Origin of the sequence: Bradyrhizobium diazoefficiens (assembly GCF_016612535.1) — a bacterium.
Lineage (GTDB): Bacteria > Pseudomonadota > Alphaproteobacteria > Rhizobiales > Xanthobacteraceae > Bradyrhizobium > Bradyrhizobium diazoefficiens_C.
This window is the reverse complement of the sequence record NZ_JAENXS010000002.1, coordinates 2,373,983-2,429,868: the sequence shown is the minus strand read 5'-3', so window position 1 is coordinate 2,429,868 and position 55,886 is coordinate 2,373,983. Positions and strand designations below refer to the sequence as shown.

General features: G+C 61.0%; 58 protein-coding genes and 1 tRNA gene (2 of these 59 running past the window's edge). 23 read left to right on the top strand and 36 right to left on the bottom strand.

Translation table 11 applies throughout. The features are described 5' to 3' along the window. The 6 genes from JJE66_RS28260 to JJE66_RS28235 form a co-directional block, all read right to left on the bottom strand. A protein-coding gene (locus JJE66_RS28260; RefSeq protein WP_200517725.1) for a DUF2339 domain-containing protein crosses the window boundary here: on the bottom strand, positions 1–2,202 show its 5' portion. Its footprint begins 486 nt before the window's first position; 2,202 of the gene's 2,688 nt are visible here — the first part of the coding sequence; it begins with the start codon at positions 2,200–2,202; the stop codon falls past the left edge of the window. Between the two features lie 49 nt (positions 2,203–2,251). Further along, the gene (locus JJE66_RS28255) at positions 2,252–3,211 is read right to left on the bottom strand and encodes an NrtR DNA-binding winged helix domain-containing protein (protein ID WP_200517724.1); all 960 of its coding nucleotides are present in this window, start codon (positions 3,209–3,211) and stop codon (positions 2,252–2,254) included. A 19-nt stretch (positions 3,212–3,230) separates the two neighbouring features. After that, positions 3,231–3,737 (bottom strand): tyrosine phosphatase family protein, encoded by a 507-nt coding sequence (locus tag JJE66_RS28250; protein ID WP_200517723.1) that lies wholly within the window; start codon positions 3,735–3,737, stop codon positions 3,231–3,233. 112 nt (positions 3,738–3,849) lie between these two features. Further along, positions 3,850–4,464: a YfbR-like 5'-deoxynucleotidase gene (locus tag JJE66_RS28245; protein ID WP_200517722.1), complete on the bottom strand. Its 615-nt coding sequence runs from the start codon at positions 4,462–4,464 to the stop codon at positions 3,850–3,852. Next, positions 4,461–5,087 (bottom strand): DNA-3-methyladenine glycosylase I, encoded by a 627-nt coding sequence (locus JJE66_RS28240; protein ID WP_200517721.1) that lies wholly within the window; start codon positions 5,085–5,087, stop codon positions 4,461–4,463. Before JJE66_RS28240 ends, JJE66_RS28245 begins: the two co-directional genes overlap by 4 nt. Next, a complete protein-coding gene (locus JJE66_RS28235) occupies positions 5,084–5,965 on the bottom strand; it encodes a folate-binding protein YgfZ (RefSeq protein WP_200517720.1) in 882 nt (293 codons plus the stop codon). The genes JJE66_RS28240 and JJE66_RS28235 overlap by 4 nt, the downstream gene beginning before the upstream one ends. A 101-nt stretch (positions 5,966–6,066) precedes the next feature. Here JJE66_RS28235 and JJE66_RS28230 point away from each other — a divergent pair, with 101 nt between their 5' ends. Beyond that, positions 6,067–7,401: a dihydroorotase gene (locus JJE66_RS28230; RefSeq protein WP_200517719.1), complete on the top strand. Its 1,335-nt coding sequence runs from the start codon at positions 6,067–6,069 to the stop codon at positions 7,399–7,401. 202 nt (positions 7,402–7,603) lie between these two features. After that, a complete protein-coding gene (locus tag JJE66_RS28225) occupies positions 7,604–8,467 on the top strand; it encodes a sulfurtransferase (RefSeq protein ID WP_200517718.1) in 864 nt (287 codons plus the stop codon). Between the two features lie 20 nt (positions 8,468–8,487). On the opposite strand, the gene JJE66_RS28220 is transcribed toward JJE66_RS28225, so the two are convergent. From JJE66_RS28220 to JJE66_RS28205, 4 genes are all read right to left on the bottom strand, one after another. After that, a complete protein-coding gene (locus tag JJE66_RS28220) occupies positions 8,488–8,754 on the bottom strand; it encodes a hypothetical protein (protein ID WP_200517717.1) in 267 nt (88 codons plus the stop codon). 141 nt (positions 8,755–8,895) lie between these two features. Continuing rightward, on the bottom strand, positions 8,896–9,273 hold the full coding sequence (locus tag JJE66_RS28215; RefSeq protein WP_200517716.1) for a TIGR02301 family protein: 378 nt from the start codon (positions 9,271–9,273) through the stop codon (positions 8,896–8,898). 46 nt (positions 9,274–9,319) lie between these two features. Next, positions 9,320–9,754, bottom strand: coding sequence for an NUDIX hydrolase (locus tag JJE66_RS28210; RefSeq protein ID WP_200517715.1), 435 nt, complete (start codon positions 9,752–9,754; stop codon positions 9,320–9,322). A 17-nt stretch (positions 9,755–9,771) separates the two neighbouring features. Further along, positions 9,772–10,272: a hypothetical protein gene (locus tag JJE66_RS28205; protein WP_200517714.1), complete on the bottom strand. Its 501-nt coding sequence runs from the start codon at positions 10,270–10,272 to the stop codon at positions 9,772–9,774. Between the two features lie 63 nt (positions 10,273–10,335). Here JJE66_RS28205 and JJE66_RS28200 point away from each other — a divergent pair, with 63 nt between their 5' ends. Continuing rightward, complete coding sequence (locus JJE66_RS28200; RefSeq protein WP_200517713.1) at positions 10,336–11,100, top strand: SOS response-associated peptidase; 765 nt, start codon at positions 10,336–10,338, stop codon at positions 11,098–11,100. Positions 11,101–11,109: 9 nt separating this feature from the next. Here the strand turns inward: JJE66_RS28200 and JJE66_RS28195 are convergent, their stop codons facing one another. From JJE66_RS28195 to JJE66_RS28170, 6 genes are all read right to left on the bottom strand, one after another. Beyond that, entirely contained in the window at positions 11,110–12,303 is a 1,194-nt protein-coding gene (locus tag JJE66_RS28195; protein ID WP_200517712.1) for a CaiB/BaiF CoA-transferase family protein, read from the bottom strand. A gap of 37 nt (positions 12,304–12,340) precedes the next feature. Beyond that, entirely contained in the window at positions 12,341–13,270 is a 930-nt protein-coding gene (locus JJE66_RS28190; protein ID WP_200517711.1) for a glycine reductase, read from the bottom strand. Positions 13,271–13,544: 274 nt separating this feature from the next. Further along, the gene (locus JJE66_RS28185; protein WP_200517710.1) at positions 13,545–14,126 is read right to left on the bottom strand and encodes a GDP-mannose pyrophosphatase; all 582 of its coding nucleotides are present in this window, start codon (positions 14,124–14,126) and stop codon (positions 13,545–13,547) included. 9 nt (positions 14,127–14,135) lie between these two features. Continuing rightward, a complete protein-coding gene (locus JJE66_RS28180; RefSeq protein WP_200517709.1) occupies positions 14,136–14,579 on the bottom strand; it encodes a GNAT family acetyltransferase in 444 nt (147 codons plus the stop codon). A gap of 2 nt (positions 14,580–14,581) precedes the next feature. Further along, positions 14,582–16,009, bottom strand: coding sequence for an FAD-binding oxidoreductase (locus tag JJE66_RS28175; protein ID WP_200517708.1), 1,428 nt, complete (start codon positions 16,007–16,009; stop codon positions 14,582–14,584). Between the two features lie 18 nt (positions 16,010–16,027). Continuing rightward, the gene (locus tag JJE66_RS28170) at positions 16,028–17,017 is read right to left on the bottom strand and encodes an L-threonylcarbamoyladenylate synthase (RefSeq protein WP_200517707.1); all 990 of its coding nucleotides are present in this window, start codon (positions 17,015–17,017) and stop codon (positions 16,028–16,030) included. A gap of 68 nt (positions 17,018–17,085) precedes the next feature. On the opposite strand from JJE66_RS28170, the gene JJE66_RS28165 reads away from it, so the two are divergent. After that, positions 17,086–17,162, top strand: a tRNA-Pro gene (locus JJE66_RS28165). A gap of 73 nt (positions 17,163–17,235) precedes the next feature. Continuing rightward, the gene (locus JJE66_RS28160) at positions 17,236–17,463 is read left to right on the top strand and encodes a hypothetical protein (protein WP_200517706.1); all 228 of its coding nucleotides are present in this window, start codon (positions 17,236–17,238) and stop codon (positions 17,461–17,463) included. Between the two features lie 8 nt (positions 17,464–17,471). Here JJE66_RS28160 and JJE66_RS28155 read toward each other — a convergent pair whose 3' ends face one another. Beyond that, positions 17,472–18,728 carry a hypothetical protein gene (locus JJE66_RS28155; protein ID WP_200517705.1) on the bottom strand — a complete coding sequence of 419 codons (1,257 nt, stop codon included), beginning with the start codon at positions 18,726–18,728 and terminating at the stop codon, positions 17,472–17,474. A 657-nt stretch (positions 18,729–19,385) separates the two neighbouring features. Between JJE66_RS28155 and JJE66_RS28150 the strand changes: the two genes are divergently transcribed. Then, on the top strand, positions 19,386–19,670 hold the full coding sequence (locus JJE66_RS28150; RefSeq protein ID WP_200517704.1) for a hypothetical protein: 285 nt from the start codon (positions 19,386–19,388) through the stop codon (positions 19,668–19,670). 68 nt (positions 19,671–19,738) lie between these two features. Here the strand turns inward: JJE66_RS28150 and JJE66_RS38520 are convergent, their stop codons facing one another. Beyond that, positions 19,739–19,873 carry a hypothetical protein gene (locus JJE66_RS38520; RefSeq protein WP_283818522.1) on the bottom strand — a complete coding sequence of 45 codons (135 nt, stop codon included), beginning with the start codon at positions 19,871–19,873 and terminating at the stop codon, positions 19,739–19,741. Positions 19,874–20,030: 157 nt separating this feature from the next. Between JJE66_RS38520 and JJE66_RS28145 the strand changes: the two genes are divergently transcribed. Further along, positions 20,031–20,546: a hypothetical protein gene (locus JJE66_RS28145; protein WP_200517703.1), complete on the top strand. Its 516-nt coding sequence runs from the start codon at positions 20,031–20,033 to the stop codon at positions 20,544–20,546. Here the strand turns inward: JJE66_RS28145 and JJE66_RS28140 are convergent. Then, positions 20,543–20,905 (bottom strand): DUF2442 domain-containing protein, encoded by a 363-nt coding sequence (locus JJE66_RS28140; protein ID WP_200517702.1) that lies wholly within the window; start codon positions 20,903–20,905, stop codon positions 20,543–20,545. The genes JJE66_RS28145 and JJE66_RS28140 overlap by 4 nt on opposite strands. 794 nt (positions 20,906–21,699) lie before the next feature. Here JJE66_RS28140 and JJE66_RS28135 point away from each other — a divergent pair. The 4 genes from JJE66_RS28135 (at position 21,700) to JJE66_RS28120 (ending at position 27,187) form a co-directional block, all read left to right on the top strand. Then, entirely contained in the window at positions 21,700–22,824 is a 1,125-nt protein-coding gene (locus JJE66_RS28135; RefSeq protein WP_200517701.1) for a Fic family protein, read from the top strand. Positions 22,825–23,375: 551 nt separating this feature from the next. After that, the gene (locus tag JJE66_RS28130) at positions 23,376–24,023 is read left to right on the top strand and encodes a type IV toxin-antitoxin system AbiEi family antitoxin domain-containing protein (RefSeq protein ID WP_200517700.1); all 648 of its coding nucleotides are present in this window, start codon (positions 23,376–23,378) and stop codon (positions 24,021–24,023) included. Further along, entirely contained in the window at positions 24,016–24,888 is an 873-nt protein-coding gene (locus tag JJE66_RS28125; protein ID WP_200517699.1) for a nucleotidyl transferase AbiEii/AbiGii toxin family protein, read from the top strand. Before JJE66_RS28130 ends, JJE66_RS28125 begins: the two co-directional genes overlap by 8 nt. 16 nt (positions 24,889–24,904) lie before the next feature. Further along, positions 24,905–27,187: a hypothetical protein gene (locus JJE66_RS28120; RefSeq protein ID WP_200517698.1), complete on the top strand. Its 2,283-nt coding sequence runs from the start codon at positions 24,905–24,907 to the stop codon at positions 27,185–27,187. A 37-nt stretch (positions 27,188–27,224) separates the two neighbouring features. Here the strand turns inward: JJE66_RS28120 and JJE66_RS28115 are convergent, their stop codons facing one another. From JJE66_RS28115 to JJE66_RS28105, 3 genes are all read right to left on the bottom strand, one after another. Next, entirely contained in the window at positions 27,225–27,749 is a 525-nt protein-coding gene (locus tag JJE66_RS28115; RefSeq protein WP_200517697.1) for a hypothetical protein, read from the bottom strand. Positions 27,750–27,810: 61 nt separating this feature from the next. Beyond that, positions 27,811–29,667: a TOPRIM nucleotidyl transferase/hydrolase domain-containing protein gene (locus JJE66_RS28110; RefSeq protein ID WP_200517696.1), complete on the bottom strand. Its 1,857-nt coding sequence runs from the start codon at positions 29,665–29,667 to the stop codon at positions 27,811–27,813. Between the two features lie 91 nt (positions 29,668–29,758). Beyond that, positions 29,759–30,019, bottom strand: coding sequence for a DNA-binding protein (locus JJE66_RS28105; protein ID WP_200517695.1), 261 nt, complete (start codon positions 30,017–30,019; stop codon positions 29,759–29,761). Between the two features lie 457 nt (positions 30,020–30,476). Between JJE66_RS28105 and JJE66_RS28100 the strand changes: the two genes are divergently transcribed. After that, positions 30,477–30,953, top strand: a complete 477-nt coding sequence (locus tag JJE66_RS28100) for a hypothetical protein (protein ID WP_200517694.1) — start codon at positions 30,477–30,479, stop codon at positions 30,951–30,953. A gap of 73 nt (positions 30,954–31,026) precedes the next feature. Here JJE66_RS28100 and JJE66_RS28095 read toward each other — a convergent pair whose 3' ends face one another. Beyond that, positions 31,027–31,410 (bottom strand): hypothetical protein, encoded by a 384-nt coding sequence (locus JJE66_RS28095; protein WP_200517693.1) that lies wholly within the window; start codon positions 31,408–31,410, stop codon positions 31,027–31,029. Positions 31,411–31,498: 88 nt separating this feature from the next. Between JJE66_RS28095 and JJE66_RS28090 the strand changes: the two genes are divergently transcribed. Together JJE66_RS28090 and JJE66_RS28085 are read left to right on the top strand one after the other, a co-directional pair. Beyond that, on the top strand, positions 31,499–32,680 hold the full coding sequence (locus tag JJE66_RS28090; protein WP_200517692.1) for a PD-(D/E)XK nuclease family protein: 1,182 nt from the start codon (positions 31,499–31,501) through the stop codon (positions 32,678–32,680). 51 nt (positions 32,681–32,731) lie between these two features. Then, the gene (locus JJE66_RS28085) at positions 32,732–33,208 is read left to right on the top strand and encodes a hypothetical protein (protein ID WP_200517691.1); all 477 of its coding nucleotides are present in this window, start codon (positions 32,732–32,734) and stop codon (positions 33,206–33,208) included. A gap of 155 nt (positions 33,209–33,363) precedes the next feature. Here JJE66_RS28085 and JJE66_RS28080 read toward each other — a convergent pair whose 3' ends face one another. The 7 genes from JJE66_RS28080 to JJE66_RS28050 form a co-directional block, all read right to left on the bottom strand. Further along, positions 33,364–34,569 carry a phospholipase D family protein gene (locus JJE66_RS28080; RefSeq protein WP_200517690.1) on the bottom strand — a complete coding sequence of 402 codons (1,206 nt, stop codon included), beginning with the start codon at positions 34,567–34,569 and terminating at the stop codon, positions 33,364–33,366. A 150-nt stretch (positions 34,570–34,719) separates the two neighbouring features. After that, entirely contained in the window at positions 34,720–35,847 is a 1,128-nt protein-coding gene (locus JJE66_RS28075; protein WP_311979962.1) for a metallophosphoesterase, read from the bottom strand. 129 nt (positions 35,848–35,976) lie between these two features. Next, positions 35,977–37,032, bottom strand: coding sequence for an ABC transporter substrate-binding protein (locus JJE66_RS28070; protein ID WP_200517688.1), 1,056 nt, complete (start codon positions 37,030–37,032; stop codon positions 35,977–35,979). After that, positions 36,945–37,712 carry an ABC transporter permease gene (locus JJE66_RS28065; protein WP_200517687.1) on the bottom strand — a complete coding sequence of 256 codons (768 nt, stop codon included), beginning with the start codon at positions 37,710–37,712 and terminating at the stop codon, positions 36,945–36,947. The genes JJE66_RS28070 and JJE66_RS28065 overlap by 88 nt, the downstream gene beginning before the upstream one ends. A gap of 9 nt (positions 37,713–37,721) precedes the next feature. Further along, positions 37,722–38,468, bottom strand: a complete 747-nt coding sequence (locus tag JJE66_RS28060; RefSeq protein WP_246756563.1) for an ABC transporter ATP-binding protein — start codon at positions 38,466–38,468, stop codon at positions 37,722–37,724. Between the two features lie 210 nt (positions 38,469–38,678). Beyond that, entirely contained in the window at positions 38,679–39,425 is a 747-nt protein-coding gene (locus JJE66_RS28055; protein WP_200517685.1) for a Crp/Fnr family transcriptional regulator, read from the bottom strand. A 307-nt stretch (positions 39,426–39,732) separates the two neighbouring features. Continuing rightward, positions 39,733–39,972 (bottom strand): hypothetical protein, encoded by a 240-nt coding sequence (locus tag JJE66_RS28050; protein ID WP_200517684.1) that lies wholly within the window; start codon positions 39,970–39,972, stop codon positions 39,733–39,735. Between the two features lie 331 nt (positions 39,973–40,303). Between JJE66_RS28050 and JJE66_RS28045 the strand changes: the two genes are divergently transcribed. Further along, positions 40,304–41,215 carry an ArdC family protein gene (locus JJE66_RS28045; RefSeq protein WP_200517683.1) on the top strand — a complete coding sequence of 304 codons (912 nt, stop codon included), beginning with the start codon at positions 40,304–40,306 and terminating at the stop codon, positions 41,213–41,215. Between the two features lie 173 nt (positions 41,216–41,388). Here JJE66_RS28045 and JJE66_RS28040 read toward each other — a convergent pair whose 3' ends face one another. After that, the gene (locus JJE66_RS28040; protein ID WP_200517682.1) at positions 41,389–41,571 is read right to left on the bottom strand and encodes a hypothetical protein; all 183 of its coding nucleotides are present in this window, start codon (positions 41,569–41,571) and stop codon (positions 41,389–41,391) included. Positions 41,572–41,643: 72 nt separating this feature from the next. Beyond that, a complete protein-coding gene (locus JJE66_RS28035; RefSeq protein ID WP_200517681.1) occupies positions 41,644–43,161 on the bottom strand; it encodes a DUF2235 domain-containing protein in 1,518 nt (505 codons plus the stop codon). A 68-nt stretch (positions 43,162–43,229) separates the two neighbouring features. Between JJE66_RS28035 and JJE66_RS28030 the strand changes: the two genes are divergently transcribed. The 8 genes from JJE66_RS28030 (at position 43,230) to JJE66_RS27995 (ending at position 50,507) form a co-directional block, all read left to right on the top strand. After that, the gene (locus tag JJE66_RS28030; protein WP_200517680.1) at positions 43,230–43,634 is read left to right on the top strand and encodes a hypothetical protein; all 405 of its coding nucleotides are present in this window, start codon (positions 43,230–43,232) and stop codon (positions 43,632–43,634) included. A 96-nt stretch (positions 43,635–43,730) separates the two neighbouring features. After that, positions 43,731–45,293 (top strand): recombinase family protein, encoded by a 1,563-nt coding sequence (locus JJE66_RS28025; protein ID WP_200517679.1) that lies wholly within the window; start codon positions 43,731–43,733, stop codon positions 45,291–45,293. Next, the gene (locus JJE66_RS28020; RefSeq protein ID WP_200517678.1) at positions 45,290–46,147 is read left to right on the top strand and encodes a ParB/RepB/Spo0J family partition protein; all 858 of its coding nucleotides are present in this window, start codon (positions 45,290–45,292) and stop codon (positions 46,145–46,147) included. The genes JJE66_RS28025 and JJE66_RS28020 overlap by 4 nt, the downstream gene beginning before the upstream one ends. Then, positions 46,144–47,079 carry a plasmid partitioning protein RepB C-terminal domain-containing protein gene (locus JJE66_RS28015; protein ID WP_200517677.1) on the top strand — a complete coding sequence of 312 codons (936 nt, stop codon included), beginning with the start codon at positions 46,144–46,146 and terminating at the stop codon, positions 47,077–47,079. Before JJE66_RS28020 ends, JJE66_RS28015 begins: the two co-directional genes overlap by 4 nt. Positions 47,080–47,379: 300 nt before the next feature. Further along, positions 47,380–48,453, top strand: coding sequence for an MBL fold metallo-hydrolase (locus JJE66_RS28010; RefSeq protein ID WP_200517676.1), 1,074 nt, complete (start codon positions 47,380–47,382; stop codon positions 48,451–48,453). Between the two features lie 4 nt (positions 48,454–48,457). Beyond that, positions 48,458–49,225 (top strand): hypothetical protein, encoded by a 768-nt coding sequence (locus JJE66_RS28005; RefSeq protein ID WP_200517675.1) that lies wholly within the window; start codon positions 48,458–48,460, stop codon positions 49,223–49,225. Positions 49,226–49,259: 34 nt separating this feature from the next. Then, the gene (locus JJE66_RS28000) at positions 49,260–50,171 is read left to right on the top strand and encodes a ComEC/Rec2 family competence protein (protein ID WP_200517674.1); all 912 of its coding nucleotides are present in this window, start codon (positions 49,260–49,262) and stop codon (positions 50,169–50,171) included. Positions 50,172–50,303: 132 nt separating this feature from the next. Next, positions 50,304–50,507 (top strand): DUF2188 domain-containing protein, encoded by a 204-nt coding sequence (locus tag JJE66_RS27995; protein WP_200517673.1) that lies wholly within the window; start codon positions 50,304–50,306, stop codon positions 50,505–50,507. 357 nt (positions 50,508–50,864) lie between these two features. On the opposite strand, the gene JJE66_RS27990 is transcribed toward JJE66_RS27995, so the two are convergent. The 4 genes from JJE66_RS27990 to JJE66_RS27975 all read right to left on the bottom strand — a co-directional run. Then, entirely contained in the window at positions 50,865–52,370 is a 1,506-nt protein-coding gene (locus JJE66_RS27990; protein ID WP_200517672.1) for a hypothetical protein, read from the bottom strand. 462 nt (positions 52,371–52,832) lie between these two features. Further along, on the bottom strand, positions 52,833–54,548 hold the full coding sequence (locus JJE66_RS27985) for a vanadium-dependent haloperoxidase (RefSeq protein ID WP_200517671.1): 1,716 nt from the start codon (positions 54,546–54,548) through the stop codon (positions 52,833–52,835). 416 nt (positions 54,549–54,964) lie between these two features. Further along, complete coding sequence (locus JJE66_RS27980; protein WP_200517670.1) at positions 54,965–55,663, bottom strand: hypothetical protein; 699 nt, start codon at positions 55,661–55,663, stop codon at positions 54,965–54,967. Then, positions 55,660–55,886 carry the 3' end of a S8 family serine peptidase gene (locus tag JJE66_RS27975; RefSeq protein ID WP_200517669.1) on the bottom strand. 1,201 nt of this gene lie beyond the right edge of the window, so 227 of the gene's 1,428 nt are visible here — the last part of the coding sequence; its start codon lies beyond the right edge, outside the window; the stop codon is at positions 55,660–55,662. The genes JJE66_RS27980 and JJE66_RS27975 overlap by 4 nt, the downstream gene beginning before the upstream one ends.

Below are 55,886 nucleotides of genomic sequence, written 5' to 3'. Positions count from 1 at the left end.
GCCGCCGACGTCGATGCGCCACAGCAGCGGGTTCTCCAGGAACAGCAGGCCGAACAGGCTGATGAAGCCGGCGATCGCCGTGAGCACGGCCGCGCCGACATTGTGCACGATGCTGCGGCTGCGCAGCCGCAGCCGCTCCAGCCCGATCGCCATGGCCAGCGCCACGCAGACCTGCAAGCCGGCTTCGAGCAGTGACGGCGCCGCGATCATGTCGCCGCCGGTTGCGAGATGGCGGACCTCCATGAAGGCGAGCAGCGCAGTGAACAGGATCGCGGCCGCCTCCACCATGCGCAGCGGCGCGTCGTCACTCCTGCGGCGCAGGAACATGCTCGCCGCCCAGAACGAGGCCGAGGGCAGGCCATAGCCCCATAGCAGCCAATTGAAGATCGGCGTGGCGCCGACGGCATCGCCAACGATGCGCGGATCATAGCCGATGCGCGCGGTGACGAGGCCTGCGAAGATGGCGGCAAGCCAGCGCAGGAACGGGATCGGCCGCTGCATCGCGATCCAGGCGGTGCCGAGCGACATCAGCGCCAGCGCGATCGTGAGCCAGCCCTTCTCCAGTGCAAAGGTCAGCGCCAGCGCCAGCGCACTGAGCGTGCCGGTCGCAAACAGCGCCGTCGAGATTGCAAGGCCCGGCCGGGTTTCGCGGCGGGTCAGCGTTTCCGTCGCGGCACCAAAGGCTGCGGCGAGCAACACTGCGAGGATCGCAAACGGGATCGAGCGGTCGAGATGGGCGATGCGGGCGTAGAGCGCGACCACAATCGCGATCGGCGTGGCGACGCCCGCCGCCGACCACACGACGGGAATGATCGCCGAGTTCGAGCGGCCCTGCGCGAAAAAGCCGGCGATGCCGAAGCCGACGGCGAAGAGCGCCGCCATCACCAAATGCAGCGTCACCGCGCTGTCGGTTGCGGTCGGCCCAATGCCGGGCATGGGGCCGCCTGGCAGCACCAGCATGTCCGGATTGGCGCGCACCGCCCATTCGGCGAACACGATGAACACGGTCGCGGCGGCAGCACCCAACGCGCCGGCCGCGGCCTCCGCGCGCCAGGCGATGAACAGGGTCGCACCGACGAGGAGCGTGAACGCGATCAGCGCGAGATCGGCATGCGCGCTCGACAGCACGATCAGCATCGCGCCGAACAGATAGGCACCAAGCGCGCTCGATGAGACCGGCTCGATCTGCCCGTCTTCGATGGTCGGCCCGAACATGAAGCCGCAGACCACCAGCAGTGTGGCGAGCACGAAGCCGGCGATCGCGTGGAAGGCGTGCGGCGCGACCTGGAATTCGCCGGTATCGAGGCCTGGGAAGATCCAGAGCACCGCGAAGACGATTGTCGTTACCGCGAGCCAGCGCCACAGCCGGATGCGGGCGAGGCCGAAGCTCGCAGCGGTGACGATGGCGAGATAGATGTAGAGGGCCCAATAGTCCGGCTTGTCGCTGGAGACGAGCACCGGCGTCGCGAAGGCGCCGACCACGCCGAGGCCGGCGAGCGCGGGCCCGTGCAACAGCGCCGCCGCGAGCGTGCCGAGCGCGACGAGGCCGAGCAGCACGAAGGCGGTGGCGGGCACCAGGAAGCCATAGAGTGCGTAGGCGGCATACACGGTTGCGAATGCCACGGCCGTGCCGGCCGCGGTGAGGATCGCGGGGATGTTGGCGATCGGCAACGCCTGGATCGTGGAGATGCTCTCCTTGCGCCGCGTCCATTCGCCGGCACCGAGGAGCGCCAGCGCGAACACGCCGCCGAGAAACACGCGCACGCCCGGGCCGACAAGGCCGGCCTCGATCGAATAGCGCACCATGAAGAAGCCGCCGAGCGCGAGCGCGAGCCCGCCGATCCACACGACCCAGCGCGTCCCGAGGCGCTCCTCGAAGCCAGGCTCTCTCGCGGGCAGGGGAGGCGGGCTGCTTGGTTCGAGCGGAGGCGGTGCCATGTGATCGGCGACGGGTGCCGGCGTCGGCTCGGACTCGGGTGCAAGCGGCGGTGGTTCCGGCGCGGTCGTCGCCGGCGAGGGCGCCTGTTCCTGCACTTGGTCCTGCACCGGCGGCGGCTGGACCTGCCGCTGTGCGTACAACATCCCTTCGAGCGTGTTCAGCCGCCGACGCAACTCGGCTGCCTGGCTGGAAGCCTTGATTGCGATCAGGAAGGCGACGATCGCAATGATCATCGCAAGGTCGTCGAACGGGGCGTCGAACATGGGGCCTCCAGGCAATCGGCGGGCAGGGGCCGATCACGCAACATTTAGTCTAGCGCCGCGAGCGCACGCGCAAGCCGGGCGCCGGCCGCTCCTGGAGCACGTCGCGGCGGAAACGGTAGAGCGCTGCCGGCCTCCCGCCCGTCTGTGTCGACATCACGCCCGTCGGTTCGACCAGGGCTTCGGTTTCGACTAGGCGGCGGAAATTCTGCTTGTGCAGGTGCCGGCCGGAGATCGCCTCGACCGTATACTGCAACTCAGTGAGTGTGAACTCGGCGGGCAAAAGTTCAAACACCACAGGGCGATACTTCAGTTTTGCGCGCAGCCGCGCGATCGCGGTGGCGAGGATCCTGCGGTGGTCGAACCGCATGGAGGTGCCGAGCGCGGGCAGGGCCTTGCGCGCCAATGCCGCGGGACGGCCGTCGCGCCGCGCCTCCTCGATGAGACCGGCCTCGTAGAGGAGCTCGTAGCGGTCGAGCACGCGCTCCTCGTCCCATGCGGCGCCCTCGAGGCCGAAATAGAACCGCACGCGATCCCTGCGCGGCAGCGCGCGCGTGGTCTCCGGCGTCTCCTCCTCGGCCCACTTGTTGAGCTCCGGGATGATGTCACGGGCGATGATCGCCGGCGGCGCCTCGCGCCAGTCTTCCCAGGGGAAGAAGCGATACCAGGGTTCGAAGCTCGCCGCATTTGCGGCTCCCTCGGCGGTGCGCGTCAGCGCGAGATAGCCGATCGACACCATATGAGCGCCGGTGTCGCCGGTCTCGGCGTGACGGCCGCGATCGCCGAAGGTGTAGAGCTGCTCGACATAGCCGAGCCGCAAGCCCGCCTGTTCCTCGACCCAGGCGCGCAGGCCGATCTCGAAGGTGCGATGGCTCGGCGCATCGAACGGACCGAACGGCAGGCCGGCGAGCCCGTCGCTGCCGCGCGCGATCAGCACCAGCGGCTCGTGATCCTCGATCGCGACGATCGCGGCAGTCAGGCCGATCTCGATCGGCGTCAGCTTTTCGCTCATGCGGTGACGATCGCAGCTGTCATTCGAGCTCGATCACGAAGGGGCGCCCCTCGGCCGTCATCTCGCCAGGGCCCATCTCGTCGAGCCCGCGCAGCATGCGGCCGTTGCGCCCCAGCGCGCGGTCGGCAAGATCGACGATGCGCCGGTTCGGCGAGGCGATCGGAGAGGCCGCGCGGATCTTCTTCGCGATCTCGATCTCGTCGCGATCCGGATTGAGCGCGCACACCGTGGCAAAGGCGCTCGCTGTGGAGCGGCTGATGCCGGCATAGCAATGCACCACCAGCGGCGCGCCGCGGTCCCAGCCGCGCACGAAATTCAGCACCTGATCGATATGCACCTCGGAGGGGGCGACAAAGCCGTCCATCTCCTCGGTGATGTCGTCCATCGAGACCTTGAGATGATTGGCAGGGAGCACCGACACCGGCCGCACCACCTGCTCGACATTGGCCATTACGGTCAGCACGTGGCTGGCCCCGGTGCGGCGGACGGTTTCGGGAAGTGCGGCGAGTGAACAGACGTGGATCATGGCGAACCTTTTTGGCGATTATAGCGGCCGCAGTACGGTGGGCAAAGGCGCATCGCGCCGTGCCGACCATCATGCTTCGCCTTGCCCACCCCTGGGCTGAGACGTGATGGTGCTACGCAAAGACGGCGCCAAACCGCTCTAGAAACTGCTTCTCGGCCCGCGCCGCGGTCCAGGGCGTCAGATAGTCGCGCCGGACGCTGTCGGAGAGGCCGGGATCCCGGCCGAACAGGCGCTTGGCCTCGCTCTCGCTGAAGCCGGCGAGCTCGGTTGCCTCCAGATACGCCGCGCCGCGATCGGCGGTCTTGATCGCTTGCGTGATTTCCTCGGGCAGCACCGGCGGCAGGCCAAAGCGGATGTGGATGGCGCCGAGCAGGCGCTTCTCCACCGCCTTGTAATGGCCGTCGAGCACGGCCTTGAACGGCGAGATCATGTCGCCGATCACATATTCAGGCGCATCGTGCAGCAGCGCGGCGAGTCGCATGCGCCGATCGGCTTTTGGCCATTCGTGCCGCAGCACGGTCTCGACCAGCAGTGTATGCTGCGCGACCGAGAAGATGTGCGCGCCAATGGTCTGGCCGTTCCAGCGCGCGACACGCGCGAGCCCATGCGCGATGTCGGCGATCTCGACGTCGAGCGGGGAGGGATCGAGCAGATCGAGCCGCCGGCCCGACAGCATGCGCTGCCAGGCGCGGGACTCCGCTGCGCGTGCGGTCTTCTTCGCCGTCATTTGGCCTTGAGGCGCGGCTTGCGCTGCGTCTGGCCGCAGCTTGCGTGACAATGGCAGTCGACGAGATGGTCGTTGACCATGCCGGTCGCTTCCATGAAAGCGTAGACGATGGTCGGGCCGACGAACTTGAAGCCGCGCGAGGACAGCTCCTTGGAGATTTGCGCCGACAAAGGCGTCGAAGCCGGCACGCTCGCCGTGGTCTTGAAATCGTTGACCTTGGGCCGCCCGTCCATGAAGTCCCACAGCAGTTTCGAGAAGCCCGGGCCTTTCTCCATGATCTCGAGATAGGATTTTGCGCTGAGGATCGTGCCGTCGATCTTAGCGCGGTTGCGCACGATGCCGACGTCGTTCATCAGCGCGTGCACCTTCTTGTCGGTGTAACGCGCGATCTTCTCCGGCTGGAAATCGTCGAAGGCTTTGCGGAAATTGTCGCGCTTGCGCAAGATCGTGATCCAGGACAGGCCGGCCTGAAAACCGTCGAGGATCAGCTTTTCATAGAGCGCGCGGTCGTCATACTCAGGCACGCCCCATTCGGTGTCGTGATAGGCGACGTAGAGCGGATCCTCGCCGGGCCATGGGCAGCGGGTCTTTCCGTCGGGATGCAGGCGGGGAGCACGGCTCATGCGATGGGCTGCTTGGTGGGAATGCGGAGGACGTCAGGTTCTGCCAGCTTCAACGTGAGGCCGCCCGCGGTGAGCGGCTGGCCGGCATCGAGCGCGTCCGCAACCCGGTCGATACGCACCAGCGCGATGCCCTTTCCTTGCGCCGACGAGCCCATCGTGCCGACCGGCTTGTCGCCGGCCATGACACTGACGCCGGCCTCTGGCGAGGAGTCCTCAAGCAGCACCTTCACGCTGCGGGTGCGTGCGGTACCGCGATGCTGCATGCGCGAGACGACCTCCTGTCCGACATAGCAGCCTTTGTCGAAATCGACGCCGGCCAGACGGTCCATGTTGGTCTCGTGCGGGAACGCGTCGCTGTACATGAAATCGAGCCCGCCGCGCGGCACGCCGAGCGCGATGCGGTGCGCTTCATAGTCGGCGGCATCGACCAGCTCGGCGCCAATCAGGGCGGACAGCTTCTGCTTGAGATTGTCGGGGATCAGGATGCGAGTGCCGAGGTGCTCATTGCGCGGATCGGCAAAGGCAAGATCCGGCTGCGCCGCCAGCTGGCCGTCCCAGGCCGCCAGCACGCCGAGATTGTCGGAGAGGTTGTCCACCGTCACCTTGGCGCGCAGCTTGTAGAATTTCAGCTTGGTAGCGAGGCCCTCGGCCAGCGCCCTCGGGCAGTCGATCAGGAACCCGCCGCCGTGGCCGGCGGGCGCTTCCGTGATCAGGAAATCGACGACGATCTTGCCCTGCGGCGTCAGCAGCGCGCCGAATCGCCCCAGGCCCGGCTTGAGCTTGTCGAGATCAGTCGTGACGAGGCCGTTGAGGAAGTTGCGCGCATCCTCGCCCGCGACCTTGACCACGCCCCGGTCGGGAAGAAACGCTGATTTCATGTGAAAATCTCTTGCGACATGTTGCTCCGGAACGTAAGCCCGCAAGTCATAAACGACAAGACCTCGAGCCCTGCGCTTGGGGATGACAGAGGCCTCCAGCCATGACCCAGCGTTTCGACGTGATCCTCAAGGGCGGCACCGTCGTCAATCAGGACGGCGAGGGTGTTCGCGATATCGGCATCACAAACGGTCGCATCGCTGAGCTCGGCCCGCTGACGCAGGCCTCTGCCACAGAGGTGATCGACTGCAAGGGCCTGCACATCCTGCCCGGCGTGATGGACACGCAGGTGCATTTCCGCGAGCCCGGGCTTGAGCAGAAGGAAGACCTGGAAACGGGATCACGCAGCGCCGTGATGGGCGGCGTCACCGCCGTGTTCGAGATGCCCAACACGTCGCCGCTCACGGTGACGGAGGCCACTTTCACCGACAAAGTGAAACGTGCCCATCACCGCATGCATTGCGATTTCGCCTTCTTCGTCGGCGGCACCCGCGAGAACGTGCAGGATCTGCCCGTGCTCGAGCGTGCGCCCGGCTGCGCCGGCGTCAAAGTGTTCATCGGCTCCTCGACCGGCGCGCTCTTGGTGGAGGACGACGAGAGCCTGCGCCGCATCTTCCAGGTGATCCGCCGCCGGGCCGCGTTCCACGCCGAAGACGAGTACCGCCTCAACGACCGCAAGTCGCTGCGCATCGAAGGCGACCCGCGCTCGCATCCGGTTTGGCGCGACGAGACCGCGGCGCTGATGGCGACGCAGCGCCTGGTCAAGCTCGCGCATGAGACGGGCAAGCGCATCCACGTGCTGCACATCTCGACCAAGGAAGAGATCGAGTTCCTGCGCGACCACAAGGACGTCGCCTCCTGCGAGGCGACGCCGCATCATCTCACGCTGGCGGCACCGGAATGCTACGAGCGGCTCGGCACGCTGGCGCAGATGAATCCACCGGTGCGCGGCGCCGATCACCGCGCCGGTATCTGGCGTGGCATCGAGCAGGGCATCATCGACGTGCTCGGCTCCGACCACGCACCGCATACGCTGGAAGAAAAGCAGAAGACCTATCCCTCCTCGCCCTCCGGGATGACCGGCGTGCAGACGCTGGTGCCGCTGATGCTCGATCACGTCAACGCGGGCCGGCTCTCGCTCGCCCGCTTCGTCGATCTCACCAGCGCCGGCCCGGCACGCCTCTACAACATGACCTGCAAGGGCCGGATCGCAGCCGGCTACGACGCCGACTTCACGGTGGTCGATTTGAAGCGCAGCGAAATCATCACCAACAAATGGGTGGCGTCCAAGGCCGGCTGGACGCCTTACGACGGCGTGCGTGTGACCGGTTGGCCCGTCGGCACTTTCATCCGCGGCCGCCGCGTGATGTGGCAGGGCGAACTCGTAACGCCGGCGCAGGGCGAGCCGGTGCGATTTCTGGAGACGCTGAAGCAGTAGGCGTGGAAAGGGCACAACGGTGCCACACCTGCGGTGTCGTCCCGGCGAAGGCCGGGATCCATAACCACAGGAAGAAGTTTGGCGAAGTCCAGCGGTTGCAAGTCCTTCGCTTGGTACGAATGCTTTCGTACACCGATAGATCACGCGGTATGGGTCCCGGCCTTCGCCGGGACGACATTGGGGAATCATGGGAGAGCATTCGATGACCCAATCCCTCATCACCACCGATCAACTCGCAGCCATCCTCGGCGACCCCAATCTCCGCCTCTACGACTGCACGACCACCAACGAGCCGGTGCCACCCGGCAGCGATGTGCCGTATCGCGCGGTGCCCGGTGACAAGTCCTTCGCGGCCGGCCACATCCCGGGCGCCGATTTCCTCGACCTGCAGGGCGAGTTCTCCGACACATCCGCGCAGCAATTCTTCATGATGCCTGATGTGGCCAAGCTGGAGGCCGCCTTCGGCCGCCACGGTCTCGATGCCACCAAAACCGTCGTGCTCTACAGCATCGGCACGATGATGTGGTCGACGCGGTTCTGGTGGATGCTGCGCTCGCTCGGCGTCGACGCGCAGGTGCTCGACGGCGGCTTCGACAAATGGAAGAACGAGGGCCGAGCGGTCGAGACCGGTGCACCGATGGGCTATCCGGCCACGACCTTCAAGGCCGCACCGCGCGCGGGCCTGTTCGTCGACAAGACCACTGTCATGGCGCGGATCGGCGATCCCTCGACCGTGATCGTCAATGCGCTCGGGCCGCAATTTCATCACGGCCTCGAGCCGAGCCGCTATGGGCGACCGGGCCGGGTGCCCGGCAGCGTCAACGTATCGGCTGCGACGCTCACCAATGCCGACAAGACGCTGACGACGCTCGCGGACGCCGAAGCGAAGTTCACCGCGGCAGGCGTCACGCGCGACAAGAACGTGATCCTGTATTGTGGCGGCGGCATCTCGGCCACCATCGACCTGCTCATACTGACGCAGCTCGGCTACGACAAGCTCGCGCTGTACGATGCCTCGATGGGCGAATGGGCGAGGGACCCCGGGCTACCGATCGAGACGGATTGAGGCACGCCAATCCGGCGCGCTTACTGCCTGGAGAGGTCGACCGAGAATTCGCCGTTGCGGATGCGGGCGGGAAAGCCCTCGACGAATTTCGCCACCGCGTCCTCGCCATAGGTGCCAACGAGTTCCGCAAGCGCCGCAAACAGGCTCGCCTGCGCCAGGCAGTCGCCGTCGACGCCATCATGGCGCGCTTCGGCCCAGGCCTCGTTCAGATAGCTCAGTGCGGCCTGTTTCTGCTCGTGATCGGGCAGCGGCGCGCGTGCGGGGGCGTAGGACACTGGATGGCTCATGAAACTCGATCAGGGCTGGGGCGCGATCCACGGCGATGCGCTGCACGAAGAGGTGTAGCACGCGCATTAACGACCGCTAGGCCACATCTTTAAGAACGGTTAACGGCTGTGAACAAAGACGATGACGTTGTCCCCGAGAGCTCAGTTCGCGTAGCGCGCGGTGAGATCGCGCGAGATCTTCGAGCCTTCCTCGATGTAACGGCGGATTGCGACTGTGGCCGCCGGCGTGCAGCTCCGGTAAGTCTGTTGAAAGCCGTTATAGCCGCGGTTGAAGCCGGCGATCATGCGGGTGCGGCGCTCGCCGGCGGGGGTTTCGGCGTCGATCAGCGCCTGCATCTCGCTGCGCCATTTGTTGCCCTCGTTGGCGCCGCAGATGCCGCGCAGATAATGCAGCCCGCCGAGGATCTCGGCCAGCCGCTGCAAATCGGCGTCGAACGGCGCCGCCACGTCCTGGGCCCGGGCGGGCGCGGAAGCGCAGGCGAGAATCAGGGCAAAAATGGCCAGAAATCGCGTCGACATCGGCGGGGTGTATGCCCCCTCGGGGCTGATGACGCAAGGCGGGCGGTCAGGGGGCGATCAGCCGGTGGGCGGACTGGATGATCTCCTCCAACCCGCCGGTCAGCTTGAGGTCGCCGGGGCTGCCGAGCGCGTCCGGAGCGATCCAGCGGTAATCGTCGAGTTCGTCATTCAGCGTGGGTTCCTTGGCCACCCAGCGGGCGGCAAAGGACATGATCAGATAATGGCCGGCACCAGGGGTGGCCGGCAGCACCTCGCGCCAGCCGGCAAAGCTGACGATCTCGATGGCGAGCCCGGTTTCCTCGTCGACCTCGCGGATCAGCGCCTGGTGCAGCGATTCGCCGAATTCGACCCGGCCACCAGGCAGTGAATAGAAGCCCTTGGCGGGTGAGCGGGCGCGGCGGGTCAAAAGCACCTTGCCGTCGCGAAAAATCGCGGCACTGACCGCGATCTGAGGATGGGTGGGCTGGACGACCGTGGCCATATCTCTAGCTACCGGGCTCAGTTCGCCATGATGGTGTCGACGTCGGCTTCCGCGCCGCCATTGATGATGCCGCCGCAGGCGGCGATCAGCGGCTTGACCCACGAGGTGGCCTGCTCGGCGAGGCGGACGCGGGTCGTGTCCTTCTCGACGTCGCGCATGGCCGAGCCGACCGCTGTTAGAATCGAGGTCATGGTGTCGGTGAGGTGGTCGAACTGGGCGCGCACGTTTGGCTCGGCCTTCTCATAGGCCTCGATTGCCAGATCCCGTGCCTTGAAATTCGAGGCGGTGAAATGTTCGGCATAGGACAGCGGCGACCAGGTCAAAAAGTCTTCCGCGCATTCCGGCATGTCCGGAACCATTTCCAGCAGCATCACGGCTTCATTGAAATGGTTGAGATAGTCGGTGGCAAGCCCGGTTCGCGGGTTGATATTGGCCACGCGCAGCCGTTCGGCCCAGGCTTGCGCCTCGGAGGCCGTCTGTTCATGCGTCCGCGCGGATTGCGAGGCCATTGAGCTCATCCGCCGCAGTGTTAACGTTCGGGGTTAAAAGGACCTGAACGGACCCTATATAGTCGCGCTAGGATGTGTGGACGCTTCGTCATAACTTCGGCCCCCGCGGCTTTGCGGCAACTGTTCGGCTACGTCGAGCAGCCGAATTTCCCGTCCCGGTACAATGTCGCGCCGACGCAACCGATTCCGGTCGTCTTGGTCGAGAATGGGGCCCGCCATTTCCGCCTGATGCGCTGGGGCTTGCTGCCGAGCTGGGTCAGGGATCCCAAGGGCTTTACGTTGCTGATCAACGCCCGCTCCGAGACCGCACTGGAGAAGCCTGCGTTCAAAAAGGCGATTCGCCGGCGGCGCGGGCTGATCCCGGCCGACGGCTATTACGAATGGAGGGTGGTCGATGGCCGCAAGCAGCCGTTCTTCATCCGTTACGCCGACGGAGCGCCGCTCGGCTTTGCTGCTTTGTTCGAGACCTGGATCGGGCCGAACGGCGAGGAGCTCGATACGGCCGCAATCGTCACGGCGGCGGCGGGCGAGGATTTGGCCGCGCTGCATGACCGCGTGCCGGTCACCATCAGCCCACGCGATTTCGAGCGCTGGCTCGATTGCAGCAGTGACGAGATCGATTCGATCCTGCCGCTGATGACCGCCCCGCGCATCGGCGAATTCGCTTGGCACCCGGTCTCCGCCCGCGTCAACCGCGTCGCCAATGACGACGAGCAGCTGCTCTTGCCGATCAGTGCGGAGGAGATGGAGGCGGAAGCGGAGGCCATGAAGCCGAAGAAACTGGTGCGGAAGACAGCGACTGGCTCGGCGGATGACGGGCAGGGGTCGTTGTTTTAGAAGGCCCCTTCAAACAATCTCCCGTGCCCGCAACGCCGCGATCTCCGCCGCATCGAACCCGAGCTCGCCGAGCACCGCGTCCGTATCCGCGCCCAGCTCCGGCGCCATCCGGTCGAGCTTGCCGCCGCCATGGGCGAGCTTGAAGCCGCTGCCGGCGAAGCGCAGCCGGCCGTATTGCGTGTCGAGCTCCTGGATCGCGCCGCGCGCCTTGATCTGCGGATGATCGATGACCTCCTCGACCTTCCAGATGCTGGCGCAGGGCGCGCCGGCATCCTCCAAAATCGTCTCCCATTCCCGCGCCGGCTTTGCCGCGAGTGCCTCTTCGATGATGGCGCGTAGCGCTGGCTCGTTCTCGTTGCGGGAAAACCAGTCGGCGAAACGCGGATCGGACAGCGTATCCTCGCGGCCGAGCGCAGACATCAGCGCGCGGTACTGCTTCTCGTTGTTGACGGCGAGCAGGATGTGCCCGTCACCGCATTTGAATAAATTCGCCGTGGTCCGGCGGCTCACCGCCTGGTTGCCGGAGAGCTGCTGGCGATGGCCGGCGACCGACCAGTCCGCGATCTGCCCCGACAGAAACGCCATCGTCGCCTCCAGCATGGAGACGTCGATGAGCTGCCCCTTGCCGGTGCGGTCGCGCTGGTAGAGCGCGCTCGACACCCCGAACGCGGCCGTGGCGCCCGAGAGCACGTCGCACACTGCAAAGCCCGCGCGCGTCGGGCCCGTCTCGGGATGGCCGGTGATGGCCATGATGCCCGACAGCGCCTGCATCTTGCCGTCATAGCCGGGCCGCAAACGATCCGGGCCGGTCTGGCCGAAGCCGGACACCGCGCAATAGATCAGCTTTGGATTGATCGCCGACAGCGCCTCATAGCCGATGCCGAGCTTGTCCATCACGCCCGGACGAAAATTCTCCATGACGACGTCGACTGTCGCGGCGAGCTTCTTCACGATCGCGATCGCATCCGGCTTTTGCAGATCGAGCGTCAGGCTGCGCTTGTTGCCGTTGATGGCCTGGAACGCCGGCGCCAGCCCGCGCTCGGCCCATTCGCGTGACAGCGGCGTGCGGCGCATGTCCTCGCCCTCGCGCCGCTCGACCTTGATGACATCGGCGCCCAGCAGCGCGAGCTGGTAGCTCGCATAGGGGCCGGCCAGCACTTGCGTGAAGTCCAGAATCTTCACGCCCTCGAACGGTCGCGTCACGTCGCTCTCCCTTTTTGATCATCGTTATTGGAGAATTTCAGGCGGCGCGATTGCCGCGCGCGAGCTCCTTCTGCTTGTCGAACTCGGCACGGCGGCGCGCCAGCTCTTCCGGCGAAAGCTGCGCAACGTTGTTGTAGTCGAGCTTCCAGGAGGCATCCTCGCTCCAGCGCAGCGGCGACTGCATTGTGGTCTGCGGGCCGCTCGCGGTCTCCAGCAGCTTGAGCGCGAGCTCGAACGTCTGCGCCTGCGAGGCGACGTCATGCGGCTTGCCGGCGGAATTGCCGAGCGGGAAATCGCTGAACAAGAAGCGCGGCACGGCGGCGTGCTCGATGATGTCCTTGGCGCAGCCCATCACCACGGCCGGAATGCCGTTAGCCTCCAGGTGCCGGGCGACCAGCGCCGTGGTCTGGTGGCAAACCGGACAGTTCGGCACCAGCACCGCGACGTCCACCTTGTCAGCCAGACAGCGCGCCAGAATCTCCGGTGCGTCGGTGTCCAGCGTGACGCGATGGCTGCGGTTGGTCGGCGCGCCGAAGAACCGCGGCGCGACCTCGCCGATCCGGCCCGAAGCGGCGGCCGTCAGGAGCTGCGGCAGCGGAAACCAGGTGCCGTTGTCGGTGGCCGTGGTGTGCTTGCGGTCGTAGCCGATATGCGAGATGCGCAGATCGTGTGGCTTCGACGTGTCGCCGTCATAGACCTGGTAGAATTTGGCACTGCCATTATACGCCGCACCCGGACCCTGGTCGCCCTTGGTCGGATCGTAAGGCGCAGCCGTCGTGATGATCGTCACCCGCGATTGCGCCAGCGGCTTCTTCAGCGGCTGGAACGGCGCCGCGGTGTGATGCGCCCAGCGATACGGCGTGGTGTATCCGATCGCGGTGTAATAGTCCCGCGTGCGCTGCATATAGGGGATGGGGGCATCGTAGTCGGGCGCAAAGCCGAATTCGTCGTCGCGCGGAGCGGACATGGGCGCGTCTCCTTGGTTCTTGTTGGCGACAGACTAGAGATAGTCGGGGGGCAGCTCAACAGCGGGCAGGGTGATGCAGGTCAGAATTGCGTTGCGCAATGGCTCGCCGCGAAGCAGGTGCGCTCCCTCGCCCCGCTGGCGGGGGAGAGGGTTGGAGGGGGAGTCTCGGCAAGCGTGGTGACAGTGAGACTCGTCGAAAGTCCCCCTCGCCCGGAATTCAAGCTGCGCTTGAATTCCGACCTCTCCCCGCAAGAGGGGAGAGGTGAAGGAGCGCCTATCTGAAAATATGCAGCGCCGCGTATTGCAGCAGCATGATCGCCTTGGCGTCGATGATGCGGCCGTCGGCGATCATCGCCAAGGCCTCGTCGATGCCGAGCTCCAGCACCTCGATGTCCTCGCCTTCATGTTCGAGGCCGCCGCCGGCGCTGACGCGCATCTCTGGCTCATACTCGGCGACGAAGAAATGCAGTTTTTCGGTGATGGCGCCGGGGCTCATGAACGCCTCGAACACCTTGTGGACGTGGTGCAGGCGATAACCGGTTTCCTCCTCGGCCTCGGCGCGGATGCGCAGCTCGGGCTCGGCGTTATCCAGCACGCCGGCGGCCGCCTCGATCAGGAGATCGTCGTAGCCGCGGATGAACGCCGGCAGGCGGAACTGCCGCACCAGGATTACGGTGCGCCGCGCTCGATTGTAGGGCAGCACGGCGGCGGCATTGTCGCGCTCATAGGTCTCCCGATGCTGCGTCTGCCATTCGCCGCTGGCGCGCCGGTACTCGAACGTCGTGCTCTTCAGTGGCGTCCAGCCATCCGAGAGCACGCGGACGTCCTTGATGCGGACGCGGTCGGAAATGGTCATGGCTTGATCTCAGTTGCTTGCAGTGGTCTCGCGGCCGTCGAGCCATTTCTGGAACATCACCGAGGTGGATTCCTCGAAGCCCAGCGATTGATAGAACGCATTAGCCTGCGCGTTCCCGCGACGGACCAGCAGCTGAAGTTTTGCGATGCCGGCCTGGCGCAGCCAGTTTTCCGCGGCGGCCATGATCGCTCGGCCATGGCCGCGCTTGCGGCCATCAGGATCCACGGCAACGTAATAGACCCAGCCGCGATGGCCGTCATGGCCGACCATGACCGTCGCCACGATCGCACCATTGTCGCGGCCGATCAGCAGGGTGGAATTGTCGCGCCGCCGCGCCAGCGCGATGTCGGCATGCGGATCGTTCCAGGGGCGCGTCAGGCCGCAGCGCTGCCACAGCGCGACGACGTTCTCGACGTCGGAATCGTTGATCGCGTTGATCGTAAGCGCGGACATGCTCACAGCACCTTCCCCGGATTCATGATGCCATGCGGATCGAGCATCGCCTTGATCGCGTGCATCAGCTCGATCGCGGTCTTGTCCTTCACTTGCGGAAGCTCGTCGCGCTTGAGCACGCCGATGCCGTGCTCGGCCGAGATCGAACCGCCCATGCGCAGCACGATTGCGAACACCACCGCGTTCATCTCGTGCCAGCGCGCCAGATAATCCGCGGTGCTGGCGCCGATCGGCTGGCTGACGTTGTAGTGCAGATTGCCGTCGCCGAGATGGCCGAACGGCACCGGCCGTGCGCCGGGGATCAGCTTCACCACGGCTTCATTGGCCTCCGCGATGAAGGCGGGCACGGCGGCTACGGGAACGGAAATGTCGTGCTTGATCGAGCCGCCCTCGGGCTTCTGCGCCGACGACATCTCCTCGCGCAGCTTCCAGAAGCCGTTGCGCTGGGTGAGGTTGGCCGCGATCACGGCATCGTCGACGATCTCTTCCTCCATGGCGCGGGCGAGGATCGTCTCCAGCGGCGTGCGGGCGTCGTCGCTCGCGGAGGACAATTCCATCAGCACGTACCAGGGATGTTTTTCGGCAAGCGGATCGCGCACGTCGATGCCGTGGCGGACCGAGAAATCCACCGCCATTTCCGAGAGCAGCTCGAAGCTCGTCAGCGCGTTCGCAGCTTCGCTCTGCGCAATGGTCAGAAGCTTCAGCGCGGCCTCAGGCGACTTCAGCCCGACATAGGCGGTCTCGATCGCCCGCGGTTTCGGAAACAGTTTGAGCGTCGCCGCCGTGATGATGCCGAGCGTGCCTTCCGCACCGATGAAGAGGTTGTGCAGATTGTAGCCGGTGTTGTCCTTTTTCAGCTTCGACAGCACATTGAGCACGCGCCCGTCGGCGAGCACCACTTCCAGCCCCAGCGCCATCTCGCGCGCGACGCCATAGGCGAGCGCGGCGGTGCCGCCGGCATTGGTCGACAGATTGCCGCCGATGGTGCAGCTTCCTTCCGCGCCCAGCGACAGCGGAAACAGCCGGTCCACATCAGCCGCCTTCTGTTGCGCGATCTGAAGAATCACGCCAGCCTCGCAGGTCATGGTGTTCGACGCGGTGTCGACCTCGCGGATCTTGTCGAGCCGGCGCAACGACACCACCACCTCGCCGTTGTGCGGCGTCTGGCCGCCGACGAGCCCGGTGTTGCCGCCCTGCGGCACCAGCGCGATGTTGTGCGCGGAGGCGAGCTTGCAGATTTCAGAGACCTCGGTCGTCGAGCCCGGACGCAGCACTAAGGCCGAGCGGCCGTGGAACAGATTGCGCTCCTCGGTGACATAGGCCTCGATGTCCGTCGCGTTGGTGATCGCGTGCTTCTCGCCGACGATCTTGCGGAATTGGTCGATCAGCTCGGGCGCAAGCGGAGGAGTGGCAGATTTATTGATGTTCATTGTCTCGTCTCTTCGCTCCTATCTCGCCACTGCCGCGCGCCGCAGCCGGTCGTTGATGGCTTCGCCAAGTCCTTCTTCGGGAATCGTCATCACCGCGATCGCCCGCGGGCCCTTCGCATCAAGAGCGCGAAGATAGCCGAACAGGTTGGCGGCGGCCTCATCGAGATCAGCCGCGGGCGACAAATTCATGACAGAAGACGCAGCGTCAAGGCCGGGCAGGTGCGCGGGCCCGAACGCCAGCAGCGCTTCGTCCGGCGCAACATCCTGCGCATTGAGCCGCACGGTCGCGCGCGGCGCGTAATGCGAGGCCAGCATGCCCGGCGCCAGCGGCTGGCTGTCGTCGCTCCCGGCCTCCGCCGGCGGCCGCGCCAGCGCCACGCCCAGCACGGCCTCGATCCGTTCGCGCGACAGTCCGCCCGGTCGCAGCAGCATCGGCGTCTCAAAGCAGCCGACGATGGTCGATTCGACGCCGACCTCGACCGGCCCGCCGTCGACGATCAGGTCGATCCGCCCGCCAAGATCGCTCTCGACATGGGCCGCCAGCGTGGGCGAGACATGGCCGGAGATGTTGGCGGACGGCGCCACCACGGCCCCGCCAAAGGCGCGGAGGATCGCTTCCGCCACGGGATGGGCGGGAATACGGATCGCGACGGTGTCGAGGCCCGCGGTGGCGAGATCGGCCACCGGGCAATCGTCGGTCTTCGGAACCACCAGCGTCAGCGGCCCCGGCCAGAACGCCTCCGCAAGCTTTTTGGCCCGCGCGTCGAACCGCCCGATCCGCTGCGCAGCGGCGAGGTCGGCGACATGGGCGATCAGCGGATTGAACGCCGGCCGCCCCTTGGCGGCGTAGAGGTGGGCGATGGCGCCGGCGTTTCCGGCATCCGCCCCGAGCCCGTACACCGTCTCGGTCGGGAACGCGACCAGTCCACCGGCGGCCAATATCCGGGCGGCGGCTTCCGCGCCGGCCTCGCCGGCCGGTAAAATCAGCGTTTCAAGACTCGTTTTCACAGGGACAAAATTCCTCGGCTCGGCCGCTTGCGGTGCGTCACACCCGACGCTATAAGCCGGCCTCTTGTCGGAGTGTGGCTCAGCCCGGTAGAGCACTGCGTTCGGGACGCAGGGGTCGCAGGTTCGAATCCTGCCACTCCGACCATTATTTCAAGTACTTATAGTTTCGCTGTTTTTTGTGCGCAATGAAATGCGCAATGATTTGAGGCACATCAGCCATGCCCGTCGATCTTGAGGCGTACGCCAAGGACGTCGAAGAGCAGGTAAGGCAGATCCGCGACGATCTTGAACCGCTCGAAGCGGGAAAAATGACGATCGGGGAGCGCGAGGGAAACGGCCCCTGGCGCGATGTCACCCAGGACATGATCAAGCACCACAAGTCCTCCCTCCGGACCTACGAGCTGATTTTGGCCGACCTCAAGGCGCGAAAAGCTCGCGGCGAATAGGGCCCAACTCAGCGCCTTCCCCCAAACGCTTCCGCCGCCTCTTCCTGGAAGTCCGGGTGGTGATGGCCATAATTGGCCTCCAATTGCTCAACCGTCATTCCGAGCCAGCCGGCGGCTTCCCACATGTCCACGCCTGCCTGCATCAGCCAAGTCGCTGCGGTATGGCGTAGCGAATGCCGGACCACGTCATCGCCTAGCCCCGCATCCTCCAGAATGCCTTCCCAAGCTGACCTTATCTTCCCGGCAAGTGGCTGGCCGTCGTTCATGCGGTTCACGACGAACCTGATTTGCTCACCTTCCCCCATGACCCCAGCGGCGCGGAGTTCTGCCGACCGAGCATGGTCAATCCTGCGCCAACGAACCAAGTGGGGGCGCAGACGGCTGGCGATCTTTGCCGGCGGCCGCCGCTTCTTGGTTGACCGCTCCAGCGCCCCTTTGCCCTGGTAGACCATCGCCTCCAGGTTCATCCAAGGATGGGTTGTTGTTGGCAGCCACTGGGTACGCCGGATCGTCTCTTCGCGACGAGCGCTATAGATGCCAACTAGGCAGAAGCGCGCCGCAGGATAGCGACGACGAATGAGCCACCGTTCCCTGCGCACGAGCGCGCCGTCTTCCCTGCGCTTCCACGTCGACTGCTCCGTGTCCCACACGTAGCCGATTGCTGCACCAAGCAGGCGCGCGGCCTCATTGCGCGTCAGCCAGCGGTGTCGCCCCTCTGCCTTGCGAGGAAGAGTGATTTTCGGAACGACGCTGAGCGTGTGCTCGGCGTGGTAGGCGTTCACCGCAGCTCGCAAATCTTCAAGCCGGCGTCGCGCGGTTTGATCAGAGACAGTCCCGTTGCGCGGCTTGATGCCGGCTTTCCTATTATTGTCGTTCGCGGTGCCGGTAGACCAGTCGACAAAGTCACGGCAGAGCTGGGCTTTGAGCTCGCTGACGGTTTTGTCGCCAAAGAAATTGTTGAGATCGAGCAGGCGAATGAGCAGTAGGTCGTGCTGCGCCCATGCGCGTTCGTCGCTCTTAGTCTTGGGCCGCTTTGAAATCTCATAGGCTGTGAGAACGTCGGCTATTGCGAGGACGCTAGGGTCGGTTGCTCCGATCGTGCTGGTATGCCGCTCGCCGATGTAAGCTTCGAGCGCCTTCGCAGCTCCGTCAATCTCGTCGCGGCTGCGGCCTGTGCGGATTTGCCGGCCACGATCGAGGATGATCCAGGTTTCATCGTCCTCTCTAAACCAGAGTCGTGGCGGCTTGGCTTTGCGGCCCGGCATGACGGCTTCACTAATTTGCGGATTGCGCGAGGTGTCGTCAAATCTTTGCCTGCCACTTTGGCGATTTCAAGAGTCCCTGCGGTCGCCGCCCTGCGCAACGAGGATAATGTCAACGGACCGTGCGGAAAAAATACTGCAGCGGCCTCGACAAGGGTCATCACTTCGTCCTCTCCCCATTGGGTCGGATCGGGCCGTGCTTTTGCGCGGGCGAGCTTGTCGGTCTTACGTTTCGGCATGTCTTGAACGCCGTACTCATGAGGCCTTTGGCTCGGCCGCTAGGTCCAAGGCTATGCGAAATCTGCTCCTCGGGAAGGATTGCCTCTAAGCTGGTGCGGCAATCGGCGGTTCCGGAGTACGAATCGGACTGTTTCCGGACTCTTAATCCGCGGGTCGCAGGTTCGAGCCCTGGTGCGCCCACCAAACAAATCAAGACCTTAGCGAGAGAAACCGTTTGAGAGAGCCGAACTAAAACGGTTTTTCAAACGGTGTTTTTGGCGGCCAGCCGGCGAGTCCACTCTCGGCATTGTGATCTACTCTGTCCGTCTCGACGGAGCTCAACGCGACTCGAAGGCCGTCCGGCAGAACCGCTTCCTTGAAGTTGTATGCGGATGCTTGAAGTTGATGTGAACTCTTATGTTGTCAGGCCGATAAGCTCACGTGCGCCTCGCACCGCTGTACGATATCGCCAGCATTCTTCCCTACGACCACGTTGACCGGCGGAAGGTCAAGCTCGCCATGAAGGTCGGGGGCGAATACAAGCTCGACCAGATTGGTGCGCGTCACTGGCAGAAGTTTGCCCGCGTAACGCGCGTCGACGCGGACGAGCTTGTTGCAAGCCTGGTTTCCATGGCCGAACAGATCCCCGACCTCGTGACCGACACCCGCGCGCGCAAAAAGAGGGATTGGAGGCCGCCGTCATCGGCCAGTTGGCAACGGCTTTGAGCAAACGAGTCAAGGACTGCGCACGCCTTCTGAAGGGGGGCCTAGTGTTGGACTGTCTGCGAGGCAGATCAGCGCGGGAATGGCAGCAGCAGCATGATGATGATCGCCATAGGCATCGCGATGATCGCCACCGCATAGCCGGCGCCGTAAGACCAAACTGCGATGATCGCCGCGCCGCTGATAAGCTGACCGCTTGGACGCACCACCGTCTGCAGACCAGTCGCGATTGCAGAGGCACCGCAAATATAATGACGGTCGCGATCTATCTGCCATTTTTTATGGCACCGAGCGCAAGCTCCAAATAGTGCGAGATTTTTTCCGCCATGCTATGATGCAAGCGTCCGTTCATGGGCTGAGCAAATGAATACGGCAAGTGCTGTACCGGACTGGCTGCAATACGCGCAGGCGCTTGCACAGACGTTCGTTGTGCCACTGGTCGGATCAGCGATCACAGCGATCGGCGCTTGGATCGCTATGCAACAAATGCGCATTGCGCGTAAGAAGCTAGACCACGACCGCTATGAAAAACGGCTAAAGATTTTCGAAGCCGCACACGCGCTTCTTGCGGAAGCGGTCGTCAAGGACACGGTTTCAGATCCGGTGCTCAAGCGCTTCTTTGTCGATGTGAATGATGCGCCATTTCATTTCGGCGATGACATCGTCAAATACCTAGAGGAGCTGGGCACAGTTGCAAGCTCCGTCAAGGTCGGACAGGAGGCCCTGGCAGAGCTGACAGATGCCAAGCTTCGAGAGGAGCTAAAGGCCGATGTCAGCAAGAACTTGCTTTGGGTTCAGCAGGAACTGCAAGCCGGTAATCTCGTTCGCCGGTTCAGGCCGTATCTCGCGCTCGATCCGAAAAACGCCAATAAGCGCTAGCCACCGACATTTGGGGCGATCATCACGGACTTTGGCGCAAAGGGCGATTTGCTCGGCAGATGGTGCTTCAGCCCTAGCGGAACGGTCTGGGGATTCGCGGTGTACCACAAGAGCAAGGAGTCGAAATCTATCCCCTTGGGCCAAGTGAGCGCGCGGCCGTCGTGGGTCAGTTCCACATGATTGAAGAACTTCGGATCAGAAAACGACTTGAAGATTCCCTCTCCCACCATATGGCTGAAGTCGGCACGTGATTTAGCGCCATTCCGCCAAGTCAAAATCACGCTGCACGTCTTGAAATCAGGCGAAGCCTTATCAATGAGCGGCTCCGTCTCTCTGTCGTTCATGGGTAGTTCAGACATCTCTATGGAATCCTTCCGACAGGTAGACCGTTTTTCGCCTTACTCCACTCTCTCGATAAAGCCGCTGTGCGACTGCTCGCCCACTGAAGTACCGTTTGCAATTGTTGAGCCGACAAGGTGCAGTAGCTCACATTCAATGAGGGTATATCGATCACAGCTTGGCCGTGGCTCGTAACGGCAAAAAACTGCTGGGTGAGATACCCATACTTGATCTCGATCGATATCCCCGCAACAGTCGCCACCACTGCCATGTTGATGAGTTTCTCGGAGGCACCACGCCTAAAATCGGATTCAACGAACTGACTGGGACTCAATTTGGACAGCTTAGGAGCAGGAGTGGAACCCGTCAAATGGGGGGCGTCAGACCGGGCGCGCGACTTTGAGTTGTGCGGGGTAGCGGCTTTTCCGAATAGTTTCTGACGGTTAGACATTCTCGTCAGCCTTCAAAGGCCGCGCCAGTCGCCGTGCTCGTTCTGCAACACCGCCTGGAATTCGTGCCGGGTTAGCCCGGCCGGCGCACGCCAATCTCTTAAGTCCCCGAACCATAGCACCGTTCCGAAATCACCTGGAAACACAAATTCGGATGAGCGCCGACGGCGGCGCCGCGCCACTTGTTCTCTAGCTACACCTCAAGAGTTTCATTGGCGTTTCGCAATGGTTGGCATCTGGTTAATGGCAAGCAGGTGAGAGGCCAAGCTGCGGAGAATACGGGTCTTATTCACCGCATTTGGTGCGGCAAATGTCCTGGACTCTGCGGTGAATAAGGCGTATATTCTCCGCAGGAGGTGCGGAGAATGCAAACTTACGTCCATGAACTTGAAGGGTGGCCTGATTTCACGTGGGACAAGGGCAAACTTCTTCAGAAACTAGCCACTGTCCGTAACCGGCAAGGACGGCTTTCAGGACGTATGGAGGAACTCGGATTCAAGCTGAAGACCGAGGCCACGCTTGAAGCTCTTACTGAAGAAGTGACGAAGTCGAGCGAGATTGAAGGCGAGATCCTCAACCGTGATCAGGTACGCTCCTCAATCGCCCGCAGGCTAGGTGTTGATATTGGTGCTCTGACGCCTTCCGAACGCAATGTCGAGGGCGTGGTTGAGATGATGCTCGATGCCACCGGCAAGTACAGCACGCCCCTCACTTCCGAACGTCTCTTCGGCTGGCATGCCGCTCTCTTTCCGACCGGACGCAGCGGTATGAACAAAATCAACGTGGGCGCCTGGCGAACGGATCAAACCGGACCGATGCAGGTGATCTCAGGCGCGATCGGCCATGAACACGTGCATTACGAAGCACCCAAATCTGCCCTGCTCGCCGAGGAAATGAAAACCTTCATCGACTGGTTTAATGTGCAGCAAGACATCGACCCTGTGATGAAGGCGGCCATTGCTCACCTCTGGTTTGTCACCATCCATCCGTTCGACGATGGCAACGGACGTATCGCGCGCGCGATTGCCGATATGACACTGGCGCGTTCGGAGAATAGTTCGCAGCGCTTCTACAGCATGTCAGCGCAAATCCGTCAGGAGCGCAAAGCTTACTACGATATTCTCGAAGCGACCCAGAAGGGCGAGCTCGATATCACGGCATGGCTTGAATGGTTTTTGGATTGCCTCGACCGCGCCTTCGATACTGCCGACACCATCCTGGCCTCAGTTCTCAGGAAGGCACGCTTCTGGAAAGCCCAGGCTGGCCAGACCTTCAACGACCGTCAGCGCGCGATGATCGATCGTTTGTTCGACGGGTTTGAGGGGAAGCTTACAACCTCGAAATGGGCGACGCTGACGAAAAGCTCTCAGGACACCGCATTGCGCGACGTCGATGATCTAGTGGCTAGGGGCGTGTTGAAAAAAGATGCCGCAGGGGGCCGGAGCACTAGTTATGCGCTGATCGATGCGGACGGCGCCACCGACAAGTAATTTCGTGCTGGCTCAATATATATCGCACGCACCTTGAACTTCATATCAAGCCGTTTCTCGGCATCCGCAAGCTGTCTCAGCTAGCCTGCGACGCTTACAGAAACATTGCACTCCGAGGCGCAGCTCAATATTGGGGAATAACAGGTCGTAATTCTTGAGCCGTCCTTTATCCTTTTCAGCTTGCACCCATTCGTACGAACGGGAGAGGCAGTAGTCGGTCACGCCGATGGCGTGTAAAGTGGGACTTACCGCCTCAAGTGTATCGAGATAGGTCGACCAACTCGTTTTCCCGTACCGGTCGGCGAGAACCGTACCCGGCGCATGAATATGTGGCTCCCAACGGCGCCATTCCGATCCGCGATTCAAAGCATTTCCCCCTAATCTGGGTAAATCTCAGCCGAAGTTGTAGTTTGGCAAGGGTGAGAAAGGTTAGTCGATGGCTTAGCGCTTCGATTTAAAAATTAATTGTTTCCAATAACTTATGGCAATGAACGATACATTACCTTGCGCAATATCTTGACATTCGCAATGTTTTGTATCATATAGGTTCCATGAAAAAAGAACCGCAACGCCAGGAGGATAGGGCGATCTCGCTTCTCGAGAAGCGGGGCATGATGCGTCTTTCCGAATTCCTTGAGGAAGGCATCACATCGGCAACCATCTCCCGGATGGAGCAAAAGGGTGCGGTCAACCAACTCAGCCGCGGCCTCTACCAGCTCCCTGATGCGCTGCTGGACGGCAACCACTCACTCGCCGTCGCTGCCAAACTCATTCCCAACGGCGTCGTCTGTTATGACTCCGCGCTCGCCTTTCATGAACTGACAGACCGTATCCCCCCCTATGTATGGATGGCGATTGGTCCGCGCGATTGGCGGCCCAAGATTACTCGCCCTCGTATTCAAATCATGCGCTTCGGTACCAAGGAATTCGACAAGGGTGTTGAGCGTCACATTATTGAAGGCGTCTCGGTGCCGGTCTATACGCCAGCCAAGACCATCGTCGATCTCTTCAAGAGCGGCCAACGTCAAAAAGCGTTTTACAACGCACCCGCAGGCCTTGCGCACGCCACGCAAGCGATGAAGGACGCACTCAGGCTGCGCAAGGCGACACCTTCGGAGATCGCAAGATATGCCGTTGATGCCGGCATATGGGAAAAAATCGTTCAGCCGCGCCTGGAGACGCTGACCATGAATGCGTAAGCCGCTGAAGAATGTCGGAGCTTCGGTCCGTGCCCGCCTGCTCAATCTTGCGAAAGAGCGCAACGAGCCGTTCGATCTCCTGCTCACTCAGTATGCGCTTGAACGGTTGTTGTATCGGCTCAGCATCAGCAACTACAAGGACAAATTTGTTCTCAAGGGCGCGATGTTGCTGCGGCACTGGCTTGACGATCCGCACCGGCCGACCCGGGATCTCGATCTGCTCGGTTTTGGTGAGAGCGATCCGCAACTGACACTCGGTTTCTTCAAAGAGATTTGCGAAACCCAAGCTGACGATGGCGTCACGTTTGATACCGGTACGCTTGAGGTCGACACGGTCCGCGATGACTCCGGCTACAGCGGCTTACGTCTCAAATGCTATGCAACCATCGACGGCGCACGCATGCGCATCGTCATTGATATCGGTTATGGCGACGCCACCGAACCTGGTCTCAATGAAATCGAACTTGTGCCGTTGCTCGATCAACCGGCTCCAAAGCTTCGAGCCTATCCGCCGGAGACGGTCATTGCCGAGAAATTCCAGGCAATGGTCCATCTTGGCCTCGCCAACACGCGTTTGAAGGATTTTTACGATATCTGGGTGCTGGCCCGGACGTACGAATTCAAGGATGACCGGCTTGCGCGCGGAATACGCGCCACCTTCGACTGCAGGAAGACCGCAATCCCTACCACGCGGCCGGATGCCCTGAGTGAGGCTTTCGCGAACGATCCGACCAAGATCCAGCAATGGACTGCCTTCATCCAGGACGTGGCGATCGACCCTGGGCCTCTTGCCGTCGTCGTCGCCACGCTTGCTGCGTTTTTGATGCCTCATGCCGATCAGGCGCGGAGCCAAACACTCCGGTAACAGGATGTCTCGTAATATGCTCGCGGTCAGGTTGGCGAAGCTAAAATTCATTGCAGAAGAGCTGGTACTTGCCCGCCATCTTGCGCTGCACGCTCCGGATTCCTTCGATGCTCGCACACTTGCGCGACACATCCTTATAAGAGCCCGTGATTTTATCGAGCATGCGCGCGGCCTACGGAGGCCACTCAATCAGGCCGGGTTCGACACGGGCGCGTTTCATCGAACGAAGGAGGCCTATGGAACTTATTTCGACGAATACTTCAAGGTCTCGCGCGATCGGCTCGGCGCTCACCTGCAGGATTTTGATTTCGGCAAACGCCTGGAGCTCTGGGCAGATATTGAGATCAGCAAGATCAACTTCTTTGTTGACGGGGCACAGGAGATATATGAGGGCTTGGCGGCCCTGAACGTGCCCGGCTATTTGCCTTACGCCGATCCTCCCGAATTCAATGACGCCGCCCTGAAAGAAGAGCTTCTCGCCTTCCAAAGATCGAAAAAGGATGTCTCCGGCGTAGAACTAGGCGTCGATCCACTTGCGATGGCGCGTGACAATACCTCCGCATCTCTCAATTTTACGCCGGTTCATTCACGCGCAGGACAACTCGCTCTCATTCGCCGCTGGATCGGCATGCAAGCGGAGCTGCTCGAGAGGCTGAAGTCGTATCCTCGTATCGCAGGCCTGATCAAGGCTCGCATCATAACGGATATTGTCAGCTTCTGCGATTGTCTCGTGACACGCAGCGTATCTGCTGGCGCCCCGCAAGAGATGGACGGTCTGGACAGACTTGTCGCGGCCGAGCGGCAATCTGCAGCTCCCATAATCGACCTCGTGGCGGCATCGCATTTTGATGCTGAGCTTCAGATGGCGCGGCGGATTCGGGATAGCATAGGCGCACATCTCGAAATCGACGATTCATGCACTCTGGAATCTCTGGTCAACGACTTGAACGCGTACGACCTTGAAGAAGGCCTCACGTTCTATAAACGTGCGCTGGCGGCCTTTATTAAGCTTTGCTACGCCGTCATTTTTTTGCGGATGTACGCTGCGGATGGCAGGCGTATCCACGGTGTTCTCGCCGGCAACTCGCGCGCAGCACCTTTCTCTGGTGAAGCCCTCCCGCCCGCACAAAGACCGCCAACCCCTCCCGCAAATGATGATGAAGCGTATCACCAGAATCTAGGTCGTTGGCTCGATGGCGACGAAACACAGCGGGAGGAGGCTCGGTATTTTTTCTGGACCGCTTTTCTGGGATCGGACGTCATCGAGCCGATAGAGGAAGTCGAAGACCTCGGTTCGGGTAGTCGCTTCTGGACGAGACAGTACCGCAAGGTACACGCGTTCGTGGCTTCGGCCCTGGTCATGGATCACTTAAGCGATGCCGATTTCGCTGGTATCCTGGAGCTTGTACTTTCCTGCCGGAGCGGAGATCCTTATCCCCTCGCGGAGCTTCTTGTTCGGCAGGGCGAACAGCTCAATGAATTCCGGCAGTCGCTGATCTGTTACTCGCTTGGTGAGATCGGAAGTTCACCGCACGCTTCAGCTATTGCATTTTTGGAAACTCGCAGAAGAACTCCCTCTTGGGGCATGCGATTTCCGGCCACGCTCGCGCTCTTCAAGACTTTCATAAGATCGGAAGGACTTTTGCGCATCAACAACAAAGGAAGAACACCAGCCGATTACGACGCATTCGTACACGACCTGACCAATTCAATGAGTGAACCGGAGCTACTCATCTGTTTGCTCGCCTTTGCAAGCCTTCTCAGCGGACGACAACTAAACATTTTCCTTAAGCCGTTCGAGAACGGCTACAAGGCTCTTCAGCGTCGGATTGAGGTGCTTTGTCTGCCGTACCTGAAGGACAATGCGGCCGGAGACAAAGCACGGGTCCTCAAGCAGTTGATCGAAACCTACGACTATGTCGGCGTTGCGCTTATGGTCGCGGTGGATCTTGAAGGCGATCCTCGTGTGCTTCTAAGAGAGGGGCTTCTCAATTGTTGTTGTCGGGGTGAGGTGGCCACAGCCCCTCACGATCAGGCGAACCGACATCTGGCAATGTGCTTCTATCTCAAGAAGGAGCTTGGCCGTGCTCTTGAAATTGCGCGGGATATTGCGGACCGGAACCCCGATTTGGTCCCTGCTCAGATATTGGTCGCGCAAATCCTGGGCGACACGCCGGGCGCAGAAGACGAGACGAAGCGGACACTTGACAGGATCCGGCGCTCTTACAAGCTCGACACTGCCAATGAAGCTGATTTGGTTCACGTCGAACAAGAGATGACACGCCGTAGCGCCGCGTAGCGGATGTCGCACCTTCAGAAGATTGCACGAAATCGCCCTAGGTTCTCACCGGTCCGGTTTTCTGCGCCAATCCCGACTGTCGCAACCATCTCAGCGCAATGTCAGCCGGATCATTTTCAAGCTCCTGCGCCGCGTGAAACGATTTGAATGCCGCGGCACGGTAGCGGGCTTGATCATGGGGCAGTTGGTGCGCCACAGCGCCACGGAGGGAAAAGTATAGCTTCCAATCCGACGTATCCTTGTCGTCGTCGGTTAGAAGATAGGACATCAACGCAATCTGTTCGCCCGCCAGAAATGCCGCGCGATGCATATGGCCGTCCTGAACATCGATGCTCCTTTTCCATTCGCTCTTACGTCTTTTCTGATCGCCCTTGCTCTCGGGCATTCCGACGTAAGAGCGGGGTGGAGCAAGCCGCGTCGCGTTCGATGCAGCTTTCCAGTGCTCACAGGCATGACATAGCATCACGACATTGCGGAAGTGATTCCACATCGCGTCCGAAATCGGGCCTTGATCGAAGCCGGTCCAATTGATGGTTGGCCGCCAAAATTCGAGAACGTCCACGGATCTGTGTCCATAGTTGGGAGGGAGGAAAAGATAGAAACCAATTTGTATGAGTCGCACCCTATTTGGCCTTACGACGCTTGTGCAGTTGATAGGGATGCTTGCGCTTTGCCGCGGCCCCAGGGTGAAGCGTGCCAAAATAGCCGGTGAGCTGGTTGTACTGCCAGATCGCATGCGTCACCGGCTGGGGCTTTTCGACCGCGCGCTGCACGAGTTTTCCGAGAAACTTGATGATCGGCCGATGCTCCGCCTTGCGCCTCGTCGTGGGATCGAACATCAGATCGACCAGCACCCGTCCGAAAAGCGGCTTGTTCAGGTTCAGTCCGGTACGCTCCGCGTAGAGCACATCAAGCGTTCTGAGCTTGCCCTTGCGCTTCGGCTCGAGTGCGCTGTCGCGGCATTGCCTGATGTCACCCGCGGAAAACCGTGCCTTTCCTTCCGCGTAGATCGTAAGCGCCTTGGCGAGCTCGGCGTTGTTGAAATTATCCAGCTCGAAACAGAGCTTCCAAAGCTTGACGTAATCGGGCCGTGTGACCCGGCGATCGGACGAATGGATCGATCGCGCCTTGCGCAGGCCTTTTCCGATGTTGATCGGCGCGAGCCCTTCATTGTCGAGCAGAACGAAAGCGATGGTCTGATGGTGATGTAGATAGTCGATCAGCCGCCACAAGGCGCTGTAGGAGCTATCCTTGCCGCCGGTTGCGTTTGACACGCCGCCAACGCTCACGAGCTCGATACCCAGAACACTCAGGCTCGTCGCGTGCATCCTGTCGATCAGGCGCGGTACAATGGCGAGCTCCGTCTGGCCTTCCACGAAAAGAACGAGCTGGGCCTTCGGATTGAGGCCGAAATCGTTGGCGATGAGCTCAAGCGCCCGCAGTGGATCGTCCTCAACCGTGATGTCAGGAACCCGGTCAATCACGGCCCGACCGAGGTCTTCATACGGATCCAGACGTTCGCCGAAAGCGTCCTGGTAGAAGAGACGCAACATCTTGGCCATCTCGTCGAGGGTCCGCGCCTTGAGAGCATCGTCTTTCAAGCGTTGCCGCTTTGGTACCCGGACGAAACGCACCAGGAAGCGCCAGTTTTCGAGCGGATCGCCAGCCAGGCACTGCCGGAAGACGCGCTCGTAGAGACGTTTGAGCTCGGCTTTCTCGAGCCCCAGCGATGCTGCAACGCCCGTCGCATCCCATTGACGGGCCAATGCGTACCAGTCCCATTCCGTCCCGTGACGAGTGAAGTTGGAGATGGTTATTTGGCGTTCGTCGCCCTGGGTTCTCGGATAGTATCGATCGGAGATGATCTGACAGATCATGCTGATCGGGGGCTCGCTCGGACGCGCGTACCTTGCGACCTGTGCAGCGACATCGGAAAGGTCCGGCTTCAGGTTATCGCCCCAGTCGGGATCGATTGTCCCATCGTCGGAAAGCGCCCATTCAAGCTGAACGGTCGCGGTCAAATAGGTCAAAAGCTCGTCGAGCTCAAACAGCTGGAACTGCGAATAATAGGCCTCATGGCGCTCCGGCTCCGTGTCGATAGTTGCCCGATGCGGCGTGGTACAGTCGCGAGGATCCCAGGCATTGCCATGCTCGCGCCAACTCTGGACAACCCGCCGGCTGAAATCGAAATTCACCTTCTCAATGCGGATGTCGCCTTCCCAAGGCTCGCTTTTTGGCAAGAGGTCCATATAGGTGAATCTTTGTCCCCCCTCGAGCAGCTTGATTTTTTGCTCTACATCGATCCGGTAGACGCGCAGGACCGGAAGGAATAGGCCAAGGCGCTCGAGCTGGCGTGGCCGCTCGGCATCGAGCCGCATCTTACGCTCGCGGCAAAAGCTCAGGAAGTCGTGCGAGGGTAAGAGGCGGCAGACCCGATAGGCTTCGCGCTCGATGATGTTGCTGACGAACGATTCCGACAAGGTTAGACGATCCTTCGATCAACTCTTGGCCGCTCGAGCTTAGCAGCCCGCTCGCGGATTTAGCTAGAAGCTCTGCCATTGAAGCGGGCCACTACTCGCCGGGCTGGATAACACGGTTCTCTTGCGCTGCGATGAAATCCAGCAGCTTTGACTTGCGGGCGCAAAGCCTCGAGCCGAGCCTGAAGACCGGCAGCCGTGAAGATTCAGCCAGCCAGTAAACCTTGCGCCGGTTACGACCGCGCTGATCGTCGCTGGTCCCGTGAAACAGAAAGTCAGCGATGGCTTCCGTGCCCCTGAGTACGTCCTCGGCTAGCGAAACATCTTTCGTCTGTGGCGCGGCGTCTGGCTGCATGTCTCCCTCCCAAAGGTGCTAGTTGATCCAATCCTTCGCGTCGCGAAGGACACTGGCTGGCCAAGAGATGGGAAAGTTCGCTAGAACGTTGCTGACAGCAGGACTGGCCGCACTGCCAAAAACAGGTAACCCCTCCATCTTTTGAGCTCGCTCGGCCCAGTTAAAACGCCGAATGAACAGTCTCATTGTCTTTTTTTGGTAGCTGCAAATCAAACCAAAAAATGACGCAGTGCGAAAGGTTTACAACCGTTACGTGTTCATAACAATCGACATGCATGCGTATGTTGGCCGTAGTCGCTTGCCAAACATTGCGAGCCATTCCCAAAGATTCCGTTTGACGATTGGCGTTCCGAAACTTTCCAAATCACTACGGCTCGATTCCCAATCCTTTCGTACCTGCTATCTGCACCGCTCCGCTAGCCTTGGGTTCAATCAACCCAAGCAAAAGGAGACAGTCATGAAAGTCGTCACTATCGGAAAAAGACTGGTCGCGGTCGATCAGGTCGCGTTCGTCGAGGCCTTCGATCCGTCAGCCAATCCCGAGTTCAAGCCGGAGAAGGAGTTCAAGGCGCGCCTTGTCCTTCTCAATCGCGACATCGTCCTCACTGAGCAGACGCCCGAGGCGTTCGCAGCCGAACATGAGCTGCACCTGTTCACGGAGGACGGTGTTGCGGTCAACCGGGATATCGCGTTCCGGGTCGAGACCTTCGAGCCGACCGAGAGCTTCAATCCGGTGAAACCTTACAAGACGCGGCTCAAATGGAAGGACCTCGCCGGCGGGGAGCAGAGCAAACTGCTGCTCACCGTGCCCGAGACTGTCATCGCCGAGCTTCTCGGCGCCAAGGAGGAGTTGGCCAAGGCGGCCAAACCTCCGGCAAAGCGGCCCAGGCGGGGCCGCACCGGTTCGCGGCGCATGGAAGCGTTTCGGACCTAGCTCCGGTAGCCAGTGAAGTCAGCAAGTCAGGCCCCGGTTGGGAAATCCCGCCGGGGCCTTTCTGCTTCTGGCCTCAGAAATGAAAGCCGCGCCAGTTCATGACGCGGCGAATGTTTTCCAGGCTCGTTAGCGCATTCAGTCGCTCGACCGTCCCGGATTCGTGTTGTGCCAGACCCTGCTCAAGCTCAGCCGCGAGATCACAAAGCTCGTCCCGCGTGCGGTGCATGAGTTCGCTGATTGTCCAAAGTGGCATTGTCTCCTCCATCGTTTGACCGCCAATCGCGGCCTTGAACGGAGACCTTGCGACGGAGGAGGCGGATGCACCGCACAGCGGCCGGAACGCGGCGGAGGAGTGCCCTTGCACTTGCAGCCATGAGCCGACGAAGGTGCGATAAGGCGAAGAAGGACGTATGGCGTGAAATGATGAGGTCACGTCCCTTTGGAAATCCGAGGTCATCGCCTCATGGGGGATATTGATGATTTGCGCTTGAGATGGGTGCGCTCTCGAAGCTAGTCTCGTATCCACAACTGGGGCGGGTACGATCGTGAGCGAGGAAGTTGACCTGGAGACGCGGCTGGCGGCTGCTATCACGGATCCGGATTTCGAGAAGCTTGAACTGGCGATGGGCGATCCCAATATTTTCCGCGCGTTGGCGATCGAGCGGCAGGAAATCCGGCATTCGAATTTCTTCGCCTACCTGCTCGACCCGGGCGAAAATCACGGTCTCGGCGACATTCTGCTGCGCAAATTCCTCCGCGACATTTTCGCCGACAGCCGGGCGCAGGGACGCACACTGTTTGATGCCGATCTGATGGATTTCAGCGATGTCGATGTACGGCGCGAGTGGCGAGGCATCGACATCCTGATCGATTTTCCCAACGACGTAATCGTCGTGGAGAACAAGGTCGATTCGTCGGAGCACTCGCAGCAACTCAGCCGCTACAGAGGCATCGTTGATGGAGAATTCGGTGCCAAGCAAAAACACTTCGTCTTTCTGACGCCGCTCGGTTCAGACCCTGTCGATGAGAGCGATCGAAAAGTCTACATCAACTATTCTTATGAGCAGATAGCCGGCATACTCGCCAACGTACTCGAACTCTATCGCGACTCCATAAGCGACAAGATGGGCCTTTATGTTGAGGATTACCTGACCACCATCAATCGTGAGCTCCTCATGAACGACAAGCTGAATGACCTCGCACGCAAGGTTTACAAGGCGCATAAGTCCGCGTTCGATTTCGTCTTCGAGAACCGTCCCGATCCGGCCAGCGTCCTTTATCCATATTTCGAGGAGGAATTTAAGGCGCGCGGTTTCGTGATCGGGTCGCGCAACAAGGGGTATGTGCGCTTCACATCCCGGGAGTTGGCGGACCGGCTGCCGCGGATAGCGGGTGTAGGTTGGCCCGATAAGGAGGTGTTCCTGTTCGAGATCGACTATTTCTGGTCAGATCAGAACGCCGTTGCCAAGGCAATTATCTCGCCGGGGAATGAGGAGCTGCGGGAGACGATCCTGTCAGCTGCTAAGGACCTGAAGTCCTACCGCAAGCCTGAAGGAAAAAAATGGTCTTCCTTCTATCTGAAGAAATCCAAGTTTGTGGCGTCGGAGGTCTACAATGAGGATGAGGCCGAGATCAAAGCCAAAGTGAGGAGAGTCGTCGAAGCCATAGAGGCGGATGCGAACGAGATATTTACGACCATTGCAAAGGCACTACCGCCAGCGGCGTAGTGGGGCCGTCGGCCGTTCACCGCATCGGTGCGCAAGTCGTCGGATGGCTCCATGGTCAGGAAAACGCAAGGGGGCCCACTCAAAGTATCGAGCGTCTGCTACATCCTGCAGATCGAGGATTGGAACTGGAGCTACAGCTTCGGCGTGAATGAGCCTCGCTACAATGGCCGGACTTATGGCGACTACCGCCATATCGTGGTTCGCGCGGAAGTTCTGCTGCCCAGTAAGCTCAAGCTGAAGGCCAGAACGGCAGAGCTGACCTTCATGCCGGATGTTCAGCTGGCTAATATCGAGCAAAAGCGCGAGCATCGACCTACAGGCGTGGGCTATATCGATGTCCGCGAAGCGAGGCTGACCGGGGGCTTCTCCATGTCCGCCGACGCACTAGGCCCGGTCATGCAGATGCTAGTCGCGGGACGCTTCAAGTACATTGTTCTTGATGGGGAGAGGTTGCGGTACCGGAAAGCTCGTATCCGAAATTATCGGTTCGAGACGCAGATCGCCCTGGACGAGTATCCAGATGATTGATCTGGCCAGAACGTTTGGCGCGCCTGTCCGAGCCCGGTTCAAAGGCGAGAAATGAATGCGGAGCCCTCAGCATCAGCGACTTCAAAAGCTGGCCACAGCACGGCGTGTCTGGCCCTAATCAGACGCCGACGTCCGTCAACGGTCGCCGGCTTCCCTCAATTCCCCTTTGGTTTGGGTCTGTAATAGAGAGAATCCAAAAAGGCTGCCCTACCATCCCAGATGGCACCTGCTCTGGCGGCAGCCGGTCGGGACGAGGTCCACCATCGGGAGATCATAATGTGCTCAATCACACAGTCCCAATAGCGTTCATAGTCGTGATGGCCGAGCTTGATGCCAAACTCTTCGCAGAGACGGTCCCGGTTCGGCGAGTCAAGACAGACGAAATAATCCGGTCGCTTCATTGCCAGCAACCGCGTCGCGGTTGCCAGGCCATGACCCCGCTTTTGCGGGAAGGCCCCGAGATAGGCTGCAATATAGTCGAGATAGTGCTCGCGACGGACTTCTCCCCTTAGCGGTATCGCATCGAGCGCCTGCGACAGGGCTAGACTGTTGTCCTTGACGAGCACGGGGAAGATGCGTGCAACTCGCATCGAGCCGAACCAACCCCAAGGGATATCCCCGTCTGGAGCAGTTCCCGCAATGCCCCGGCGTTCCGGTGTGGACATCCGCGACAGAGATCCCTTGGCCTCAAACAGACGGCGCGCCTCATTGAGTACCGCGGTCCGCTTATCAACGGCACGCTGCCGGTCTCGCAGGACCTTCTGATAATAGGCGCTCCATGACATCTTCAGGAGCGGAATTCGCAAAACCGGTTTCGCCCCGCGCTTGTCAGAGAAGCCACCCGCTATCCCTTTCTGCCGCTGGCGAGACAGATTCCACAGGAAGCGATACTGTTCGAGATCATCCGGATCGAAATAATCTCCGGACCCCCAATAGCCTTCCAGCGCCTTGTCGAGCTTTCGCTTTGTCGCAGCGCTACGATCATCGCCAGCCTCGAAGAGCAGGCAAGCCTCCGTATTCATACTGAAAGCGGCGGCCGTAAAATTAGCGCTTCCGATCAGGCACGACCAATCCTCGTCCGAACTCTCAAAGAGATAAAGCTTCGGGTGGAATACACCCGAGCTGTCCATCGCGAACCTTACGCGTTTGTCCTTCAAGAAACGCTCAATGAACGACGGATGGGTTTGATAGAAGTGGATGCCGACCGTTGCGCGCCGGATCTTATGCTCATGCTTGAGAAGTTGTTCGTACCCTGGAAAGCCATGCGAGGCCCATGCGACCGCAAATGACAGCCTTTTATGACGAACGAGTAGCTGGCAAAAAGCCGCTTCAAGCGATGAAGGCGTGGTTAGCAAGCGCATCAATTCACTGTGCGGGCACGAGCCGTTTTGGTCAACCGGGTTGTGGGCGCACCCGGCTTTGCCGGGCGGCCTCTACGCCACCGGTCGGCGGGATGGCGCGGAGTCTAAGGTCTCCGCCCTGCCGCGTCACGATCCTTCGCGCCATATCGACTAGCTCGGAAAGAACGGGCGATTGAGTTCGAGCACGCGCTCGGCGGGGGCGTACCAGCCCTGTGCGGCATGGCTGTCATCGTGAAGGTAGCAGCGGACACGGACCAGCGGCGAGCCGGCCGTGAACGTGAAGTGGCGGCTCATGGGCGGGCAGGTCACGAATGAATGATATTTCGAAAGTTGCGCGCAGTTGACGAAACTGGTCTTCCATTTGCGCTCGACATGGCTACGCCCGTTGACGATATCGGTTGGAAATGTGTGGGTGTGTCCGCCGAGCCAGATGTCGATACAACCGGGATGTTCGTCCAGGTACTGTTCGAACCTTTGCGCCTTGGGCTGGTCGTCGACGAAATACAGATAGGAGGCCCCCTCGGGTACGCCGTCGACGCCGTGGTATCGTCCGTGACGATAGCTGCCGTCGGGATATTGCGAGACGCCTTCGAAGTCACCCGACGCTACGGTGGTCTCGCGCAGCATGTGGTGATGGCAGCTCAGAATGATCGTATCATCCCCCGCGCTCTCGACGTGCTTGCGCCACCAGTCCCAGGTATCGCCGGTCACGGCGCCGGCAGGCGAGCCGCCCCCGGTCTCGCGGCGACCGACTGGATAGGGAAGGTCGTTGCGGTCGCTCATCATCAGGAACAGGATATTGCCGACTTTGAAGGAATAGCGCTCCCAGGTGCCCTCAATTGGGTAGGGCCGCCGCGAATTATCGACACCGGAGTTTTCGGTATTCTCTCCCATGGGATCAACCCACTTCCTGAACCACCAGTTTTCTCTCCCCGGAGAAGCGTCGTGATTACCCCCGATCGAATAGATATGTTCGCGGCTATGGTTGCGCAGAACGGAGAACTGACGCGCGACTTCGCGACCCTGCTTGTCGTCCGGCAGATCCCATAGACCGGCATTGTCGCCGAGATCGAGGGCGACATCCCACGGAAAGGCGGGGCCACCAAGCTCGCCGCCATTCTCCGATTGCTTCAGCGCGGAGGCGAGACTCTCCGGGTAGCCGGCCGGCGGCATGAATTCCATGCCATTGCGGATCGCGGCTGACACGGCCTTGTCGGTGGCGACGTGTGCGTCCGAGAAGACCCAAAGGTGAAAGGTGTCGCTGGCAGGTTTTGTCACGGGAGAGCCCTGAAACTGTTGGAGTGATAGTGCGCCCGAGCGAACGCTCATCCATTGTGCCTAGAGCTGCCGTCGGATAAACCGGAATTGCCCCGCGGACCGCAATTAGTTGCGAAGATGTCGGACGCGCTACTTCTCGAACAGCGAGCCCACATCCAGCTTCTTCTTGATCATGCCCTGCGCGAGTGCATCATCGGACCATTTGGCAATCAGCGCACGATCGCTCGCAGCCACGCTTAAATCGATATCGGAAGCCTTTTTGTTGTAGAGCGGATCATCGGACGAGACTTCTTCGATGATCGCCGGATCAGTGCGCGCATATTCGCCAAACCATTTTGCCGCCTGGGCGTGATTTTGTGCAACATACACCATGGCATTGCGCAGCGCGGCCTGATAGGCGGCCACTTCCCTCGGATGCTCCTCGAGGAACTTCGTCCTCACGACCGAGACGAACCGGAATGGCCAGGTGTGAAGCGTCTTGGCTCCGGTCTGCTGCTGCAGACGCAGGACCTGCGGCTGCCGGATCAGGATCGCATCCACCGACTTCGAGGCGAGCGACGAGGCAAGCTCGGCCGGTGCTATGTTGACGAGCGTCACCTTGCCCTTGAGGTCATGCTCTCCCAGCCAGACCAGCAGGTCGAGATGGGAGTCCGAACCGAACGACACCCCGACGGTCTTGCCCGCGAGGGCCTCCGCCGTCGTGATTCCGCTGTCCTTGGCGACGAGGAGCGAGTGGCTGGATTGCCCGACCATTGCCACGATCTTGATGCCCCCCGGCACCTTCACCGCGTAGCTCGTGATGGGCATCAGGCTGGTGACGACCGTATCGATTGCGCCCGAGGCAAGCGCTTCCATCATCGGCGGTCCGTACTGGAATGCGGTGTATTCGGGTTTCAGGCCAGCCTTTTCGGCGATGCCCGCCTTCTCCATGGCGATCACGACCTGGGCATTCATCCCGCTTGGGTACGCAATCCGGATCGATGCGTCGTCGGCGGCCGCATTACCAACCGCCAGCGAGAGACAGGTACCGATGATGGGCAAAAGCCGCAGACAGGCAGCGAGCCTCTTTGGATGAGTGATAACCACGATTGGCCTCGTCAGTTCTGCTTCCAGGGAATGAGGACATGCCGCTCGATAACGCCCAGTCCGAGCGACATGAGTGCCCCGAGCAGGCCGATCACGCACATGCCGACCAGAACCAGACCTGTCTCGAGCGCAAGACGGTTGGCCTGGATCATGTAGCCGAGACCTGAATGCGCCGCGATCAGCTCCGCGGTGACGACCGCCATCCATGACTGGCCGAGGCCAACCCGCAGGCCTGTGGCAATCATCGGCATCGCGGACGGCAAATAGATTCTCAGGAACAAGGCGCGCGGCCCGGCGCCCAGCGATCGCGCTGCGTAAATGTGCTGCGGCTGGACTGACTTGCCGCCCGCGTAGCTGTTGATGAAGATCGGAAAGAACGAAGCAATCGCCGTGATGAAATAGCTTGGCGGGTCGCCGATGCCGAACCAGAGGATCGCAATCGGAATCCACGCGATCGGCGGAATCGGACGCAGGAACGAGATCACCGGCGACATCAGAAGATCGAGCGGCCGCACCGAAGCCATCAGCAGCGAAAGCGGAATCGCCAGGAGCGATGCGATGGCAAAGCCGCCCAATACGCGCTTTAGACTGGCGCCTACGTCCTTCAGCAGAGAGCCGTCACGCAATAGGTCGATGAACCCCCTGAAGACGACCGTCGGCTCCGGCAGGAGGACGTCGCTGTGAAGGTGAATAGACGCAATGAACCAGAGGGCAACGAAGAGCCCGATGCCGACGACGGCAAAGACGGCGCGGCGCGCGATGTCATCCCAGTCGATCATGCGGGATCCTCATTTGCCTCTGTTGAAGACCTTGAGCGTCTCCTCGCGGATCAGTTCGAAGATTTCGCCGCGATATCGGTTGAACAACTCGCTCCTGATCATCGTGTGGTTGCGGGGCCGCGGCAGATTGATCTTCAGGTCGGCCTTGATGCCGCCCGGCATCGTCTTCATCACGATCACGCGATCCGCCAGGAAGATCGCCTCCTCGATGTCATGGGTGACGAACACGACGGTCGAATGGAATTGCTCCCACAGCTTCATCAGTTCTTCCTGCATGATCGACCGGGTCTGCGCGTCGAGCGCCCCGAACGGTTCGTCCATCAGTAGAACGGGAGGATAGGTCGCAAGGGCACGCGCGAGGCCGACGCGCTGCTGCATGCCGCCGGATAACCTGCTCGGCCACGACTTTTCGAATTTTTCGAGACCGACAAGCGCCAGGAATGTGCGGGCAGTTCCGATCGGGTCGCCCCTGCCGAGCATCTTGGGTCCGAACGCGACATTTTCCAGCACGCTCATCCAGGGGAACAGCGAGTGCTGCTGAAACACGATTCCGACACGGGGATTGGGCCCTTCCACGGCCTTCTGATCGATCGTTACGCTGCCGCCCGTCGGCTTCAGTATGCCGGCGAAGAGATTAAGCAGCGTCGATTTTCCGCATCCCGACGGCCCAAGCAGTGCGACGAATTCGCCGGACTGGATATCGATGTCGAGCTCATCGAGCACGGTGACCGGCCCCGCCTTCGAGTGGAATCCCATCGAGAGGCTTCGCCCAGCGATACTTCCCTGGCGGTCGCTGGCTGCTATGGCGGGGCCCCTCATGGTTGAGGGCCCGGGTTGTCTCACAAGAACGAGATTTCGCATCGCGCGGCTACCCTACGAATTCTGCCAACGAACCAACCTTCGCTGTCGGTCTTTGGGGTCGCAAGGAAGAACGGGCGCACACTGCAATAAATTGCGAAGTTCGCGCTAAGCCGCGGCGGCGAGCTCCTTCACGAGCGCGTCCACCTTATGCACAACCAGTTTGCCTCTTCCGGCGTCAATGAGGCCGTCAGCCTGCAATCGCTTCAAGCCCTTGGTTACCCATTGGCGCGTGGCGCCCACCATATGCGCGATCTCCTCATGGGTGATCGGCACATCGATATCGGTCCCGCACTCGCGTCCGCTCCCGTACATTTCCGTGAGCAGCAGGAGCACCTGAATCATGCGCTCATTGGCCGACCTGGTTCCAAGCATCTGCGCGATCGCGGAGTAGGAGCGGCCCTTGAAGGCCATCGCTTCGATCAGGCCGATCGCGAGATTTGGTATGCGCTCGCAGAGAGTTCTCAGCGTCGCGCCGGCAATGAAGATCAGGCTCGTGTCGCGCGTCGCGACGGCCGACCACATATGCGGGGCACTTCCGAACACATCGGGCCCGCCGATGAAATTCCCTGCAAACCAGTAGGCCCGCGTAATTTCCCGCCCCGACGGCGCGATATAGAAGACGCGCACCCCGCCCGACAGGAGCAGGTAAATTCCCTTTTGCGGTTCGCCCTGACGAAAGATGGTCGAATGTTTCCTAGCCAGACGGCGTTCGCTCCTTTGCAGGACGAGATCGCGTTCGGCTGCTGTCAACCGGTCCAGAACCGAGTGCCGATACTCCCGCGGCCGGTTATAGTCGGACAGCGTCAACATGCTCGAGAGCTGTGATTGCTCCGCGCCGGGCATGAGTTGCATCGTTCCTGGCGGTCCCATGTCGCACCTCCTGCTGCAGGAGTTTTGCAAATTCCGGGCCGCAGCGATTCTGGCGCATTTTTACGCACAGGCTCATGAACTGGGGCGCTGTTGTAGCTTTTGCAGTCAATGACACCGCAAGAGCGCGCCGCGCCCGGCCAACCTGTCGCACGCACTGCCCGCCTGTTGGTCAGTCGCCGCCAACAATGTGTCAGCCGTCGCTCCGGGGACCAGCTGCCGCAATCCCCGAGCCGGAGCAACCAAGCACTGGGGCATGCCGGCAACCGCGCGGCGGGACCCGCCGCTCCGACTACGCTGGATTCCGCCACGTCAGAAAAGTCCATTTCCAGCCATGCTGGCCGAACCAGCTCAAGAGGCCCGTGATGCTTGCCACGATCAGGCCGCTCCAGAAGTAGGAGCGTCCACCGGCAGCGTGCACCGACCGCAAATAGAGATACGCACCAAGCAGTGTTCCGTAATTCTTTTTGAATTCCCCGTTCAGCCGCGAGATTGCGACGAGATCCGAGGGCGGGTCGCTTCGATGAGCCATCGAGGCCGTTCCTTTTCCTGACAGAGCCAGGCACTCCATAAACCACTGTTTTGCCCGACGGCACAACAGGAAATTCGTATTTCCAGAATACAATATTGTGAGGGTGCGCTGCTGGCTGAGCCCGTGTTTCGGGGCCTGCGGCCCCCAGGCCGTCAAGGCCAAGCCCTCATGAGAATGAGGGCGGAAAGCGGCGGCCGTGTCGTCGGCTCGCTGCGCTCACCTCCAGCCCGCACCAAGCCCGCGCGCTTTCCGGCCTGTGACGGCCAACCCCCGCTCATTGGCGCGGGCCTAGTTCCGGTTGCATGCGCAACCGGCAATTAGGAATGAGCAAATGAAAACCGATCTCTATCAGAAGATCACCAACCAGATCGTCGCCGAACTCGAAAAAGGTGTCAGGCCGTGGATCAAGCCATGGAATGCCGAGCACACCGCGGGGCGCATCACGCGCCCGCTGCGGGCCAACGGCATGCCCTACAAGGGGATCAACGTTCTGATGTTGTGGTCCGCCGCGATCGAACGCGGCTTCGCCGCCCCCATCTGGATGACCTACAAGCAGGCGAGCGAACTCAAGGGCCAGGTCCGCAAGGGCGAGCATGGCAGCCTCGTCGTCTATACCGACAAAATCATCCGCAGCGAAACCGACGCCGCAACCGGCGAAGAGTCCGAACGCGCCATTCCCTTCCTCAAAGGCTATACCGTCTTCAATGTCGAGCAGATCGACGGCTTGCCCGCGCAGTTCTACGGCAAACCTGCGCCGCGTACCGGGACCATCGAGCGCATTGAACGGGCCGAGGCGTTCTTCGCGGCGACCGAAGCCACGATCCGTCACGGCGGCAACATGGCCTATTACAATATCGCGCAGGACTTCGTTCAGATGCCGCCCTTCGAGAGCTTCCGCGACGCCCAAAGCTACTACGCCACGCGAGCGCATGAGGCCACCCATTGGACGCGGCATGAAAGCCGGTTGAATCGCGAGTTCGGCCGCAAGCGCTTTGGCGATGAGGGTTACGCGATGGAGGAGCTTGTCGCCGAGCTTGGATCAGCGTTTGTCTGTGCCGATCTCGACCTCACGCCAGAGTCGAGGGCGGATCATGCCGCCTATATCGCTTCATGGATCAAGGTGCTGAAGAGCGACAGGCGCGCCATCTTTACCGCCGCATCCCATGCGCAACGGGCGGCGGATTTTCTCAACGGCTTGCAGCCGGTGGCAGAGACAGGGCGAGGGGAGGCACAGGCCGCCTGATCGCCGGGCGAACGACTCGTCCAAAAATCCGGCGAGCCTCACCGCTCGCCGGATTTGATTCGGCTTGCTCGTGCGCGCTAGACCAAAACGTGCCGATCCGTATGCCGGATGCCGCGTTGAAGGACTTTACGCAGTAGGCGCCTAGCGGGAGACCTCGCGACACAGATCGTAAGCTAGCGGCGGTGACCGAGGCTGATGCCGAGCTTCTGCGCCTTCTGCCGCAGAGAGCCTTCGCTCCGCTTTGTCAGTTTTGCGATCTTTACGACCGGCGTTCGCGCCTTCGAATGAGCACGCAACTGCTTGACGTCCGCTTTCGTATACTCGCGACGAACGATCTTCTTTGCTTTCTTGGCCATTGCTTATCCGATCCTATGGGAGCGGCCTTGTAGCATTTCGTTGAGGAGCGTCAATCTTCTGCGAGTGCTCAATCACAAGCGGCCAGTGCAACCGCCGTTCGTCCATTTGAGTTCAATGTCGTCAGCGATGCATTGTGGAGGTTGGGCTGTGCTCTGATCGAAATAATGCCTGAAATCGACATGCACCCGCATGTTATCTGGGCGATAGGTGGCGACGCGGTCATAGAGCAGGACCGATGCTGTCTCAAACCGTCGATAGACTGATTTATGCATCGGGGACTGGGCAAGCCCCGTTTTGGAATCGACGGGAATATTGCGGCTGCCGAGCTTCAGGAAGCTGGTCGCCTGCTCATCGTGCTGCGGTCCCGCAGGATCCGGTGAGAGGCGCAGGACGCTGGCGTCATGCTTGAGGCCGTCCGGAATGATCGAAGCCCCGGCCACCATCCAGGTCAACGCCACGTCCGACAGCCGCGCCTCGTTCTCCAGATAGCCGCCGCCGACGTCGGCATGCACCCCCGGAAACCACACCTGCTCGAAATAAAGGTTGCCCTGCGCATCGCGCACGCCGGCCTTTGCTGCCGTCGGCGACCAGCCGACCCGGGCAAAGTCGGCGCGATTCTCATCGATCGAAATCGCATGCTTGGCATAGCCGACATTGGGGTTCAGCGTCGTGTCATAGAATTTGTGCTTGGGCGGTGCGAAATGCAGCGTCATCAGTCGCTTGAAGGAGCCGTTGCCCGGCAGCGGCGGCGCGAATTTGAGATAGTTCATAAGAAGGGCGACGATCGCAGCCGCAACGCCGAGATAGCTCAGACCCGAGGCAACCCAACCGGCCCACGGAAAGATGGGTGCGAGCGCGCCACCCAGCCAGTGCAGACCGATCAGCAGTGCGATAGCGACCGCAACGAGGGCCGCACCGAGATACTTGTGACCAAGCGCTGCGACCGTGTCGAACACGCCGATGAAATAGGGAACGACGTTTGCCCGCTCAATATCGTCTGTGGTGACGGAGCATCCGTGCTGCGCTCTGAATTGTCTTGCGATAGCATCGCGGGTCTCCAGCAGGAACTGCCGATAGCCGCTGGCCTCCTTCCGGCTGTAGGACGGGCAGAACTGATAGACATGCTTTACCGCGTGCTCGGCGAGCTTCCTGATGCTCTTCGGGTCGCGCCGCAGGGGCGAGCCGTCAGGTTGGTGCCGCGGAATGCCGCAATAGGTCATCACGCCGGCGACTGATCGCACCGTGTAGGCGCCCCGGCTGAAGCCGATCAGGAAGATGCGGTCACCCTCCTCGTAAAGGCTGATGATGGCCGCGTAGCAATCGACGATGTTGCGCGTGATGCCGAGGCCCGTCGCCATGCTTGCAAGGTTGTAGAGCCAGCGCATCCACCCAATCTTGAAGTGGCCGCCGTCCGAGGCCGAGCCGAGACCCGGATCGTAGAAGGCAACCTGTTCGGAAGGTTCGACCTTTGTGTCCGGCCCCACGCGGCAGGCCCGGTAGAGCTTGTAGACATTGGTCCGCGCTTCATCGAAATTGATGCCGCCGGCCTGGCCCGTGCCGTCGGAAAAGATCACAATATTCTTCGGCATTGCACACAAGCCCCTGAAGTGCGCCAAACGCAGATTTATACCAAAGTTCGCGCCGCCTGGATCGGGCCTTGAGCCAGTTTCGGCTGGATTATCCACCGAAGGTCCTCATCGGCAGGCTGGCGCCGGTGCGGTTGACAATTGCTGGTTGCAGCCATCATAAACATCACAGTGGGCGAGGAGAGCGCCGTTTAAGCGCAGACATTTCAATGAAGAAGACGGTCTTGCTTGGTTTGCTTCTGCTGACCGGATGCATGGGCAGCGAAGAGCGCATGGCGGCTGACAACGCCCAGGATGACCAGCAGTGTCTGTCCTACGGAGCGAAGACCGGCAGTGATGCCTATGTGGCCTGCCGGACCCAGCTTGCAACATCGAGACAGCAAGCCAGGGCGACCTCAAATGCGGCCTCGGATTCAGGGCGCCCCCGCACCTGCATCAACACAGGCGGATACGGCGGAACCATCGTCTGCAACTGATGGCATTCGTCTTAACTCAGCACGTTTCCGGCAACCGGTTCTGTACCTTGCGGCGCTAGTCTGCTGACCAGTCTGAGGCCATGCAAGGCTGTTCGCATGGATGAGGTGCTACATCTCCCGGTTGGCGATGTGCGCGGCTCGCGAGCCGCGCAGTATGTGCGCATGTCCACCGACCAGCAGAAATACTCAACCGAGAACCAGGCCGAAGCCATTGCGGCCTATGCCGAGCGCCGCAACCTGACCATCGTCCGCACCTATTCCGACCAGGGCCTTAGCGGTCTCGGGATAAGCTGGCGCGACGGCCTCAAATCGCTGATCGCCGATGTCGAGGGCGGGCGCGCCGACTTCGATTGCGTCCTCGTCTATGACGTTACGCGCTGGGGGCGCTTTCAGAACGTCGATGAGAGCGCCTATTATGAATTCATCTGCCAGCGGGCCGGCATCACCATTCACTACTGTGAAGACGAATTCGAGAATGACGGCAGCCTGGCCTCGGTCATCCTCAAGAACGTCAAGCGGGTGGGGGCGGCCGATTTCAGCCGTCAGCTTTCGAAGAAAGTGTTTCTCGGCCAATCGCGCATCGTGCGCATGGGATTCTGGCGCGGCGGGATGCCCGGCTACGGGTTGCGGCGGCAGCTGATCGAGGAGAGTGGAGCCGTCCGGCAGACACTCGAACATGGCCAGCAAAAATATCTGCACACCGACCGGATCAGGATCATTCACGGGCCCGAGGCCGAGGTCGACACCGTCAGGCGCATGTTCCGCGCCGTCGCCATCGAGGGCAAGTATCTCGGCGACATCGCGGCCGAGCTGAACGCCCAGCAGATACGCACCTCGCGCGGTACCCGCTGGTCGGGCGAGACTGTCGGGAAGATCCTCGCCAATGAAGCCTATACCGGCAGCCTCATCTTCAACCGCGCCTCCTTCAAGCTGAAGCAGAAGCGCGTCGACAATCCCCGCGAGATGTGGATCAGGCATGACGAAGCCTTTCCGGCCGTCGTTTCCTCCGAGCTGTTCACCCGGGCGCAGGAGATCATGCGCGCGCGGCGCGCAAAGCGCAGCGATCAGGAGGTGATCGACCGCCTTGCGGCGCTGGGGCGCGAGAAGGGTCATTTATCGACGGCCATTATCGCTGCAGCCGACGGCATCCTGTCGGCCGAAAGCTACCGGCGGCGCTTCGGGTCCCTGGTCGCCGCCTACGCGCTCGCTGGTTACCAGCCCGAACCGCGTCAACGCCGCGCCGAGACCACGGCCAAGTACCGGGTCCGCATCACTGGAATCGCCGCCGAAATAGCCGCCACAATCAAGGATCTTGGCGGCGCTGCCACACTTGACATCGAATCCGGCACTCTTCGTCTCGCTGACGGTTGCCGCATCGCGATCGGCTCGGCGCGCGCGATCACCGACGGCGCCAAACGCGTGCGCTGGAAAATCCATGCCAATCGCCGCGCAAAGGCCGAACTCACACTGATCCTGCGCATGAACCCATCGAACGACGTCGTCGCATCCTGCTACCTGCTGCCGACCTACGAGCTTGCGCAGGCGCGCGGGAAGATCCTGCGCATTACCAACCCGGTCTTTGCCCAGGCCTGCCGGTTTGACAGCGTCGATGCGTTCTGCCGCCTCTGCGTTGGTTTCGATGAAAGGTGGCCCGCATGAAGCGCCGCCGCAGGATCGAATCCATCCCCATCGCGGCGATCAAGGTTCTTAATCCGCGCGAGCGCAGCCGGGCGCGCCTCAAGGAGATCGTCAAGAGCATCGGGGCGGTCGGCCTGAAACGGCCGGTCACGGCCAGCAAGCGGGAAGGCGGCAACGGATACGAGCTGGCGTTTGGCGAGACGCGGATGGAGGCGCTTTCGGCGCTTGGGCAGACGGAGATCCCGGCGATCCTCGTCGAGGCCTCGACCGAGGACTGCATCCTGATGAGCTTGGTCGAGAACATCGCCCGCCGTCGGCACTCGCCGGTCGAGCTCGTCAGTGATATCGGCCGGCTCGCCAAGGCTTACAAAGCTCCAGATATCGCAGCAAAGCTAGGCGTCACGCAGGACTTCGCGCGGGCCATCGCCTATCTCATCAAACACGGCGAAGACCGCCTGATCAGCGCGGTCGAGCGCGGTATCGTGCCGCCAGCCCTCGCCATCGAGATCGCGCGAGCCAGCACGCCCCAGCTTCAGGGGGCGCTGCTGGAAGCCTTCGTGAACGGCAAGCATACCAGCAAGCAGATCGAAAAGATGCGCAAGCTCGTCGAGCAGCGCCATCGCACCTCCATGAAGGACCAGTTTGCCGATGAGAAGATCAGTGCTGCGTCTCTCGTCCGCGCTTTTCGGCAGGAAATCGAGCGTCAGGAGATTGTGGCGAAGAAGGCCGATCTCACGCATGCACGACTAGTCTTTTTGATCGGCGCGCTCAGGACCCTGATGAATGAGCGCATGTTCACGTCGCTCCTGCGCGAGGAAGGGGTCGACAGGCTGCCGCTGCCGGTCGTGCGCCTCATGTCGGCGGGCGCGTCATGACGGATAAGACCATCCGCCTGGCGTTCGAGCCCGAGCTCGCGGTGCTGCCGCTCAACTCGCTACTGCCGCTTCGGCAGGTAACCGACCGCATCCAGCGTTCCCATAAATACAAGACGATCGCCGCCTCGATCGATGAGATCGGCGTCATCGAGCCGCTTGCCGTCTTTCACAAGCCGGACAGGCGCGGCCGGTACCTGTTGCTGGACGGAGTGCTGAGGCTGGATATTCTGATCGCCAGGGGCGCGGTAGACACCGAATGCCTGCTGGCGCTCGACGACGAAGCCTACACTTACAACAAAAAGGCGATCCGGCTCTCCATCGTGCAGGAGCATTTCATGATCCTGCGCGCCATCGAGCGCGGCGTGCCGCAGGAGAGGATCGCGCGGGCCCTCAACGTCAATATCGCGCATATCAGGCGCCGGCAGCAGATGCTGCGCGGAATCTGCGCGCAGGCCGTCCGTCTGTTGCGGGATCAGCCGGTCAATCCGGTCACGTTCGATCTCCTGCGCAAGATGCGCGAGCCGCGCCAGCTGGAGGCCTGCGCATTAATGGCCGCTGCCTCAAACTACTCCGCGTCCTATGCAAGAGCCCTGCTCACAGCCACCCCGGCCGAGGGCCGCCTGAAGTCGCCGAAGCGCGGCGTTCCGGCCGTGGTCACCGCCGCGGACCTTGCCCTGATGGAGCGTGAACTGAAAGAGGTACAGCAGAAAGCCGCCGGCGTCGAAGCAAGCTATGGACGCGACATGCTCGATCTGGCCATTGCGGCTCGCTTTATCTCGGAACTGCTCGGCAGGCGGAGCATCGCGCGGTATCTCGACGACAATCATCCCGAAATGGCGAGGGAGTTCAGGTCTATCCTCTCGGCAACCCTCGAAGGCGGGCACGGAACTGTGCCAATTCCTATCAAGTCTCTCGTGGCTTCCAGCGATTAGGTTCTGGACCAAAGGTTGCGTGATGGCTCGGCATCTTCCAGAGAGTGCCTTTCTCTTTTTGAAAAACCGGGGGGCGAAACAAGAATGGTCAATATCATTGTCCTAATTTTCCGGCACTGAGTGCGGGTTTCCCGTCAGAAGCCGCATATTTTTAGAAGAATATTTCTTTAGACCCTTGAACAGTTCCCGCGTCGTTCCCAGATTGTTCGCCAGCAGGTGGGGATCACTCGCTCGAGGCTCTCCGACTTCTCAGGTTGACAACGACCGTCCCGCAAGGACGGCCGAACGCAGGAGCATGCCTTGCCATACGAGATCGATTTCCTTCGCGTCGGCGACAGCAATGGCGACGCCATCGTATTCCGGTGGGGGGTCACGAAGGAGAGCCCGTTTTCCATCAATATCATCGACGGCGGCTTCACCGACACCGGCGACCAGATTATCGAACATATCGAGCGCCACTTCGCCAAGCCGGAAAATATCGCCAACGTCGTCCTTTCCCACGCGGACAACGATCATGCGACCGGTCTGATCAAGGTGCTCGAGCATCCACGCTTCAGTATTGGCACGCTCTGGATGAATAAGCCTTGGGACTATGTCGATGAGGTCATCGGTAGCTTCCATGGCGCCTACACGCGCGACGGTCTCATCAAACGGATGCGCGAGATGCATCCGTACCTGGTTGAGATGGAGGAGGTTGCGCAGCGGCGCGGCATCGCCATCCGGGCGCCCCTGCAGGGGTCCGCGATCGGCCCATTCACAGTGCTGGCACCCAGCCGCATGCGGTACGTGAAGCTCATTCCCGATCTCGACAAAACACCGACCTCCTACGGAAGTGCGTTGCAGGAAGGATTCGGCAGCCTGATCGGCAGGGCGTTCTCGAATGTCGCCGAGAAAATCCTCGAACGCCTCGATCTTGAGTCCCTCGACAATGACCCGCCGGCAACGTCCGCCTCTAACGAGACCTCGGTTGTGCAATGGGCCGTGATTGACGGCAAGCATATTTTGCTGACCGCCGATGTCGGGCCGGAAGGTCTCGCAGAGGCAGCTCAGTACGCCGAAAACACCAACCTGATCATCCAGCCGGACATTGTTCAGATCCCGCATCACGGCAGCAGGCGCAATGTCACGCCAACGGTCCTGAACCGCTGGCTGGGCACCTATCCCGCGCCGCATCGTGGTTACGCCATCGCTTCGATCGGCAAGAATGCCGACATCTATCCCCGCAAGAAGGTCGCGAATGCATTCACGCGGCGCGGCTACAAGGTCCACGCCACGCGCAACTCCTGGGTCAATCTCCGCAACGGCTACGACCGGCGCGCCGGCATGGTCGATGCCGATGTCATTCTGTTCACCCCCGATGTCGAGGATGACTAGGGCCATGCCCAAGTTCGACAAGTACACTCTGTTCGCGCGGTTGTTTCCGGCCATCATTGCTGCGGCTCCGGCCCTCGCGCTGACCTGGGTGGTGATGACATCGGGCACCGAGCTCAAGCTGGTGCACGGCATCGCCGGAACCGCTCTTGCCGTCTTGCTGTGGGCTTTCGCGGACGCCGCCAGGCGGCGCGGCAAGGCCATTGAGCCAAGGCTGATCGAAGGCATGGGAGGCTTGCCGAGTATCACCATGCTTCGGCATCGCGACGCCACGTTCGACGCAGCGACGAAGGCGCGGATGCACGCTTTCCTTGGAGCTAAGCTTTCCGGGGCCGCGCCGACATCAGCGCAGGAAGCCGAGCATTCCGAAGCGGCGGATGCCTTCTACAAACGGGCAGGCGACTGGCTCCGCGAGAACACGCGAAACCAGAAGAAATTCGACATCCTGTTCAACGAGAACATCAGCTACGGCTATCGGCGCAACCTTTTCGCCCTGAAGCGGTTCGCGCTGATCCTGAACCTTCTGATTGTGGCCGGCTGCGTGGTGCAATACGTCCTCCACTGGCCCGTAACAGCAGGTATCGGCCTGCTGCCCGTCTTCGTGATCGCTTTTCTGCATGCCTGCTATCTGATGGCCTTCTCGACAAGAGCGGCGGTCACCGAGGCCGCGCGCATCTACGCCCGGCAGCTCCTGCTCAGTGTTGAGTCGCCGCACCTGAGAAAGCAGGAAGCTGCGGCCGGGCCGCGTCCGAAACGCAAGCAAGCCTCAGGCTAGTAGGATACCATTCGAGACGAGCAGAGAAGAACCTATGACGATTATCAAGAGCTTTGCGGTCGGAAACGGCGACACGTTTTATATCAAACACAACTCGGACAATTTCACGATCATCGACTGCGACCTGAATGACGAGAACGCTGATACGATCATCGAGGAGCTCAAGGCAGAGTCGGCGGACAAAGGAATAACGAGGTTTGTCTCCACGCATCCCGATGACGACCACTTTGGCGGTATCGAGCGGCTCGATGCTGAAATGCCGATCAGGAACTTTTACGTCGTGAAAAACAAGGTCATCAAAGACGATGAAACCACGTCGTTCGAGCACTACTGCAAGCTTCGCGACGACACCGGCAAAGCCTTCTATATCTATAAAGGCTGTTCTCGGCGATGGATGAACCAGGGCAACGACGAGCGTGGCTCAGCCGGCATAAAGATTCTGTGGCCCGATACGTCGAATGAGCACTTCAAGGACGCGCTCGCGGATGGTGAGGCGGGAATCGCCTACAACAACATGTCCGCCCTGGTTCGCTACGCTACGGCGGACGGCGCAAGCTTCCTTTGGCTCGGTGATCTCGAAACGGACTTTATGGAGAAAATCACCGACAACATCGATCTAACCAAGACGACAGTGGTGTTTGCGGCTCACCACGGCCGTAAATCAGGCAAGATACCTGATACCTGGCTCGAAAAACTCGATCCGCAGATCATCGTGATTGGCGAAGCTCCCTCCCGGCATCTCCACTACTATACCGGCTACAAGGTCATCACCCAGAATAAGGCGGGCGATATCACGTTCGACCTCGAAGACGACAAGGTGCACATCTACTCCTCAAATCCGAACTATTCTCACAAGGGCCTGAAGGACGAGCAGCAGAACAAGTACCCGGGCTACGTTGGGAGCATCACCGTCGAAAACGAGTATACGTTAGAGCCTGCGAAATGATCTGCCGCCTGCCTCTCGCAGCTCTGCCCACCACCTGCAGCAGTTTGAGAATAGCCGCGAACCGCCACCGACGCCCAATCCGAGCTTAACGGGCGCGTATCACTATCTTACCCAAGTAGCCTGTGAGGAAATATGGCCAAGAACGAGTTCTTCATCGAGCAGCGGCCGGATGGTCGCTACAATGTGTTGCGTCCGAGCGCGGATCGCGCAAGCGCGACGACCAATACCCAGGCCGAAGCGATCGACAAGGCGAAGGCTATCGATCCGGATGCCACCATACATGTCGAGCGCGTACGGGATGTCGGACCCGGCAGGGACAAGTGGCGTAAGCTCTAGCATTGCCGCACCGAGGTCTCAGCACATATCGCCGTTTTCTTCGACCCCCCGGTGATTACACATGTCTCGCAGCTGGCGCGATCCTTCCGGGATCGCGCTTGGCTGACCGAGCCGCCTCCGTACTTGAGCCAGTTTCAACAACCAACGGCGGCCACGAAAGGACGCGGTGGCGCTCCGTGCAGCGCTTTTTGCGTTCCTTCGGGGTCGGCTGTCCCTTGCGTCCTGTTCGATCGGCCGTGACAAGCTGATGGTCCACCTCTGCAAGCGAGCGTCAGCAAGAATCCGATCAGCAGAAGAACGATCGCCACGATCTTCGTCAATGCAAAGCAGCCTGGCACTCCGAACTAAGTCGCGAGGTCACGTCGTCCCAAGTGAAGGCTCGAGCTTCGGTCGATCAACGATACGGCCGGTGAGATCGGTAAAAAGCTTGGCCGCCCCCTTGGCCTTGTCCAGATACCTTACGTAGTTCGCCGCCCCGGCACGATCGGCAGCGTCGGCCAGGGTCAGCGCGATCCCCGTCGACGTGCCGGGAGGCGTAGCTCCTGCGAAAGCAGCGGCGCGGAATTCCGCCTCTGCCGTCCGAAGATCGGTCAGCACGGCATTAAGCTGTGATGCCGTACCTGGAGCAACGAGCTTGCCAGCGATGTAGACAACCTGGCTCAATCCCAGAATGCCAAGAATATTGGCAGGCACTGAAAAGGATGAGAGTTGCGAGACACCGCCGATGAAGAGCGCAGCGCCGACCGCGGCCGTGAAGAGCAAGCTCTGAAAGCGGTACACGTCGAAAACGCCATCGCTCGAGATCAGGTCGTAGAAGCTGGGCGCAGTGGCTGCGCGGACGGACGGCCCATCGTACCAACCTTTGCCGCGAAGCCACGCTTCATTGGCCGGATCGATCGCGGTCTTCGCCGAATCGGCTCCTTTCGCCGCCGCCGCTCCGATGCCCGAAATGCCGAGCAGTTCTAGGACGGTGGTTGAAAGGTCTGACAAGATGCCGATGCGCAGCAGAACGAATGCCAGCATCGCAAACACTAGCATCGTGAAGAAGAATACCTGAAAGGCCGAAAGACTACCGCGATTGTCCGAGCTCGCGGTAATACGGATGGGGTTCCATGCCTGTGCCCCTTTGAGCGACTGGCCCGTTGCGAACCCGAATGCGTTTGCGGCGACGAAATAAGCTCCGAACACGGTCAGCACGGCAATGGCGATGCTCCATGGGAGCGGGCTCAAATAGACCGGCAGATACGAGACGTTGAATGGTCTTCGCGTGCTGTCGCATTGATAGATGTAGAGATTTCGTTTGGTCCAGAACCCGGCGGCGCTCGCCGGCACGTCGACCGAAACGATGGTGTCGCCGGCCGCTAGCAGGCGTCTTGCGACAAGATCGTCGGTATCACCGGCCCGCCGTGCGCGGGCGCCACGCCCGTCATTGTCGCGAGGCTTGGTCTCGTCATCGAGAAACAACGCAAAATAGTGGCCGTTCGTGTCAAGCGAGCTAGTCAACCCGAAGTCAACCAAACTACCGGCGGGCACCAGATTTCCGTTATAGATGATCGCCGGACTGTTGGCCGTGGTGGCAAGCTTGCTGAAGACTTCGCCACCCGCGCAGTCCGACACCGGATTGCGAGAGGCTTTGGCTGCGTCTTTGGTGCTGGCCTTTTGCTGGCCGGTGGCTCCGCCAGCCGCTGGGGCCTGGCCGGTGGACGCGTCTCCGGCGGTTTCGCCCGTGCCGGTCGGCTGTTGCGCTCGGGATGGATCAATAGCTATCGCCAAGGCCAGGAGCGCCAGAAACAGCCCAACAATAGCCGCTCGCGCGGGACCCCTGCGGAGGTCGGACACGAAAACGGTGTTCGCAAAACTCAAAGGAAATCTCCAAATGAAAGAGGTCGGTCCGGAAATCTACCTCAAATGGTAGGGCGGTCGATCTGCACGAGTCAGCAGGGTCGCTGCTACGGTCGCCAGGTTATGCACAAGCAACCCCTGACAACGGAATTGGATTGGGGCCGCGTCCGCCACGCGGACCGGGCCCTATGAGCTTGCGCTCACCGAGTCTTCGTCTCGGCCTTCCGGTAACGGTCCCATCGCGCAAGACATAATGAACGCCGCGCCGGGGCCACTCGCTGAAGGGGCCCCTGTCACTCGCTCGCGAGTGGCAGGTCGCTATCACTGCCCCGTCAGACGGGTGCCGCTGTTAACCGGTCACGGCGTTGCACTCGTCTCGCGTGCCCCCTTCGGGGTCGCTATGCTCACGCTCCCCGGGTGCCATTTCAGGGGAGCGATGCGCTTCGCGCACGCTCGATCACGCTCATCGATTCCTGTCCCGGATCAGGCGACAAGATCGTCGAACACATGGTCCCTGTGAAATGGTGCGAAGGCTGGCGAGTTGTAGAAGCCGGTGAGGTTGGCGTCGTTCTCGACTTCGACATGTCCCATATTGCTGATTGACACCCGATTGCCGTCGAAATTCCAGTACTCCCAGCCGGGATGCTCATGGTAGTCGCCGCTCTGCCGACGCAAAATGATCGTCGCGATCTTCTCGCCGAGCCGCAGGCTGCGGGTATTGTCGGTTCGCCAATGAACGCCGCCCATGCTGCGCCCCATCGCGACATTGCTGGCGAGCTTGTTCAACTCGCCCTCGACCGTCACCATGTCGCCATCGTCTGCACCGAAGGCCTGAATGGATAGCGGTGTTCCGGCGATTGCGTCCCTGCCGCCTTCGATGACGGGCTTCAGCAGTGCGCCATGATGATCGAACCAGGCCTTCAGGATGGTGACGCATGCGCCGGCGACCGTTGCATGCCCCGCTCCGTACGCCGGATGGGCAGGCGAACCGGCGGAGAATGCTATCGGCAGCAAGAAGTTGCCCTTCTTGTTATATGCGAGAATTTGCTGCGCGGCCTTCGTCGAGAACACAAAGGCTGGAAGGGCCTCGGCGAGGTCCTTGTGGTAAATCGCCTGCATGAGGCCTCCGTAGGCTTCCGGCCGGTGCCTGAGATGCTGGCGCCACTTTTGCCGCCAAATGACCTTGAGCGCCCGGCTCGCCACTTCCGACACCAGTGCCAGCAGATGCGGCCCGCCGAGCGTGCCGAAGGCAATCTGGTTCTTGATCTTGCCGCCGCTGTATGGATTCTGCCTGGACGGCTTCGCGCCCCAGTTGAGCAGTTGAAGCGCAGCGTTGAAATAGGCCTGATGAAGCGCGTCCTTGTTTACGAACCGCGCCAGATCCCGCATCGTGCTGATCGGGCGCAGTCCGGCAAACGTATGGTAGTCGTTCTCATAGTAGTTCGTCCTGGGCTGATCGGGCGGCGTATTCGTATTGTCGCCAGGATAGTTATGACCGTCGTTATCGAGCCCCGTATCCTGCGCCTTCAGCCAGGAGTCCCAATCGCACAGGAAGTCCTGCCCAGCCTTGTATGGGAATTGCTTTTGCAGAATGACCTGGGTGCCGTACGAAATATCGTTGAGGAAGAACTGGCTAACCAGCGGCCCTTTGTTCTCGTCGGGCAAACCGGATCGAAACACGGTCTTGACCGAAATATCGACCGCCTCCGTCGAAATGAACGGCATGCCGGACTGCTTTGCGCCTGGCGCAAGCGGCAGGTCCATACGCCGGAATTCTTTCTTGTGCTGGTCAAAGAGGCCGTGAAGTTCGGTCACCGCTTCGGTAATGCCTGCGTCAGTTGCGAAATCCTGGAGTTTGACATCGCGCAAGAGCGCCATCCAGAACAACTCGGTCATCTCCACCGCCGATGCATGTGAGCGTACGTCCGGCGGCGGCGGCATCGTCATCTGCCGCGGATCTGGGCCGAGCTCCTCGTGCGACCAGCCGGCCTGCGGATTGATCAGTGGCGAGGCGCCGGACGCCTGCGGGACGTTCGCGAAATTGTCCCCGTCCTGGGTGATCCTGTCGAACTGAGCGAATGCGTGCTGATCGACGAGCCCCGACCTCGGATCGTGCTTGAGCGTCTTGTGAAAATTTCCAATTCCCTTGACATCGCGCTTCGCGGGATTCGGTTCATTAGCCATCGGTGTCTTGGTCATCTGAAAAAAATCCTTGTATGCGTTCGCGTCCAGGCAACCGACCACAGGCGTAGCGAACATCCGCTCGCCCGGGCCTGGAGCCAGACTGAAAAAGGCTTTTAGTAGTGTCGATTATAGGAAACGACCAGAGATTGCCGCAGATCATCCTCTTTATCAAGAGGAGGCTGCCAAATTTGTGCGCTCCAGTGGCTTAGATCGTGATCAGAACCTCCATCCGACTTTCGGTGCACCGCATCGGCTGAGAACGACGCGGGCTTGGCCCGAAGCCTTGTCACTCGCTTGGTGACGCTACGCGCCCGTTTACGAAATGGAGTTCGCCGAGACCGCCACCGATCATCGCGAATTCCTCTGGAATAACCCGTCCACTTGGTGGAGCTCGCCGGAGCAACGATAGTCCCTGAGTCACTGAAACCTGCTCATTCAAACAACTTCAAAACGAGTTCGTAGGACTGCGCGCGTGCGCCGCCGAGTTCATTGGCAAGCGGGTTGGATACGTTGACGAATGTGCCCGTTCGCGGTTTCCCGTTGTCACATCCGCCACGTCCCCAAGGCGTGCACTGGTAAACCGCTGGACCCGCTGCAATCCGCTGCAGCATCTTCTCGACGTCCGTTTGTGTCGTCTTAGGCGCTCCGATTGCGCAAGGGGGCGTCGTTCGCTGATACGCGTCTGTCAGATGCTTCGCTCGGTCCTGCGGATCGGATAGCCGCGCCAAGCCCGCGGGGGTAAACAACCAGCGCCGGACGCGCTCGACCTCGCCGTTAAAGGTAAAACCAAACCCATCGGAAATCGCCTTGCACTCAATGGCGTTGCCCGGCAGCCGCCAGGACGAGACATACTCAAGCCACTGCATCGAGCCCTGATTGCCGGCATACTCCCAAAAGCTTGCGGGGCTAAGCCAACCCCGTGACATCACGAATTGAAAAGCCGGTGGATAGCAGGTCTGGATATCACCTTCGGGGACGAGTTGAATCGGTTTGCCATGGTCCCGGCTGAAGCAGGCCTGCAACGCTGGCGGAAGCCTGACGGATTGTGCTTGTGCCAGCGGAATCGCAAAAACAGTTAGCAGCACGAGTGTTGCTGCCTCTAGTCGAGCCACAGTGAAAAGTGATCTCATGCTACACCCCCAAGCGTCAGACGTGAAAAGGCCGCTCTTAGATCAGGAAGAGGTCCAATATGTTGCGTGGCGGATGGGAAATCGGGGGCGTCGCTTTGTGCGGTCCCGGTCTCCACCATCAATTGCCTCATCTCTGAGGGAGGCAACGTTGCCCGTCCGGCGGCCTTCAGGGCCCCGCTGATCGAAGCGACGGCTCCCGTTATGATGGGTGATGCTCCCGAAG

Coding starts and splice junctions, on each gene's coding strand:
- JJE66_RS28000 (WP_200517674.1), top strand. CDS start 49,260: ATGACGATTATCAAGAGCTTTGCGGTCGGAAACGGCGACACGTTTTAT.
- JJE66_RS28205 (WP_200517714.1), bottom strand. CDS start 10,272: ATGAGCTCAATGGCCTCGCAATCCGCGCGGACGCATGAACAGACGGCC.
- JJE66_RS28035 (WP_200517681.1), bottom strand. CDS start 43,161: ATGCCGAAGAATATTGTGATCTTTTCCGACGGCACGGGCCAGGCCGGC.
- JJE66_RS28050 (WP_200517684.1), bottom strand. CDS start 39,972: ATGGCTCATCGAAGCGACCCGCCCTCGGATCTCGTCGCAATCTCGCGG.
- JJE66_RS28250 (WP_200517723.1), bottom strand. CDS start 3,737: ATGATCCACGTCTGTTCACTCGCCGCACTTCCCGAAACCGTCCGCCGC.
- JJE66_RS28160 (WP_200517706.1), top strand. CDS start 17,236: ATGCCCGTCGATCTTGAGGCGTACGCCAAGGACGTCGAAGAGCAGGTA.
- JJE66_RS28255 (WP_200517724.1), bottom strand. CDS start 3,211: ATGAGCGAAAAGCTGACGCCGATCGAGATCGGCCTGACTGCCGCGATC.
- JJE66_RS28140 (WP_200517702.1), bottom strand. CDS start 20,905: ATGTCTGAACTACCCATGAACGACAGAGAGACGGAGCCGCTCATTGAT.
- JJE66_RS28225 (WP_200517718.1), top strand. CDS start 7,604: ATGACCCAATCCCTCATCACCACCGATCAACTCGCAGCCATCCTCGGC.
- JJE66_RS28060 (WP_246756563.1), bottom strand. CDS start 38,468: ATGGGATTCCACTCGAAGGCGGGGCCGGTCACCGTGCTCGATGAGCTC.
- JJE66_RS28190 (WP_200517711.1), bottom strand. CDS start 13,270: ATGTCCGCTCCGCGCGACGACGAATTCGGCTTTGCGCCCGACTACGAT.
- JJE66_RS28065 (WP_200517687.1), bottom strand. CDS start 37,712: ATGATCGACTGGGATGACATCGCGCGCCGCGCCGTCTTTGCCGTCGTC.
- JJE66_RS27980 (WP_200517670.1), bottom strand. CDS start 55,663: ATGAGATCACTTTTCACTGTGGCTCGACTAGAGGCAGCAACACTCGTG.
- JJE66_RS28025 (WP_200517679.1), top strand. CDS start 43,731: ATGGATGAGGTGCTACATCTCCCGGTTGGCGATGTGCGCGGCTCGCGA.
- JJE66_RS28185 (WP_200517710.1), bottom strand. CDS start 14,126: ATGACCATTTCCGACCGCGTCCGCATCAAGGACGTCCGCGTGCTCTCG.
- JJE66_RS28015 (WP_200517677.1), top strand. CDS start 46,144: ATGACGGATAAGACCATCCGCCTGGCGTTCGAGCCCGAGCTCGCGGTG.
- JJE66_RS28240 (WP_200517721.1), bottom strand. CDS start 5,087: ATGAGCCGTGCTCCCCGCCTGCATCCCGACGGAAAGACCCGCTGCCCA.
- JJE66_RS28130 (WP_200517700.1), top strand. CDS start 23,376: ATGAAAAAAGAACCGCAACGCCAGGAGGATAGGGCGATCTCGCTTCTC.
- JJE66_RS28125 (WP_200517699.1), top strand. CDS start 24,016: ATGCGTAAGCCGCTGAAGAATGTCGGAGCTTCGGTCCGTGCCCGCCTG.
- JJE66_RS28175 (WP_200517708.1), bottom strand. CDS start 16,009: ATGAACATCAATAAATCTGCCACTCCTCCGCTTGCGCCCGAGCTGATC.
- JJE66_RS27985 (WP_200517671.1), bottom strand. CDS start 54,548: ATGACCAAGACACCGATGGCTAATGAACCGAATCCCGCGAAGCGCGAT.
- JJE66_RS28155 (WP_200517705.1), bottom strand. CDS start 18,728: ATGCCGGGCCGCAAAGCCAAGCCGCCACGACTCTGGTTTAGAGAGGAC.
- JJE66_RS28100 (WP_200517694.1), top strand. CDS start 30,477: ATGAAAGTCGTCACTATCGGAAAAAGACTGGTCGCGGTCGATCAGGTC.
- JJE66_RS27995 (WP_200517673.1), top strand. CDS start 50,304: ATGGCCAAGAACGAGTTCTTCATCGAGCAGCGGCCGGATGGTCGCTAC.
- JJE66_RS28020 (WP_200517678.1), top strand. CDS start 45,290: ATGAAGCGCCGCCGCAGGATCGAATCCATCCCCATCGCGGCGATCAAG.
- JJE66_RS28245 (WP_200517722.1), bottom strand. CDS start 4,464: ATGACGGCGAAGAAGACCGCACGCGCAGCGGAGTCCCGCGCCTGGCAG.
- JJE66_RS28080 (WP_200517690.1), bottom strand. CDS start 34,569: ATGCGCTTGCTAACCACGCCTTCATCGCTTGAAGCGGCTTTTTGCCAG.
- JJE66_RS28180 (WP_200517709.1), bottom strand. CDS start 14,579: ATGTCCGCGCTTACGATCAACGCGATCAACGATTCCGACGTCGAGAAC.
- JJE66_RS28135 (WP_200517701.1), top strand. CDS start 21,700: ATGCAAACTTACGTCCATGAACTTGAAGGGTGGCCTGATTTCACGTGG.
- JJE66_RS28230 (WP_200517719.1), top strand. CDS start 6,067: ATGACCCAGCGTTTCGACGTGATCCTCAAGGGCGGCACCGTCGTCAAT.
- JJE66_RS28210 (WP_200517715.1), bottom strand. CDS start 9,754: ATGGCCACGGTCGTCCAGCCCACCCATCCTCAGATCGCGGTCAGTGCC.
- JJE66_RS28005 (WP_200517675.1), top strand. CDS start 48,458: ATGCCCAAGTTCGACAAGTACACTCTGTTCGCGCGGTTGTTTCCGGCC.
- JJE66_RS28055 (WP_200517685.1), bottom strand. CDS start 39,425: ATGCAACTCATGCCCGGCGCGGAGCAATCACAGCTCTCGAGCATGTTG.
- JJE66_RS28105 (WP_200517695.1), bottom strand. CDS start 30,019: ATGCAGCCAGACGCCGCGCCACAGACGAAAGATGTTTCGCTAGCCGAG.
- JJE66_RS28145 (WP_200517703.1), top strand. CDS start 20,031: ATGAATACGGCAAGTGCTGTACCGGACTGGCTGCAATACGCGCAGGCG.
- JJE66_RS28085 (WP_200517691.1), top strand. CDS start 32,732: ATGGTCAGGAAAACGCAAGGGGGCCCACTCAAAGTATCGAGCGTCTGC.
- JJE66_RS28200 (WP_200517713.1), top strand. CDS start 10,336: ATGTGTGGACGCTTCGTCATAACTTCGGCCCCCGCGGCTTTGCGGCAA.
- JJE66_RS28045 (WP_200517683.1), top strand. CDS start 40,304: ATGAAAACCGATCTCTATCAGAAGATCACCAACCAGATCGTCGCCGAA.
- JJE66_RS28220 (WP_200517717.1), bottom strand. CDS start 8,754: ATGAGCCATCCAGTGTCCTACGCCCCCGCACGCGCGCCGCTGCCCGAT.
- JJE66_RS28215 (WP_200517716.1), bottom strand. CDS start 9,273: ATGTCGACGCGATTTCTGGCCATTTTTGCCCTGATTCTCGCCTGCGCT.
- JJE66_RS28040 (WP_200517682.1), bottom strand. CDS start 41,571: ATGGCCAAGAAAGCAAAGAAGATCGTTCGTCGCGAGTATACGAAAGCG.
- JJE66_RS28120 (WP_200517698.1), top strand. CDS start 24,905: ATGCTCGCGGTCAGGTTGGCGAAGCTAAAATTCATTGCAGAAGAGCTG.
- JJE66_RS28235 (WP_200517720.1), bottom strand. CDS start 5,965: ATGAAATCAGCGTTTCTTCCCGACCGGGGCGTGGTCAAGGTCGCGGGC.
- JJE66_RS28095 (WP_200517693.1), bottom strand. CDS start 31,410: ATGACCTCGGATTTCCAAAGGGACGTGACCTCATCATTTCACGCCATA.